Annotated in this window: 53 protein-coding genes and 1 pseudogene (2 of these 54 running past the window's edge); 15 read left to right on the top strand and 39 right to left on the bottom strand. The window is 71.6% G+C overall.

Translation table 11 applies throughout. From position 1 onward, the window contains the following. The 5 genes from ABD709_RS13530 to ABD709_RS13510 form a co-directional block, all read right to left on the bottom strand. Positions 1–388, bottom strand: the 5' portion of a protein-coding gene (locus tag ABD709_RS13530) for a hypothetical protein (protein WP_344776233.1). The gene continues 500 nt to the left of window position 1, outside the view; only the first 388 of its 888 coding nucleotides appear in the window; the start codon lies at positions 386–388; its stop codon lies off the left edge, out of view. A gap of 173 nt (positions 389–561) precedes the next feature. After that, positions 562–987, bottom strand: a complete 426-nt coding sequence (locus ABD709_RS13525) for a hypothetical protein (protein WP_344776231.1) — start codon at positions 985–987, stop codon at positions 562–564. Positions 988–1,029: 42 nt separating this feature from the next. Further along, on the bottom strand, positions 1,030–3,630 hold the full coding sequence (locus ABD709_RS13520; RefSeq protein WP_344776229.1) for a CHAT domain-containing protein: 2,601 nt from the start codon (positions 3,628–3,630) through the stop codon (positions 1,030–1,032). Positions 3,631–3,636: 6 nt separating this feature from the next. Continuing rightward, positions 3,637–4,242, bottom strand: coding sequence for a hypothetical protein (locus ABD709_RS13515; RefSeq protein WP_344776227.1), 606 nt, complete (start codon positions 4,240–4,242; stop codon positions 3,637–3,639). After that, complete coding sequence (locus ABD709_RS13510) at positions 4,239–4,757, bottom strand: RNA polymerase sigma factor (RefSeq protein WP_344776225.1); 519 nt, start codon at positions 4,755–4,757, stop codon at positions 4,239–4,241. The genes ABD709_RS13515 and ABD709_RS13510 overlap by 4 nt, the downstream gene beginning before the upstream one ends. 607 nt (positions 4,758–5,364) lie before the next feature. On the opposite strand from ABD709_RS13510, the gene ABD709_RS13505 reads away from it, so the two are divergent. Further along, the gene (locus ABD709_RS13505) at positions 5,365–5,493 is read left to right on the top strand and encodes a hypothetical protein (protein WP_344776223.1); all 129 of its coding nucleotides are present in this window, start codon (positions 5,365–5,367) and stop codon (positions 5,491–5,493) included. 5 nt (positions 5,494–5,498) lie between these two features. Here the strand turns inward: ABD709_RS13505 and ABD709_RS13500 are convergent, their stop codons facing one another. Further along, entirely contained in the window at positions 5,499–6,809 is a 1,311-nt protein-coding gene (locus ABD709_RS13500; RefSeq protein WP_344776221.1) for a helix-turn-helix domain-containing protein, read from the bottom strand. Positions 6,810–7,114: 305 nt separating this feature from the next. Next, positions 7,115–7,258 carry a hypothetical protein gene (locus ABD709_RS13495; RefSeq protein WP_344776219.1) on the bottom strand — a complete coding sequence of 48 codons (144 nt, stop codon included), beginning with the start codon at positions 7,256–7,258 and terminating at the stop codon, positions 7,115–7,117. A 176-nt stretch (positions 7,259–7,434) separates the two neighbouring features. Between ABD709_RS13495 and ABD709_RS13490 the strand changes: the two genes are divergently transcribed. Further along, complete coding sequence (locus ABD709_RS13490; protein WP_344776217.1) at positions 7,435–7,872, top strand: VOC family protein; 438 nt, start codon at positions 7,435–7,437, stop codon at positions 7,870–7,872. 117 nt (positions 7,873–7,989) lie between these two features. After that, positions 7,990–10,539 carry a CARDB domain-containing protein gene (locus tag ABD709_RS13485; RefSeq protein ID WP_344776215.1) on the top strand — a complete coding sequence of 850 codons (2,550 nt, stop codon included), beginning with the start codon at positions 7,990–7,992 and terminating at the stop codon, positions 10,537–10,539. On the opposite strand, the gene ABD709_RS13480 is transcribed toward ABD709_RS13485, so the two are convergent. The 4 genes from ABD709_RS13480 to ABD709_RS13465 all read right to left on the bottom strand — a co-directional run bounded on the left by ABD709_RS13480 (position 10,526) and on the right by ABD709_RS13465 (position 16,546). Next, positions 10,526–11,923: a glycoside hydrolase domain-containing protein gene (locus ABD709_RS13480; protein WP_344776213.1), complete on the bottom strand. Its 1,398-nt coding sequence runs from the start codon at positions 11,921–11,923 to the stop codon at positions 10,526–10,528. The genes ABD709_RS13485 and ABD709_RS13480 overlap by 14 nt on opposite strands. A gap of 75 nt (positions 11,924–11,998) precedes the next feature. Next, positions 11,999–12,841, bottom strand: a complete 843-nt coding sequence (locus ABD709_RS13475) for an SDR family oxidoreductase (RefSeq protein ID WP_344776212.1) — start codon at positions 12,839–12,841, stop codon at positions 11,999–12,001. Between the two features lie 58 nt (positions 12,842–12,899). Beyond that, the gene (locus ABD709_RS13470) at positions 12,900–15,248 is read right to left on the bottom strand and encodes an ATP-binding cassette domain-containing protein (RefSeq protein WP_344776210.1); all 2,349 of its coding nucleotides are present in this window, start codon (positions 15,246–15,248) and stop codon (positions 12,900–12,902) included. 50 nt (positions 15,249–15,298) lie between these two features. After that, a complete protein-coding gene (locus tag ABD709_RS13465) occupies positions 15,299–16,546 on the bottom strand; it encodes a GGDEF domain-containing protein (RefSeq protein WP_344776208.1) in 1,248 nt (415 codons plus the stop codon). 206 nt (positions 16,547–16,752) lie between these two features. Between ABD709_RS13465 and ABD709_RS13460 the strand changes: the two genes are divergently transcribed. Both ABD709_RS13460 and ABD709_RS13455 read left to right on the top strand, forming a co-directional pair. Then, positions 16,753–16,911, top strand: coding sequence for a hypothetical protein (locus ABD709_RS13460; RefSeq protein WP_344776206.1), 159 nt, complete (start codon positions 16,753–16,755; stop codon positions 16,909–16,911). Between the two features lie 34 nt (positions 16,912–16,945). Beyond that, a complete protein-coding gene (locus ABD709_RS13455) occupies positions 16,946–18,310 on the top strand; it encodes an FAD-binding oxidoreductase (protein ID WP_344776204.1) in 1,365 nt (454 codons plus the stop codon). Positions 18,311–18,318: 8 nt separating this feature from the next. Here ABD709_RS13455 and ABD709_RS13450 read toward each other — a convergent pair whose 3' ends face one another. The 3 genes and pseudogenes from ABD709_RS13450 to ABD709_RS13440 all read right to left on the bottom strand — a co-directional run bounded on the left by ABD709_RS13450 (position 18,319) and on the right by ABD709_RS13440 (position 20,658). Continuing rightward, positions 18,319–18,921: an alkane 1-monooxygenase gene (locus ABD709_RS13450; RefSeq protein ID WP_344776318.1), complete on the bottom strand. Its 603-nt coding sequence runs from the start codon at positions 18,919–18,921 to the stop codon at positions 18,319–18,321. Positions 18,922–19,045: 124 nt separating this feature from the next. Beyond that, positions 19,046–19,342, bottom strand: a pseudogene (locus ABD709_RS13445) (LLM class flavin-dependent oxidoreductase); the annotation flags it as partial. Between the two features lie 299 nt (positions 19,343–19,641). After that, the gene (locus tag ABD709_RS13440) at positions 19,642–20,658 is read right to left on the bottom strand and encodes a zinc-dependent alcohol dehydrogenase family protein (RefSeq protein ID WP_344776202.1); all 1,017 of its coding nucleotides are present in this window, start codon (positions 20,656–20,658) and stop codon (positions 19,642–19,644) included. 78 nt (positions 20,659–20,736) lie between these two features. On the opposite strand from ABD709_RS13440, the gene ABD709_RS13435 reads away from it, so the two are divergent. The 4 genes from ABD709_RS13435 (at position 20,737) to ABD709_RS13420 (ending at position 24,957) form a co-directional block, all read left to right on the top strand. Beyond that, positions 20,737–22,281, top strand: coding sequence for a UDP-N-acetylglucosamine 1-carboxyvinyltransferase (locus tag ABD709_RS13435; protein WP_344776200.1), 1,545 nt, complete (start codon positions 20,737–20,739; stop codon positions 22,279–22,281). A 3-nt stretch (positions 22,282–22,284) separates the two neighbouring features. Further along, positions 22,285–23,049 carry a glycerophosphodiester phosphodiesterase family protein gene (locus ABD709_RS13430; protein ID WP_344776198.1) on the top strand — a complete coding sequence of 255 codons (765 nt, stop codon included), beginning with the start codon at positions 22,285–22,287 and terminating at the stop codon, positions 23,047–23,049. Positions 23,050–23,068: 19 nt separating this feature from the next. Further along, positions 23,069–24,439, top strand: coding sequence for an MFS transporter (locus ABD709_RS13425; protein ID WP_344776196.1), 1,371 nt, complete (start codon positions 23,069–23,071; stop codon positions 24,437–24,439). A 128-nt stretch (positions 24,440–24,567) separates the two neighbouring features. After that, on the top strand, positions 24,568–24,957 hold the full coding sequence (locus ABD709_RS13420; protein WP_344776194.1) for an RNA polymerase-binding protein RbpA: 390 nt from the start codon (positions 24,568–24,570) through the stop codon (positions 24,955–24,957). A gap of 9 nt (positions 24,958–24,966) precedes the next feature. On the opposite strand, the gene ABD709_RS13415 is transcribed toward ABD709_RS13420, so the two are convergent. From ABD709_RS13415 to kdd, 7 genes are all read right to left on the bottom strand, one after another. Continuing rightward, positions 24,967–25,479 carry an FxsA family protein gene (locus ABD709_RS13415; protein WP_344776192.1) on the bottom strand — a complete coding sequence of 171 codons (513 nt, stop codon included), beginning with the start codon at positions 25,477–25,479 and terminating at the stop codon, positions 24,967–24,969. Then, positions 25,476–26,243: a polyprenol monophosphomannose synthase gene (locus ABD709_RS13410; protein WP_344776316.1), complete on the bottom strand. Its 768-nt coding sequence runs from the start codon at positions 26,241–26,243 to the stop codon at positions 25,476–25,478. Before ABD709_RS13410 ends, ABD709_RS13415 begins: the two co-directional genes overlap by 4 nt. Before the next feature lie 11 nt (positions 26,244–26,254). Next, on the bottom strand, positions 26,255–27,796 hold the full coding sequence (lnt, locus tag ABD709_RS13405; RefSeq protein WP_344776190.1) for an apolipoprotein N-acyltransferase: 1,542 nt from the start codon (positions 27,794–27,796) through the stop codon (positions 26,255–26,257). Positions 27,797–28,200: 404 nt separating this feature from the next. Next, positions 28,201–28,596 (bottom strand): 3-aminobutyryl-CoA ammonia lyase, encoded by a 396-nt coding sequence (gene kal, locus ABD709_RS13400; protein ID WP_344776188.1) that lies wholly within the window; start codon positions 28,594–28,596, stop codon positions 28,201–28,203. Further along, complete coding sequence (gene kamE, locus ABD709_RS13395) at positions 28,593–29,330, bottom strand: lysine 5,6-aminomutase subunit beta (protein ID WP_344776186.1); 738 nt, start codon at positions 29,328–29,330, stop codon at positions 28,593–28,595. Before kamE ends, kal begins: the two co-directional genes overlap by 4 nt. Beyond that, a complete protein-coding gene (gene kamD, locus ABD709_RS13390; RefSeq protein WP_344776184.1) occupies positions 29,327–30,919 on the bottom strand; it encodes a lysine 5,6-aminomutase subunit alpha in 1,593 nt (530 codons plus the stop codon). The genes kamE and kamD overlap by 4 nt, the downstream gene beginning before the upstream one ends. Continuing rightward, positions 30,912–31,946: an L-erythro-3,5-diaminohexanoate dehydrogenase gene (gene kdd, locus ABD709_RS13385; RefSeq protein WP_344776183.1), complete on the bottom strand. Its 1,035-nt coding sequence runs from the start codon at positions 31,944–31,946 to the stop codon at positions 30,912–30,914. Before kdd ends, kamD begins: the two co-directional genes overlap by 8 nt. A 127-nt stretch (positions 31,947–32,073) precedes the next feature. On the opposite strand from kdd, the gene ABD709_RS13380 reads away from it, so the two are divergent. Together ABD709_RS13380 and ABD709_RS13375 are read left to right on the top strand one after the other, a co-directional pair. Continuing rightward, positions 32,074–33,540 (top strand): KamA family radical SAM protein, encoded by a 1,467-nt coding sequence (locus ABD709_RS13380; RefSeq protein ID WP_344776182.1) that lies wholly within the window; start codon positions 32,074–32,076, stop codon positions 33,538–33,540. A 115-nt stretch (positions 33,541–33,655) separates the two neighbouring features. Further along, positions 33,656–34,204: a hypothetical protein gene (locus tag ABD709_RS13375; protein ID WP_344776181.1), complete on the top strand. Its 549-nt coding sequence runs from the start codon at positions 33,656–33,658 to the stop codon at positions 34,202–34,204. Positions 34,205–34,207: 3 nt separating this feature from the next. On the opposite strand, the gene ABD709_RS13370 is transcribed toward ABD709_RS13375, so the two are convergent. Beyond that, positions 34,208–34,669: an Lrp/AsnC family transcriptional regulator gene (locus ABD709_RS13370; RefSeq protein WP_344776179.1), complete on the bottom strand. Its 462-nt coding sequence runs from the start codon at positions 34,667–34,669 to the stop codon at positions 34,208–34,210. Positions 34,670–34,719: 50 nt separating this feature from the next. Here ABD709_RS13370 and ABD709_RS13365 point away from each other — a divergent pair, with 50 nt between their 5' ends. Further along, positions 34,720–35,649: a 5'-3' exonuclease gene (locus tag ABD709_RS13365; RefSeq protein ID WP_344776177.1), complete on the top strand. Its 930-nt coding sequence runs from the start codon at positions 34,720–34,722 to the stop codon at positions 35,647–35,649. On the opposite strand, the gene ABD709_RS13360 is transcribed toward ABD709_RS13365, so the two are convergent. The 10 genes from ABD709_RS13360 to pafA all read right to left on the bottom strand — a co-directional run bounded on the left by ABD709_RS13360 (position 35,646) and on the right by pafA (position 46,308). Further along, positions 35,646–36,506 carry an alpha/beta fold hydrolase gene (locus ABD709_RS13360; RefSeq protein ID WP_344776175.1) on the bottom strand — a complete coding sequence of 287 codons (861 nt, stop codon included), beginning with the start codon at positions 36,504–36,506 and terminating at the stop codon, positions 35,646–35,648. The genes ABD709_RS13365 and ABD709_RS13360 overlap by 4 nt on opposite strands. A 59-nt stretch (positions 36,507–36,565) precedes the next feature. After that, on the bottom strand, positions 36,566–39,343 hold the full coding sequence (locus ABD709_RS13355) for a DEAD/DEAH box helicase (protein WP_344776173.1): 2,778 nt from the start codon (positions 39,341–39,343) through the stop codon (positions 36,566–36,568). Positions 39,344–39,380: 37 nt separating this feature from the next. Beyond that, the gene (locus ABD709_RS13350) at positions 39,381–40,253 is read right to left on the bottom strand and encodes a diacylglycerol kinase (protein ID WP_344776171.1); all 873 of its coding nucleotides are present in this window, start codon (positions 40,251–40,253) and stop codon (positions 39,381–39,383) included. A 21-nt stretch (positions 40,254–40,274) separates the two neighbouring features. Further along, positions 40,275–40,709 (bottom strand): hypothetical protein, encoded by a 435-nt coding sequence (locus ABD709_RS13345; protein ID WP_344776169.1) that lies wholly within the window; start codon positions 40,707–40,709, stop codon positions 40,275–40,277. Next, positions 40,702–41,541, bottom strand: coding sequence for a twin-arginine translocase subunit TatC (tatC, locus tag ABD709_RS13340; protein WP_344776167.1), 840 nt, complete (start codon positions 41,539–41,541; stop codon positions 40,702–40,704). The genes ABD709_RS13345 and tatC overlap by 8 nt, the downstream gene beginning before the upstream one ends. Before the next feature lie 20 nt (positions 41,542–41,561). Continuing rightward, positions 41,562–41,849: a Sec-independent protein translocase subunit TatA gene (tatA, locus tag ABD709_RS13335; RefSeq protein WP_344776166.1), complete on the bottom strand. Its 288-nt coding sequence runs from the start codon at positions 41,847–41,849 to the stop codon at positions 41,562–41,564. A gap of 61 nt (positions 41,850–41,910) precedes the next feature. Further along, positions 41,911–42,927 carry a helix-turn-helix transcriptional regulator gene (locus ABD709_RS13330; RefSeq protein WP_344776164.1) on the bottom strand — a complete coding sequence of 339 codons (1,017 nt, stop codon included), beginning with the start codon at positions 42,925–42,927 and terminating at the stop codon, positions 41,911–41,913. After that, a complete protein-coding gene (locus ABD709_RS13325; RefSeq protein ID WP_344776162.1) occupies positions 42,924–43,886 on the bottom strand; it encodes a helix-turn-helix transcriptional regulator in 963 nt (320 codons plus the stop codon). Before ABD709_RS13325 ends, ABD709_RS13330 begins: the two co-directional genes overlap by 4 nt. A gap of 20 nt (positions 43,887–43,906) precedes the next feature. After that, a complete protein-coding gene (locus ABD709_RS13320) occupies positions 43,907–44,923 on the bottom strand; it encodes an FKBP-type peptidyl-prolyl cis-trans isomerase (protein ID WP_344776160.1) in 1,017 nt (338 codons plus the stop codon). 23 nt (positions 44,924–44,946) lie between these two features. Next, a complete protein-coding gene (gene pafA, locus ABD709_RS13315; protein ID WP_344776158.1) occupies positions 44,947–46,308 on the bottom strand; it encodes a Pup--protein ligase in 1,362 nt (453 codons plus the stop codon). Between the two features lie 49 nt (positions 46,309–46,357). On the opposite strand from pafA, the gene ABD709_RS13310 reads away from it, so the two are divergent. Beyond that, positions 46,358–47,815 (top strand): FAD-dependent oxidoreductase, encoded by a 1,458-nt coding sequence (locus ABD709_RS13310; protein ID WP_344776156.1) that lies wholly within the window; start codon positions 46,358–46,360, stop codon positions 47,813–47,815. Here ABD709_RS13310 and prcA read toward each other — a convergent pair. The 4 genes from prcA to dop are packed head-to-tail and all read right to left on the bottom strand — an operon-like array spanning position 47,812 to position 51,264. Beyond that, positions 47,812–48,675: a proteasome subunit alpha gene (gene prcA, locus ABD709_RS13305; RefSeq protein WP_344776154.1), complete on the bottom strand. Its 864-nt coding sequence runs from the start codon at positions 48,673–48,675 to the stop codon at positions 47,812–47,814. The genes ABD709_RS13310 and prcA overlap by 4 nt on opposite strands. Position 48,676: 1 nt before the next feature. Continuing rightward, positions 48,677–49,531: a proteasome subunit beta gene (gene prcB, locus ABD709_RS13300; protein WP_344776314.1), complete on the bottom strand. Its 855-nt coding sequence runs from the start codon at positions 49,529–49,531 to the stop codon at positions 48,677–48,679. A gap of 10 nt (positions 49,532–49,541) precedes the next feature. Then, positions 49,542–49,739 (bottom strand): ubiquitin-like protein Pup, encoded by a 198-nt coding sequence (locus ABD709_RS13295; RefSeq protein WP_344776152.1) that lies wholly within the window; start codon positions 49,737–49,739, stop codon positions 49,542–49,544. A gap of 16 nt (positions 49,740–49,755) precedes the next feature. Beyond that, positions 49,756–51,264 (bottom strand): depupylase/deamidase Dop, encoded by a 1,509-nt coding sequence (gene dop / locus ABD709_RS13290; RefSeq protein WP_344776150.1) that lies wholly within the window; start codon positions 51,262–51,264, stop codon positions 49,756–49,758. Positions 51,265–51,332: 68 nt separating this feature from the next. On the opposite strand from dop, the gene ABD709_RS13285 reads away from it, so the two are divergent. Both ABD709_RS13285 and ABD709_RS13280 read left to right on the top strand, forming a co-directional pair. Next, on the top strand, positions 51,333–52,139 hold the full coding sequence (locus ABD709_RS13285; protein WP_344776147.1) for a DUF1206 domain-containing protein: 807 nt from the start codon (positions 51,333–51,335) through the stop codon (positions 52,137–52,139). A gap of 22 nt (positions 52,140–52,161) precedes the next feature. Beyond that, the gene (locus ABD709_RS13280; RefSeq protein WP_344776145.1) at positions 52,162–52,989 is read left to right on the top strand and encodes a sulfotransferase; all 828 of its coding nucleotides are present in this window, start codon (positions 52,162–52,164) and stop codon (positions 52,987–52,989) included. Here the strand turns inward: ABD709_RS13280 and arc are convergent. The 3 genes in view from arc to ABD709_RS13265 are tightly spaced (at most 38 nt apart) and all read right to left on the bottom strand, a layout consistent with a single transcriptional unit that may run on beyond the window. After that, a complete protein-coding gene (gene arc / locus ABD709_RS13275; RefSeq protein ID WP_425575136.1) occupies positions 52,986–54,731 on the bottom strand; it encodes a proteasome ATPase in 1,746 nt (581 codons plus the stop codon). The two genes, ABD709_RS13280 and arc, sit on opposite strands and share 4 nt — an antisense overlap. Positions 54,732–54,769: 38 nt before the next feature. After that, the gene (locus ABD709_RS13270) at positions 54,770–55,729 is read right to left on the bottom strand and encodes a tRNA (adenine-N1)-methyltransferase (protein ID WP_344776142.1); all 960 of its coding nucleotides are present in this window, start codon (positions 55,727–55,729) and stop codon (positions 54,770–54,772) included. Positions 55,730–55,755: 26 nt separating this feature from the next. Continuing rightward, on the bottom strand, positions 55,756–56,681 hold the 3' portion of the coding sequence (locus tag ABD709_RS13265; RefSeq protein ID WP_344776140.1) for a site-2 protease family protein. It continues 223 nt past the right edge of the window; 926 of the gene's 1,149 nt are visible here — the last part of the coding sequence; the start codon falls outside the window, past its right edge; its stop codon occupies positions 55,756–55,758.

Raw genomic sequence — 56,681 nt, 5'->3', positions numbered from 1 at the left:
CGGCCGCGTCGGCGATGTAGGCGCGGGAGGTCTCCTCCGCCTCGGCCATCGAGGTGCGCAGGGCCTCGGCGCGGATGCTGTCGGCGTCGCGGTTCGCGGACTCCACCAGGTCGGCCGCGAGCGCGTCGACCTTGGCTCGCTGGGCCGCGGCCCAGCCGGCCAGCTCCTGCCGCGCGCGCTCCGCGGCGGCCGTGGCCTCGAGCATGATCCGCTCGGCCTCGTCGGCCGCGGTCCGTCGCGCCTCGGTGGCGACGGCCAGCATCTGCTGGGCCTCCTGATGGGCTTCCCGGGTCGCGCGCAGCGTGGCGGCATGCTCCTGCGCCGCGGCGGTGACACTGGCGACGTCGGGATCGGTCGGGGGCGAGCCAGGGGGCTGGAGCTCGCTCATCACCTGGTCGAATACACGGGCGGCGTCGGAGCGGGGGGTCTCGGCGCTGTCCGAGCCAGGCAGCTCGCCTTCAGACGGAGAACCGGAGCGACTGAACATGTCCGACTAGTGCGGAGCGGCGGTCGATTGATCCACGGCTGCCGAACTTTGTGCCGGCTTCTTGCCGCCGACGCTCACTCGTCGTCCCCGGAGTCGGAGAGCGGCCGGAACGACCAGCCCTGGCTCTCCTCGGAGCGCGCGAGCTCGGACGACCGGCGCTCGACGTGGAACGCCTCGCGCAGGGTCGCCAGCAGCCGCTCGCCCTCGTCCAACCGGGTGTTGAGGACAGTGAGGCCGACCTCGCGCATCTCGTCGGCGTGCCCCTGTGCCTCGGAGACGATCCGCCGGGCCTCGCGGTCAGCCTCGGAGAGCTTCGCGGTCGCGAGCCGGACAGCGGTCGCACGCAGACGCTGCGCCTCCTGGGCCACCAGCGCGAGCAGGCGGTACGCCTCGGCGCTGTCCGCGGTCCGGCCGCTCTGGAGGCGGTCGATGAGCCGGTCGATCTCCAGGTGCGGAAAGCTCGGGGGCCACGTCGAGTCCCCGCCGTCGTCCGGCGTCACGTTCACCCTGGGCTAGTGCACCGGGCGACCGGGTTTGATCCGTCAGATCTCCTCCGGCGGCGCGGCGATGTAGCGGAAGGCGGCCCAGTAGTAGGGATGCGGGTGCCGCTCGGACACGTAGCGGCGTGCCTGCCGCAGCGCCGAGGACACCGTGGCCCCCTCCGCGATGCCGCGGTAGAAGTGGGTCATCAGCTCCAGGGTCACCGCGTCGTCGACCGGCCAGAGTGCCGCCACGACACCGCGGGCGCCGGCCGCCAGGCACGCCGAGGCCAGTCCGACCGGTTCGGACAGGTAGTCGGGTGACAGGCCGGAGCCGCAGGCGCTGAGGACGACGACGGACCCCTCGAGGCCGAGCCGCTCGGTCACGATGTCGCTGGCGAGCAGCCAGCCGTCGCCCAGCCGCAGCGCCGAGGACAGCGGGCTGTCCTGGCGGAAGACCCCGTGGCAGGCGAAGTGCACGAGGTCGGCGGCGCCCTGCCGCCGCGCGAGTGCCTCGCGGCCGGCGTCGGCGCCGAGCACGATCTCCGCGGACGGCAGGGTCCGGAAGATCATCTCCGCCTCGGCGGTGATGAGGGGGGCGTTCTCGTCGGGGACGGCCAGCACCAGCATCGCCAGGTCGGTCGGCGGGTCGGCGGCCGGCCGCGGCGCGGACGGGAGCGGCAGGCCGCCGTCCAGCTGGGAGTACCACGGCCCGACCTCGTCGAGCAGGGCGTCGAAGGGGATGGCGTTCAGGTGGCGGTGGCCGATGATCTGGAGCTCCTCGTCCAGGTCGGCGAGGAGGTTCGCGATCGGCGCGACGAGCATCTCGCACAGCCCGTCCAGCGACGGCGACGAGGTGGTCCAGTCGTCGGCCGAGCCGGCTGCCATCAGCCGGCACTCCTGCTGCCAGGACCGCACCAGCCGCTGCGATTCCGGCGCGACCCCGCGGAGCACGCGCGCGTCGACCTGACCGTCGCGGAGGACGAAGGCGACGACGTCGTCACCCATGACGAAGTACTCGATCATCGAGCCCCACGGCACGCTCGGGAGGGTCTCCTCCGTCACGATGCCGGCCGAGCTGGTCGCCCGGATGGTCTCGGTGATCAGCTGGTCGAGGCGTCGATGCCGCGCCTCGTCGTCGGGTGAGGGCACCGAGCCCCGGGTGCGCTCGGCGAACGGGACGACGGTGTCGCACTTCACGGCGCGCGCGCGTCGCCACGCCTCGACGCGGCCCGCGTGGTCGTCGCGCTCGAGGAGCATCGCGATCAGGTCCATGGTGCCCTCGCTGAGGCAGCAGGTGCCGGCGCCGCGCTCTCCGAGGTCGCCCTGCCACGCCCGCCCCGCGGCGATCGCACCGCGCAGGGAGTCGATCGCCTCGTCCCTCTCGCCGAGCCGCCGCTGCAGCTGGGCCCTGGCGACCCGCACGCTGATCCTCAGCTCGGGAAGGCCGGTCCGGCTCGCGAGCTCGGCGGCGCCGTCCAGCAGCAGCGACGCCGCCTCCGGGTTCTCGACGCGCGCGGCCATGATCCGGGCCTGGACGCCCACGTAGGGGACCGTGTCGTCGAGCTCCTCGGCCAGGACGCGGGTGCAGAGGGCGCGAGCACCGTCGATGTCGTCGACGGACATCGCGAGCTCGGCCTGGGCGAGCCAGGTCCGCGCTCGCATCAGGTTGCTGCCGCACTCCTCGAACAGGCTCTCCGCGACCGCGAGCTCGCCCGCCGCCGCGTTCGCCCGGCCCCACTGGAGGGAGGCCCGGCCGCATGCGAGCGTCGCCCGCGCGTAGTGCTCGACCGCACCGATCTCGGTGAAGTCCTCCTGGGCGGCGCGCGCCTCCGCGTGGGCCTCGGCGGTGAAGCCGGCCCGCAGCAGCGCGTGCGACCGGGCGACCCGGTGGGCACCGGTGTCCCACAGGCTGTCGAGGTCGGGCTGCAAGCAGTCGAGGAGCTCGAGGGCTCGCCCGACCTGGCCGGCCGACGACAGCGCCTCGGCCATCAGCACCAGAAGGACCGGCATCGGCCGGTCCGCCCCCGCCGCGAGGAACATCGCCCGGGCGCGATCGAGCTCGAGCACCGCGTTGTGCGCGAGCCCGGCGTCGAGAGCGGCGAGACCACGCCCCAGGTGGACCTGGGCGATCCCGTCGTAGTCGCCGAGCGCCGCGTAGAGGTTCTCCGCGGTGTTGTAGTGCCGGTTCGCGGTCGGGATGTGACCCATGCGCGCACGGGCGTCCGCGAGCTGCCGCTGCGAGTCGGCGTTCAGGCGCGTGACACGGCCGTCCTCGTGCGGTTCCTGGGCGAGCTCACCCTGGGTCCGGAGGACCGCAGCCTCGGCCTCCTCGAACTCACCGAGCAAGAGCTGGACCTCGGTGGACCCGATCGTCGCGCGGATGGCCTCCAGCCGCTTGGCGACGGCCAGCCAGTTGCGGCGGGCCAGCCGGAAGGCGGAGGCAGCGTCACCGAGCTGTCCCCGCCGCACGGCCAGATCGCCGCGGATCTCGCTCAGCAGCGCCGTGCGTCGGAAGTCCCGACGTCCGCTGAGCGCGGTCTCCGCACGGTCGAGCAGGTCCGCGCTTCGCTCCGCGTCGCGCCGGCTGTAGGCCGCCGCCGACTCGATGAGCCGATCAACTTCTGTTCCCGCCGTCGAGGCGGGGTTCCCGAGGGTCGTCATCGGCCGTCACGGGCCTTGCAGGTCGAGGACCGCCCGCACGCGGGTGGTCCCGGAACTGAGCCACAGCTCGTCGACCTCCGTGGGCACGCCGCGCACCTCGAACCGGCCGTCGGCCGTCGTGCGCGCCGCACGCCGCAGGCTGCCGGCCTGGAGGAACGCCAGGTCGATCCCTGTCGGCTCGCCCCGCTCCACGACCACCAGACCCTGGACGTCGACCATCCCCTCACCGGAGTTGGTCGCGTCGAGGACGAAGCGGCCGAGCTCGCTCTCGAAGGCGAGGTGCACACCGTCGTCGTCGAGTGACCGGACGCCCGCGGCCGCCATTCCCATCCGGGTGTCGTAGAGCAGCGAGGCGTCGGACCAGTCGTTGGAGAGCTCGGGGTTGTGCAGCCCGACGAAGACGTCGCGCAGGCGCTCGCTGAGCTCGGTGGGCGGCTGCTGGAGGGGCATCGAGCGCGCGTCCTCGACGAAGTCGCGGATCCACTGCACGGTCTCGGTCGTGCCGGCGTCGGCGGTGGCGACGTACGCCGTCACGGCGTCGGCGCGCTCGGCGACGAGCCGGCCCTCCACCCAGTCGAGAAGGTCCGTGAAGGACGGACGTGCCGCCCTCACGACTCGTCCCCCAGGATCACGCGGAGCTTGTCGAGGCAGCGCCCGCGGAGCGGGCCGATGCCACCGATCGACCGGCCGAACCGGTTCGCGATCTCGGCGTAGCTCGGTGCGTCCGGTTCGAAGTAGAGCGCCAGCAACAGCTCGCGGCAGGTGCCGCCGAGCGTCGCGAGCGCGTCGTGGAGGGCCGTCATCGTCGCCCAGTCGGCGAACGGGTCGGTCGTCCCCTCGGCCGCGAACTCGAGAGGGGTCGTGCGCCGGCTCAGGTTGCGGGTCCGCCAGGCCTGGCGGCGGGCGACGGTCATCAGCCAGGACGGGAGCTTCTCCTCGTCGCGCAGCTTGTCGAGCGAGTCGACCAGCGCGACGAACGTGGCCTGGGTGACGTCCGCGGCGTCCTCGGCGCTGAGGCCGTTGCGGAGGGCGACCGTGTAGACGAGCCGCTCGTAGCGGCCGACCAGGGTGTTCCAGGCGTCCGCGTCGCGGCGCCGGCACCGGCGCAGCAGGTCGGCATCGGTCACCGGGCCGTTCTGCGGCGCCGGTGGACCGGATGGATGTGCGCTGTCGGCGAGACGAAGCGCGGGTGTGCGAGTCGGGCGCTCGCTCATAGGCGTCATCTTGATCCCCAAGTGTGCAGTTGTGGGGAACGAAGGGAGCACGACGTTCCCCGAGGTTTGGGACCAAGCACCTTGGATCAAATGATCCGGCCGAGAGAGCTTTCGGTCGGACCCGGGCACGAGGCCCTCGGGTCAGACCGGCACGCTAACTCCGCCATCGGCCGCCCGACAAGGATCTTTTTCCTATTTGTTGGGCGAGGGATCAAAACCCTTTCACCCGCCCACCGGTGATGCATGGACGTCGTCCGCCGGTCAGAGCGGTGTCACGACCCCGCCGATGGAGCGGGGTCGCGACCCGACGAGTGCGTCGATCTCGCTCTCGAGGACCGAGTAGTCCCGCGAGCACGGCGCCCGATGCCGTGGCTCTCCTCGCGTGACCACCCCGTCGGAAATTAACTAAACACCCCTTGCCGGGGATGCATCAAGAGGTTTACCAAGAGTTGACAACATTTTGGTAATACCCTGAAGACCCCTCGGATCCACCGCCACTCGGAGCACAGAGGAGAACCCCATGAAGAAGTTCCGCATCACGCTCAGCGCCACCGCGCTCGCACTAGCAGCTGTGCTCGCGCTGGGCGCCGCTGCGCCGGCCGACGCCGCGCAGCAGGTGCAGAACGTGCGGCCGGTCGGCTGCTGCTAACCGGCTCAGTCGATAGACGTCGCGGCGCGGGTGCGGATCGGATCGCGCCCGCGCACGCGGAGGCCGCTCGACGACGCCGCCTTCTTGAGCGCGGCGTGTGCCGCCTGAAGGTCGTCGAGCGCCTCGAACAACTCCGAGAGCTCGCACCAAGCCTGCGCAACCCAACGGTCCGTGCCGTCCAGGCCGGCGAGTAGCTCGGCTGTCCGGTGAAGTGCGCTGAGCGCCTCGTCGCGTCGTCCCAGCTCCGCGAGCGCCTCCCCGCGAGCCAAAGTCGCCTCAGCGAGTGCGAGAGGAGCGTCGTCCGGGGTTGCCGCGCAGGCTCGATCGGCGGCCTCGAGTGAGGCCTCGCGACTACCACCGAGCAGTAGAGCGCGGGCCAGGAGCACGTCGCCGTGCGACAGCTCGGCGGCGCTCGCTCCCGTGTCGCGGAGCTCGATCTTCGCGCGCTCCAGGTGCTGGAGCGCCTCGCTCACGTCGGCCGGCTGGAGGTCCATGTGCAGGCGACCGAGCTCGAGGCGCAGCCGGGCGAGGTTGCGAGCGTCCTGCCCCTCCCCCAGCAGTGCCAGCGCCCGGTTGGCCAGGGCCAGGGCCGACTGGGTGTCGCCCCGCTCGGAGTAGACGATGCTGGCGTTCCAGTACGCCGCGCTCCGCGCGGCGGGTGATGCGGCCTCCTCGGCGGTCTTGATCGCCTCAGTGCAGATGCGTGCCGCACGGCTGAGATCGCCGCGCTCGATGTAGGCCAGCGCGACGGTCATGGCGAGCTGGATGGCCTCGTCGGTCCGGTTCAGGCCGTTGGTCTCGAGGATCGGCTGGAGGCGCTCGCCGATCTCGGTCGCGAGGTTGAGGTCTCCGACCTCGCGGTAGCAACGGCTCAGGGCGATCCCGCACCGAACGGCGGACAGACCGCTCGAGTCGTCGAAGAGGCGCTCGAGCTCGAGGATGGCTTCGTCGAGCTGGCCCAGGGACTCCATCGCCCGCGCCACCAGGAACCGTCCTTGCTGCGCGAGATCGGACAGCGACGCGCCTGTGGCACGGTCGACGTACTGGCGGGCCTGGTGCTCGGCGTCGAGTGCCTCGCCGTTCTGCAGGGCGAGCTCGGCGTAGCTCAGGCCCAGGCGGATCTCCTCGAGCTCGGCGCTGGCCGCGCCCTGCAGGAATTCCTCGACGCTGAGCCCGAGGCGCTCGGCGATCGTCGTGAGCACCTTCATCGTCGGCCGTCGGGAGCCGGTCTCGATCCGGGACAGGTAGCCGATGGAGAAGTCGTCGCCGGCGAGGTCACCCTGGCTCCAGCCGCAGGCGGTGCGTGCTGCGCGCACACGAGAGCCCAGGACGACCGTGTCGATCGTTCTGAGCGTTTCCCCATGCCGCGCGTCCACTTGACTCACTCCGACGAATCGTAGGCGAATCCGCGGCGGAAGTCGGGTAATTGCAAGGCGATTTTCAGGCCGAGGCCCGGATCACGACGGATTCCGCGCCGAGACGGCTCGATGGCGGCGGAATCACTTGCACCGAGGGCCGATGACCTCATGGATCAGTGCCGTCGGGGCCCTACGGCCACGTGCCGATGCCCGGAAAACCCTTGCGCGACTGGTCTAGTCCAGTGATACCCAATATGGGTCGCTCACCCGGCTTCGAGCCACGACCCGGTGCTGGACACGACGACGAGGCGATGCACCTCGCACATGCCGCCGGGAGTGACGGCAACCTGTTCGCACGACGGGAAGCGGCAGTCGGCATGCGACGAGACGTCGATCGCTGCGGTCATGCCGTCCACCTCCTCTTGGTTTCCACGGGGATGATGCTCGCTCGTCGGAGCCCCGAAACTCGACGGGCGTTTGTCCACATCCGTCTGGTCATCATGAGCCCCCCGAGGCCGTCGGCGGGGTTGATTGCCGCAGACGCGCCGAACCGATGTCGGCTGGTCGTCCTAGCGTGCGGTCCATGGCCGCTGTGAGAGAAGTCCAGGTGACCTTCGACTGCGCCGACCCGTGGGCTCAGTCGCTGTTCTGGAACGAGGTGCTCGGCTACGAGCACCCGCCTCCCCCGCCGGGCTTCGGGTCGTGGGAGGAGTTCTCGGCGTCGCTGCCCGAGCAGCAGCGCAACGCCGCATCGGCGTCGCAGGACCCTGCGGGCCGCGGGCCGCGGCTGTTCTTCCAGCGGGTGCCGGAGGGGAAGGTCGCCAAGAACCGCGTCCACCTCGACGTCCGCGCCGCCCCTGGTCTCCAGGGCGATGCCCGGATGGCGGCGCTCGAGGCGGAGTGCGAGCGCCTGGTCGCGCTCGGGGCGACTCGCCTCCAGCGGTTCGAGCCGGAGCCGCCGATGTCGATGGGGTTTCTCGTGATGCGCGACCCGGAGGGCAACGAGTTCTGCCTCGACTGAGCCACGGCTGAGCCGGCGCCGCCGGCGTCGTCCTCAGGGACGAACTTTCCGCAATGACACCACGCGGGAAGGCGGCAGCGGGTCCAATGGCGCGCACATCGTCGACGAGGAGGACCGATGGCTCGATCGTTGCGCCTGCTGGCGTGCGCTGCCCTGGCGGCGGCGCTGACCGTCCCCGCGGGAGCGGGGGCGTCCGCCGAGGGGCACGCCAAGAAGGCCGACCTCGTCGTCGCCTCGGTGCGGACGCCGGCCTCGGTGGAGGCCGGGACCGCTGCGGCTGTCCGGGTCAAGGTCCACAACGGCGGCAAGGCGAAGGCGTCTGCCTCGGTCGTGCGGCTCGCTCTGTCGACCGACCGGACGGCAGGCGGGGACACCGCGCTCAAGCCGACCCTTGCGGTCCCGTCCCTCTCCCCCGGCGGGTCGTGGTCGGGGAAGGTGTCGGTGAACGTGCCGGCGTCGGCCGGGGTCGGCAGCTACTACGTGATCGCGTGCGCCGACGCGAAGCGCCGGGTCGCGGAGACGAACGAGATCAACAACTGCAAGGTCTCGAGCTCGCTCGCGGTGTCGGCACCGATGACCAGCCACGACCTGATCGACGCAGATGTTGCGAGCGGCACGCTGACCGAGGAGCAGGGCCTGGTCTACAAGGTGTTCTCCGACTTCGGCGACCCCCGGCTGCCGGGGAAGTACGCCGGAGCGACGAACGGCGTCGAGGAGGGCGCGCTTCCGGAGGCCGCGGAGAGCTGGGACACGCTCTCCCCCGCCACCCAGGACACGCTGCGCCCCTTCCTGATCCCCGCCTTCTACCCCGGTAGCCACTGGACGCCTGCGACACCCGGGCGGGCCCAGGAGGCCGGGCGGGACTCGCTGCTCGACTCGCCGTGGTGCAGCGGCTACGGCAGCATCCAGCCGGCGTTCGAGTCGTGGGGCCACGAGGACACCACGGACGGGTCCTTCCGGGTCTGGTGGCTGAAGAAGTACCCGGGCGACGAGACCCTCGCCAAGCACATCGCCGACGTCCTGGAGAAGCGCATCCTTCCCGAGCTGTCGGACTACATGGGGCACACGATCAAGCCCGACGGCGGGAGCCTCTGCGGTGGTGGCAGTGACGCCATCGACATCGCCCTCGTCGACACGAGCACCGCGGAGACCTTCCCCGACGGCGGCTGCGACGGCGACGGCACCTCGACGCACATGTTCTGGCCGCGCACGAAGCCCGCCCCGTGGGCGGGCATCGACCCCTACCTCGCCCACGAGGTGCTGCACATGATCCAGTTCGGGATGCCGAGCGCCAGCGGCTGCCAGGCGTCGTCGTGGCTGCGGGAGATGACGGCTGAGTGGATCCAGGACTACGCGACCGACCCGCTCTACCCCGTCGGGCTCGCCCCGGACGACACCGAGCACCTGTCCTCGACGCTCTACTTCCAGCGTCCCGACGTATCACTGGACGCGACCAAGCCGGCCGGGCACGACTACGGCTCCTACCTCTTCCCGCTCTTCGAGGCCAGGCACGGCGACGTGGACTTCGTCCGGCACGTCTGGGAGAACGCCGGTTCCCTGCAACCGACGGAGGCGGTGAACGCGGCGCTGCCCGGCGACGGCTTCAACGCGGTGTGGCCGGAGTTCGCACTCGCCCTCTGGAACCAGGACCCGGTCCACGACTTCAAGGACTGGGACCAGCTCTCGGAGGGCGCCAGGACGGTCGGCACGCAGGGGATCGCCGTCGGCACCCACCACCCGAAGGTGCACGTCGAGCACCTGGCGACGAAGTACCTCGCGCTCGACTTCGACAAGGGAGTCACCGAGATCGAGGTCACCAACGACCAGGCCGGCGAGAAGGACGCGAGCCTCCAGGCGGTCATCGAGTACGACGACGGCAGCACCAAGGTCGTCAACCTCTCCGACGAGCCGACGACCACGATCTGCATCGACGACGGCACCAAGCGCGTGACCTCGGTGGTGCTGATCTTCGGCAACGCGAACCAGACGGCGCCCATCGACTTCGCGCCGACCGTCGAGGGCAAGGCCAGTTGCGGCTGCCCCGACGTGGCCCCGAAGGCCGCCTCTCGGGCGGGTGCCACCTGCACCGGCAACATCACGTTCAGCTGGACCGAGGACACCACGGACGAGAAGCCCGAGGGCGTCGTGGGCCGCACCCACGAGACCGGCGGAGGGACCCTGGGGCTCGCGTTCGAGTCGCCGACGTCCAGCGACCCGGGGACGTTCTGGGTCGACCCGGCGTCGACCTACGAGCTGCACCGGACCTGGCACTCCGAGTCCTATCGCGACTGTGGGACCGAGACCGGCGACGTCTCCGATGCGGGCAGCGGGCACTTCGACGACCAGCAGACCTTCGCCGTGCACGATCCCGACGCCACCGGGAGCGACGAGGTCGGGGTGTCCCTCATCTTCGTGCTCCCGGTGACGGCGACCAAGCACTTCGCCTCCGAGTGCACCGGCCAGAGCTCCGACGAGGTGACGCCCGACCACTGGGGCGTACCGGGCTGCCCACCGAAGACCGGCGGCAACTTCTGGTGGAAGTTCGATCCGGTGTCCCCCGGGTCGGACGACTACCGGATCAGCTGCAGCGGCACCGTCGAGTGGGAGGACGGGTTGGGCAAGCACGTGCTCACCTCGACGGTGTCCGGCACGATCACCCTCCCTTGACCGACCGACCGAGGACCTTGCCGCGCGCCAGGGCGTGCCAGACGCGGGCGGTGGCGACCGAGTCGGGCCGGAGTCCGAGCCGGGCGCGGTAGTGCCGGACTGCGCGGGCGGTGACCTTGCCGTAGTCGCCGTCGACCCGGAGCCGCGGCCGGTCGAGGGCGACGTTGAGCGCGCGCTGCAGGCGGCGTACGTCATCGCCGGTCGCACCCTTGCCGAGCACGGGAGTCCGTCCCCGGGCGAGGAGCGACGTCCACGTCGCTCGGTCGACGGTCCCGGTCGCGTGCAGGCCGTTCGCATGCTGGAACCGGACGACAGCCTGCCGGGTCCGCCCGTCGAGCCGGCCGCTGGCCTTCAGCGGGTGCACCTGGCCGCGGAGGACGAGGCACTGGGCCACGCGCACGAGCGGCCCGCGGGCGCCCGGCGCGAGCGTCCGCGGCCGCACCCGCGCGGCCCGCTGGTCGCACCCGGCCGCGGACGCGGGTGTCGTGCTGGTGCCGAGGTCGACGTAGTCCCAGTCGATGTCCATCGGGACGCCGCCGAACTCCACCCGGGTGTCGAGGGCGAACTGGTGTACCCGGTTGGTGCGCAGGGACGCGGCGTCCGTGACGTACTGCCGGGGCAGGTTCCCGGCCCGGTCGATCCACGCGTACCAGGCGGCGTCCGGCCGCACGTAGCTCGGATGCGTGCGGCTCAGCAGGGAGATCGCGGAGCCGACGTAGGAGTAGACGCCGGAGCGGTAGCTTCGGCGGTGGATCTCCTTCGTCCACTCCTCGAGGAACGCCAGCGACGACCACCGGCACTTCGGCAGGTTTGTCGCGAACGGCTCGAAGTCGTAGAAGATCTCCTCGCCCGGCGGCAGGCCGAGGGCGTCCGCGGCGTCGGCTGCGCGCCTGGCCTGGTGGACGCCGTCGAGGCGAGCCGCCCCGTAGCCGTCACGGGGACCCGGACGGTCGTCGATGCGGTGGTCGTAGCCGGTGCAGGAGGCCTGGGGGCCGACCCAGATCGGCAGCAGCTTCCAGCCCGACCGGATCTGTCGGTCCACCCAGCCGGCGGTCAGGTACCGCTGCTCGCACGCTCGATGGATCCCGCCGAGGTAGATCCCCACGCCGGTGAACGGCGAGCTGACCCGCCAGCGGTCCATCACGGACTGGCTGGGCGCGCGGCACGCGTCGAACGCGTAGCCGCTCCACCGGTCCGCCGGCGGCGGCGCAGGTGGCGCCGGCCGACCGGCCACCCCGTGGCGGCCCTTCGCGTGGTTCGACGCCCTCGGCCCGGCGTCCGGCCCGGCGTCGGGTCCGCGACCGACGACCGCGACCACCCCCAGGAACAGCGCCAAGGTCGCGAAGGCGACGACGAGGGGCGCGGGACGGCCGGGGAGGCGCATGGGCATCCATCAGGAGAGGACAGGGCCGGAGAATCGTAGGCACGGGCCGTCCCTGCCCGGGCCGGAACTCACGAATCAGGGGGCCGGCGCGACCCACTCCTCGCTCCGCTTCCACAGCTCGGCGGCGAGCTCCGGGGTCGCCACCGGCGACGGCTCCTTCTCGCGCTCGTTGTCGTAGTAGCGGCCCGTCCGGTCCGCCAGCTCGGGCGCCGTCGCGCAGTGGAGCGAGGCCCGGGCGCCGTCCGTCACCGATCGCATGAACAGCTTCATCACGTGCCGTACGCCGAACGGGACCTCGCGCCAGACGTCCGAGGCGACCGCTCCCGGGTGCAGCGAGTACGTCGTCACGCCGGTCCCGGCGAGCCGCCGGGCCAGCTCCTGGGAGTGCAGCACGTTGGCGAGCTTGGAGACGCAGTACTCGTCGAACGCGGTGCGGGTGACCGAGGTGCGCCGTACCGCCTCCCAGTCGATGCCCTTGGCGCGGTAGTGCCCGTCGCTGGACACGCTCACGATCCGGCCGGGACCGCTCTCGACGATGCGGTCGCGCAACAGCTCGGTCAGCAGGAACGGGCCGACGTGGTTCGTGCCGAACGCGAGCTCGAAGCCGCTCGCGGTCATCCCGCGCGAGCCCGCCAGGCCGGCGTTGTTGATCAGGACGTGCAGCGGCTCGCCCGTCGCCAGGAACGTCTCGGCCGCCCGGCGCACGGATCCCAGGTCCCCGAGGTCGAGCGGCACGAAGTCGAGGTCGGTGTTGCCGGTGTCGTCGGCGATCTCCTTCATCGCCGCCCGGGTCTTCTCCTCGGAGCGCCCGGCGATGACCACCCGCGCGCCGCGCGCCGCGAGCCCGCGCGCGGTCTCCTTGCCGATCCCGGTGTTGGCGCCGGTGACGAAGAACGTCCGGCCGCTGAGCTCTGCCATGCCGCAGAGTCTGACGGCACTCGGCGAGTGGTGTCGTCCTCCCAGGGTCGGAGTGGCCTCAGCCGCCCACGTACGCCGCCAGGTGCTCGCCGGTGAGCGTCGAGCGACCGGCCACCAGCTCCGCGGGCGTGCCCTCGAAGACCACCTGCCCGCCGTCGTGCCCGGCGCCTGGACCGAGGTCGATGATCCAGTCGGCGTGGGCCATCACCGCCTGGTGGTGCTCGATGACGATCACCGACTTGCCGGCGTCGACGAGCCGGTCGAGCAACCCGAGCAGGTTCGCCACGTCCGCGAGGTGCAGGCCGATCGTCGGCTCGTCCAGGACGTAGACGCCGCCCTGCTCCCTCATGTGCAGCGCCAGCTTGACCCGCTGCCGCTCCCCTCCGGACAGCGTGTTGAGCGGCTGCCCCAGCTTCAGGTAGCCGAGCCCGACGTCCTCGAGCCGGGCGAGGATCGACACCGCGGCGGGCGTCCTCGCCTGGCCATCGCCGAAGAAGGCGTGCGCCTCGGCCACCGGCAGGTCGAGCACGTCGGCGATGTTCAAGCCGTCGACGCGCAGGTCGAGGACCGCCGCCTGGAACCGCTTGCCGCCGCAGTCCTCGCAAGGCGTGGACACCGTGTCCATGAAGCCGAGCTCGGTCACGATCACGCCCGTGCCCTTGCAGGTCGGGCAGGCACCCTCGGAGTTGGCGGAGAAGAGCGCCGGCTTCACGCCGTTCGCCTTCGCGAACGTCTTCCGGATCGGCTCCAGCAGACCGGTGTACGTCGCCGGGTTGCTGCGACGGGAGCCCTTGATCGACGTCTGGTCGATCGTGACCACGCCCTCGCGCCCCGTGATCGAGCCGTCGATCAGGGAGCTCTTGCCGGACCCCGCGACGCCGGTGACGACGGTCAGCACGCCGAGCGGGATGTCGACGTCGACGTCCTTCAGGTTGTGGGCCGTCGCGCCGCGCACCTCGAGGACGCCGTTCCGCTCCCGGACCGCGTCCTTGAGCGCCGCGCGGTAGGACAGGTGCTGGCCGGTGAGCGTCCCGCTGCTGCGCAGCCCGGCCACGGTGCCCTCGAAGACGACCTCGCCCCCGGCGGAGCCCGCGCCGGGTCCCATGTCGACGACGTGGTCGGCGATCTCGATGGTCTCCGGCTTGTGCTCGACCACCAGCACGGTGTTGCCCTTGTCGCGCAGCTCCAGGAGCAGGTTGTTCATCCGCTCGATGTCGTGCGGGTGCAGCCCGATCGTGGGCTCGTCGAAGACATAGGTGACGTCGGTCAGGGCCGACCCGAGGTGCCGGACCATCTTGGTGCGCTGGGCCTCTCCCCCGGACAGGGTGCCGGAGGGACGGTCGAGCGAGAGGTACCCGAGGCCGATCTCGACGAACGAGTCGAGGAGGTGCAGCAGGGTCGCCACGAGCGGCTCGACCCCGGCGTCGTCGATCTCGCGCAGCCACGCGGCGAGGTCGGTGACCTGGAAGGTGCAGGCCTCCCCGATGTCGACCCCCTTGATCTTGGAGGACCGCGCCGACTCGTTGAGCCGGGTGCCGTCGCAGACCGGGCAGGTCTTGAAGACGGCTGCCCGCTCGACGAAGGCCTTGATGTGCGGCTGCAGGGCGTCGGGGTCCTTGCTGAACATGGACTTGCGGATCTTCGGGATCAGCCCGTCGTAGGTCACGTTGATGCCCTTGGCCCTGACCTTCGTCGTCTGCTTGTAGAGCAGGTCGTGGCGCTGCTTCTCGGTGTAGTCCTTGATCGGCTGGTCCGGGTCCACGAAGCCGGACTCGATGAAGGTCGCGACCATCCAGCCGTCCGGCGTGTAGCCGGGGACCAGGATCGCGCCCTCCCGCAGCGACTTGGACTCGTCGATGATCACGGACAGGTCGAGGTCGGAGATCGTTCCGCGACCCTCGCACTCGGAGCACATGCCGCCCAGGTAGACGGCGTCCTTGACGATCTTCTTCTCACCCTTGGGCCCCGTCAGCACGCCGCTCGCCCGGGTCGTCGGGATGTTGAACGAGAACGCGGTGGGACCGCCGATGTAGGGCTCGCCGAGCCGGCTGAACAGGCTGCGCAGCATCGCGTTCGCGTCGGTGACCGTGCCCAGGGTGGAGCGCGGGTTGGCGCCCATCCGCTCCTGGTCGACGATGATCGCCGTCGTCAGCCCCTCGAGCACGTCGACGTCCGGCCGGGGCAGGTTCGGCATGAAGCCCTGCACGAACGTCGAGTAGGTCTCGTCGATCAGCCGGCGCGACTCGGCGGCGACGGTGCCGAAGACCAGGGAGCTCTTGCCCGACCCGGAGACGCCGGTGAACACGGTGAGCCGCCTCTTCGGGATCTCGAGGTCGACGTCCTTGAGGTTGTTGACCCGCGCCCCCTGCACCCGGATCAGGTCGTGGCTGTCGGCGGAATGTGGCACGGCTTCTCCTCGATGGCGGGACGGCTCGTGCACATCGTGGCATCCGGCCCTCAGCCGCTGAGCACCTCCACGACGGTGCGGTCGCGGCCCTCGGCCTTGGCGCGGAACAGCGCCCGGTCGGCGGCGGCGAGCACCTTGGCGAACTCCGCCGGCTCGGTCGCGCAGTCGCTGGCCCCCACTCCGAGGCTCACCGTCACCGCCGCGTCCCGGACCCGGGTCGCGTCGACCGCCGCCCGGACCCGCTCGGCGACGGCGTACCCGGTCTCGGCGGACGTGTCGGGGAGGAACGCGCAGAACTCCTCGCCGCCGAAGCGCGCGAGGAGGTCCCCGCTCCGCAGCTCCCCGCCGATCGCCTCGGCCACGGCCGCCAGCGCGTCGTCGCCGGCGAGGTGGCCCCAGGTGTCGTTGAAGGCCTTGAAGTGGTCGAGATCGGCGAACAGCACGCACCACGGCTGGCCCCTGCCCCGGCACCGCTCGACGCCGTTGAGCGCCAGCCGTCGCCACGACTCGAACCGGAGCGTCCCGGTCTTGTCGTCGTGCTCGGCGCGCACCCGCAGCGGCTCGTGCAGTGCGGCCCGCTGCGTGAGGGCGTACACCGGGACGAGGAGCAGCACGAACCAGGCACCGGTCATCCAGATCGCCGCGGAGAGGCCGCCGACGAGCAGCACGGCGCCCTCGGTGAGGTAGAACGACCTGCTGGCGAGGGTCTCCCTCAGCCACGCCTCGTCGTCCCGGACGTTGAGGTAGGCGCTGCCGTGGAAGAGCAGGGTCTCGACCGCGAGGAAGACGGCGGCCGACGTCGCGACCGCGACCAGGCCCCGGCTGCCGTCGCCGTGCATGAGGTCGTGCGGGTCTCCGACGAGAGCGCGCGCGGTGACGGCGGCCGCGACCGCGGCGAGCACGAGGTAGGCCGCCGACCCCGCCCACTTCCACAGGGGGACGCGGAGACCGCGCCACCGCGCGTGGCCGTAGGTGACCGCGGTGACCGGCAGCAGCCACCAGGTCGGCAGGACGAGCGCAGCGGCGAAGGCCCACGCGGACAGCGCCTTGTGGGGCCGCTGGCTGTCGGCGATCCCTCCTTCGAGCACCCGGCCGATCTCGACGTTGGCCACGGAGAGACCGATCAGCAGAAGCGCGGTCCAGGCGTGCTCGAGCGAACCGGGGCGGTGGCCGTACTCCACCAGCAGCACCGGCAGGAGGCAGGCTCCCAGCATCGCTCCGGTGACCCACAGACGGCACGGCCACGGGGTGCGCAGGAAGGCGAACCCGCTCGGTGCGAGCGAGTCGTGGTGGACCATGGCGCGGACGGTACGGCGACCGGGGACGAGGCACGCCGGTAACGGGTCCGAGAGGCTCGGGTTCTGGCCGTCGAGCCCCTTCTCGCATGGCCCGAACGAGTCATTTCTCCCTGTCTTTACGGACCATTCTCGGCGGTTCCGCACCGATTTGCGCCGAGCCGCTTTTACCTTGGAATCCACGCAGCGACAACAAGTGAGAAGCCGTCATGTGGGACAACGAACCGTCCAAGCACGAGATCCTTTCGCACGACCTGCCGTGCCCCTACTGCGGGCACGCCGGACACCGCTACCTCCCGTGCGACCGCGAGTGCGGTTGCCAGGTCGAGGGCGTGGTGACGGATCGGTCGCGGGCCGCGGCGGGCTGAAGCCGCCCGCGGCAGCCTGGAATAGCCTGACCGGGTGACCGGTATCGCCGGCGACCTGCTCGCCGCACTGCCCGAGGGCACGGTCGTGCTCGAGCCCGACCGGATGGCGGGCTACCGCTGGGACCGGGCGAACGACCCCGACGCGGGACTGCCGCTGGCCGTCGTGCGTGCGACGTGCACCGAGGACGTCCAGGAGACGCTCCGGATCGCCCACCGCCACCGCGTGCCCGTCGTGCCGCGGGGAGCCGGCACGGGGCTGTCCGGCGGATCCTCAGCGGTCGACGGCTGCATCGTGGTCTGCACCGAGCGGATGCGCGCGATCGAGGTCGACCCCGCGACCCGCACCTGCACCGTCGAGCCCGGCCTGCTCAACGCCGAGGTGAAGGCGGCCGTCGCCGGGCACGGCCTCTGGTACCCGCCCGACCCGTCGTCGTTCGAGATCTGCTCGATCGGCGGCAACATCGCGACCAACGCCGGCGGTCTGTGCTGCGTGAAGTACGGCGTGACCACCGACTACGTGCTCGGGCTGACCGTCGTGCTTGCGGACGGCACCGCCGTCGAGCTCGGCGGCCCGCGGCTCAAGGACGTCGCCGGACTGTCGTTGACCAAGCTGTTCGTCGGCAGTGAGGGCACCCTCGGGGTGGTCACGCGGATCGTGCTGCGCCTGCTGCCCGCGCCGCGACCGCCCTCGACCCTGGTGGCCACCTTCGGCGCCCTCGGCGACGCGACCGACGCGGTCCTCGCCATCACCCGGCGGCTGCGCCCCTCGATGCTGGAGTTCATGGACCGGCCCTCGATCAACGCCGTGGAGGACGCGACCCGGATGGGCCTCGACCGGGCGGCCGCCGCGATGCTCGTGATCCAGAGCGACGAGCCGCCACCGGCGGCGGGCGAGGAGATCGCCACGATCGCGGGTCTGTGCAAGGAGCACGGGTGCACCGAGGTGTTCGCCACCGACGACCCCGAGGAGGGTCAGGCCTTCGTGGCAGCGCGGCGGATGGTCATCCCGGCGGTCGAGCGGCGCGGCTCCCTCCTGCTGGAGGACGTCGGCGTTCCGCTCCCCCGGCTCGGCGCACTCGTCGAGGGCATCGCCGGCATCGCCCGGGAGCGGGACCTGGAGATCGCCGTGGTCGCGCACGCCGGCGACGGCAACACCCACCCGCTGATCGTGTTCGACCCCTCCGACGCGGACCAGCAGGGTCGCGCGTCCGCGGCCTACGGCGAGATCATGGACCTGGCGATCGGGCTCGGCGGGACGATCACCGGCGAGCACGGCGTGGGCCGGCTCAAGCGGCCGTGGCTGGGCGACTACCTCGGCCCGGATGCGCTCGCCCTGAACCAGCGGATCAAGGACGCCCTCGATCCGCACGGGATCCTCAACCCCGGCGCGGTGCTCTGACGGGAATCTCAGCGCCAGCCGAGCTCGGGGGCGACGTACCGCAGCACGCTCTCGAGCACGTGCGCGTTGTAGTCGACGCCGAGCTGGTTGGGCACGGTGAGCAGCAGCGTGTCGGCCGCGGCGACCGCCTCGTCCTCCCCCAGCTCCTTGACCAGCTGCTCCGGCTCACCGGCGTAGGTCTTGCCGAACCGTGCCACCCCGCCGTCGATGTGGCCGACCTGGTCGGTGCTGCGCGTCTCGAGCCCGAAGTAGCGGAAGTCGAGCTCGCTCACCAGCGGGAACACGCTGCGGCTGACTGAGACCCGCGGCGTCCGGGCGTGCCCGGCCTCTGCCCACGTGTCGCGGAACCGCTGGATCTGCTCGGCCTGCAGCTGGTGGAACGGCACGCCGGTGTCCTCGGTGAGCAGCGTCGAGCTCATCAGGTTCATACCCTGTCGAGCGGTCCACTCGGCCGTCGCGCGGGTGCCGGCACCCCACCAGATCCGCTCGCGCAGGCCGGGTGAGTAGGGCTCGACACGCAGCAGCCCCGGCGGGTTCGGGAACATCGGCCTGGGGCTCGGCTCGGCGAAGCCCTCGCCGCCGATCACCTCGAGGAACCGCGCCGTGGGCACGCGCCATCTCGGCGTCGCCCTCCCCGTCGGCCGGTTCGTGCCCGAAGTGCCGCCAGCCGTCGACGACCTGCTCCGGCGAGCCGCGGCTGATGCCGAGCTGCAGCCTCCCGCCGGCGATCAGGTCAGCCGCGCCCGCGTCCTCGGCCATGTAGAGAGGGTTCTCGTACCGCATGTCGATCACTCCGGTGCCGATCTCGATGCGGCTGGTGCGCGCGCCGACGGCGGCGAGCAGCGGGAACGGCGACGCGAGCTGCCGCGCGAAGTGGTGCACCCGGAAGTAGGCGCCGTCCGCACCGACCTCCTCCGCGGCGACGGCGAGCTCGATCGACTGCAGCAGCGCGTCCGACGCCGTACGGACCTGAGAGGCGGGCGACGGTGTCCAGTGGCCGAACGACAAGAACCCGATCTTCTTCACGTGCATCCAACGCTGGGGGGCCGTCGGCATTCCCGGCGATGACCCGGAAGCACTACTCGGGTCCGTACGGGTGACGGGTCCGAAGAGACGGGTGCCGGTCGAAGGTGGAGAGGGAGGAAATGAGAGCGATGTGGGAGACGCACACCGGCACGGCAGGCCATCTGTCGCACGACCTGCCCTGCCCCAGCTGCGGACACGCGGTTCACACGTTCCTGGCCTGCAGCGACAGCTGCACCTGCCCGCCCGTCGTGATGCCGGGCTCGCACGCGGCCTGATCTGCCGGTCATAGCGCGCTGAGGGCTCGGTCAGGGTCGCAGCATGACCTTGATCGCGCGGCGCTCGTCCATCGCCCGGTAGCCCTCCGGGGACTCCGCCATCGGCAGGGTCAGGTCGAACACCTTGCCGGGGTCGATCCGGCCGTCGCGGACGAGGTCTAGCAGCTCCGGCAGGTAGCGGCGGACGGGCGCGACGCCGCCGCGGAGCCCGACGTTCTTGGAGAACATCCGTCCGACCGGGAGCTCCACGCCGTGCGGCACCCCCACGAAACCCACCGTCGAGCCGGGCCGCGCGACCGCGAACGCCGTCTGGATCGCGGCGTCGGTCCCCACGCACTCGAGGACGGCGTCCGCGCCCACGCCGTCGGTGATCTCCATGACCGCCTCCTCCGCGGCGTCGCCCCGCTCGGCGACGACGTGCGTCGCACCGAAGTCCTTCGCGATCAGCTGGCGCGGCTCGTGGCGCGACATCGCGACGATCGTCTCGGCGCCCATGACCGAGGCCGCCAGGACCCCGCAGAGCCCGACGGCGCCGTCGCCGACCACCACGACGCTCCCGCCCTTGGCGACGCCGGCACTGACCGCCGCGTGCCAGCCGGTCGGCATCACGTCGCTGAGGGCGAGCACGGAGGCGAGCTCGTCGTCGCCCGGCGTGTCCCCCGTCGCCACCAGCGAGCCGTCGGCCTGCCCGACCAGCGCGAGCTCGCCCTGGCCGCTCGCGGTCATCGAGATGTTCACGCACGCCGACTGGACCCCGGCGCGGCAGTGGGCGCACGTGTTGTCGCAGTGGCAGAAGGGCACGACGACGAAGTCACCGGCCCGGAAGTCGCGGACCTCCGCCCCCACCTCCTCGACCACGCCGATGCACTCGTGGCCGATGGTCGAGCCCCGCCGGACCGGGTTCTCGCCGCGGTAGGGCCACAGGTCCGAGCCGCAGATGCACCCGGCGGTCACGCGGACGATCGCGTCGGTCGGCTTGCGGATCACCGGGTCGGCGACCTCCTCGAAGCGGATGTCACCGGGCCCGTGGATGGTCGTCGCGCGCATGCGGCCATCCTTGCAGGCGGGAGAAGACACCCAGCGGCAAGGATTGGCCTTATCTCATATGTGAGTTACCGTCGTCGCATGACGTTCTCTGGCTCCGAGGCCGACTACAAGGGGCGGATCGGGAACCTGATCCGGGACGCGCGGAAGCACCGCGGGCTGACCCAGACCCAGCTCGCGGAGCGGCTGGGCACCAGCCAGAGCGCGATCAACCGGATCGAGAAGGGCCACCAGAACCTCTCGCTGGAGATGCTGGCCCGGATCGGTTCAGCCGTGGACTCCGAGATCGTCGCCGTCGGTGCGGGGCCGACCCACCTGCGGGTGAAGGGCCCCACGACGCTCTCCGGCAGCATCGACGTGAAGACCTCGAAGAACGCGGGCGTCGCCCTGTTGTGCGCCTCGCTGCTCAACCGCGGCCGGACCACGCTGCGCAAGGTCGCCCGCATCGAGGAGGTCAACCGCCTGCTCGAGGTGCTGGGCAGCCTCGGCGTGCAGGCCCGCTGGATCAACGACGCGGGCGACCTCGAGATCGTCCCGCCGCGCGACCTCGACCTCTCCAACATCGACGCGGCGGCGGCGCGCCGCACGCGCTCGGTGATCATGTTCCTCGGCCCGTTGCTGCATCGGGCGGAGGACACCTTCGAGCTCCCCTACGCCGGCGGCTGCAACCTCGGCACGCGCACCGTCGAGCCGCACCTGTCCGCGCTGCGCCCGTTCGGCCTCGAGGTCAAGGCGACCGACGGCTGGTACCACGCGAGTGCCAACCGGGCGATCGTGCCGGGCCGTCCGATCGTGCTCACCGAGCGCGGTGACACGGTCACGGAGAACGCCCTGATGGCCGCCGCGCTGCACCCCGGCACCACCGTCATCCGGAATGCGTCGTCCAACTACATGGTCCAGGACCTCTGCTTCTACCTGCAGGCGCTCGGCGTCGGAGTCGAGGGCATCGGCACCACGACGCTGACGGTCACCGGCCGCGACGAGATCGACGTCGACGTCGACTACGCGCCGAGCGAGGACCCGATCGAGGCGATGTCGCTGCTCGCGGCGGCGATCGTCACGAAGTCCAAGATCACCATCCGGCGCGCCCCGATCGAGTTCCTCGAGATCGAGCTGGCGATGCTCGAGGAGATGGGCTTCCGCTACGAGCGCTCGGAGGAGTACGTCGCCGCCAACGGCCGGACCCGCCTGGTCGACCTGGTCACGCATCCCTCCGACCTGGTCGCGCCGCGCGACAAGATCCACCCGATGCCGTTCCCGGGGCTGAACATCGACAACCTGCCGTTCTTCGCGGTGATCGCCGCGACGGCGCAGGGGCAGACCTACATCCACGACTGGGTCTACGACAACCGCGCCATCTACCTCACCGAGCTCAACAAGCTCGGCGGCCGCGTGAGCCTGCTCGACCCGCACCGGGTGATGGTCGAAGGTCCCACGTCCTGGACGGGTGCCGAGCTGATGTGCCCGCCGGCCCTCCGCCCGGCCGTCGTCGTGCTCCTGGCGATGCTGGCGAGCAAGGGCACCTCGGTGCTGCGCGGCACCTACGTGATCCACCGCGGCTACGAGGACCTGGCCGAGCGGCTGAGCTCGCTGGGCGCCGACATCGAGACGTTCCGGGACATCTAGCAGGTGTTCCTGGAGCACGGCCGGGTGCTGGCGTTCGCGCACCGCGGCGGCGCCTACCACCCCGAGATCGAGGGGCTCGAGAACACGCTCGCGGCTTTCCGGCACGCGGCGGCGCTCGGTTACGACTACCTCGAGACCGACGTCCACGTGACGCGGGACGGGGTGCTGCTGGCCTTCCACGACGAGGTCCTGGACCGGGTCACCGACCGGGGTGGCGCGATCGGGGACCTCGACCTGGCCGAGATCCGTGAGGCGCGCATCGGCGGCCGGGAGCAGGTGCCGACGCTCGCGGAGCTGGTGGACGCCTTCCCCGAGGCGCGCTTCAACATCGATCTCAAGTCCGAGCGTGCCGTCGACGCGTTGGCCGACTTCATCGCCGCCCGGGGCCTGTGGGACCGGGTGCTGGTCGGTGCCTTCTCCCCCGGCCGGATCCGGCGGTTCCGGCAGCTCACCGGTGCTCGGGTGCCGACCGCGGCACATCCGCTCGAGATCCTCGCCTACCGGTTGCTGCCGAGCGCGCGGCTGGCCGAGCGGCTCGCCGGTGCGGACTTCGAGGCGTTCCAGGTCCCGCACCGCCGCGGGCGGCTGCGGGTGGTCACCCGGGGCTTCGTACGGCGCGCGCACGCGGCGGGGCTGCACGTGCACGTGTGGACGATCGACGACCCCGCCGAGATGGAGGAGCTCCTCGACCGCGGTGTGGACGGCCTCTTCACCGACCGGACCGACCTGCTGAAAGGCGTCCTCGTCGCACGCGGCCTCTGGCAGTAGGGTCCGGGCGGGAGGATCGATGACTACTGGGATCGCTGATCTCGAGCCGCTGAACCGCGCCAGGGAGCAGCGCGCCTGGTACTGGTACGACTGGGCCAACTCCGCGTTCTACACGACGGTCCTCACGGTGCTGTTCGGCCCGCTGATGATCACGGTGGCCGGCCGCGCGGCGGGCTGCGGCGACAGTCCCGACGACACCTGCAGCAAGACGGTCGACGTGCTCGGCCTCCACCTGGCCGCGGGCTCGCTGCCGTCCTACCTCACCAGCTTCGCCACGATCGCGAGCGCCTTCGTGCTCCCGATCGTCGGCGCGATGGTCGACCGGTCGGGGCGCAAGCGGTTGCACATGGCGTGGTTCGCGTGGGCGGGAGCCTTCTTCGGCGCGCTGCTGTTCTTCCTGACCGGCGACCACTGGCAGCTGGGCGCGGTCGCCGTGGTCGTCTCGAGCATCCTCGCGGGGTGCTCGCTGGTGAGCTACTACGCGATCCTCGTGGACATCTCGCTCGAGCGGGAGCGGGATCGGGTCTCCTCCCGCGGCTGGGCGTTCGGCTACCTCGGCGGCGGCGTGCTCCTCGTGGTCAACCTCGCGATGGTCCTCGGCCACGGGGCGCTCGGCCTCGACAAGGAGCTGGCCGTGCGGCTCTCCCTCCTGAGCGCGGCGCTGTGGTGGGCGGGCTTCACCGTGATCCCCGTGCTGCGGCTGCGCGACCACCCGGCCCAGGGCGTGGTCGCCGAGTCGGGCGGGCTGCTCGCCCGCAGCTTCGGCCAGCTGTTCACGACGCTGAGGGGGCTGCCGCGCTACCCCGTCACGATGACGTTCCTGATCGCCTACCTCTTCTACAACGACGGCATCCAGACCGTCATCTACAGCGCGTCCATCTACGGCTCGAAGCAGCTGCACCTCGACGAGACGGTGCTGATCGCAGCGATCCTGCTCATCCAGTTCGTCGCGTTCGGCGGCGCGCTGCTGTTCGGGAGGGTGGCGGAGCGCTACGGCGCGCACCGCTGCATCACGGTCGGCACGGTCGGCTGGATGGTCCTGGTGGTCCTGGCCATGTTCCTGCCCGACCGGAACGTGCCCGCGTTCCTGCTCGCCGGCGTCGCGATCGCCATCGTCATGGGCGGGACGCAGGCGCTCTCCCGCTCCTTCTTCAGCGTGCTGATCCCGCGCGGCCGCGCCGGGGAGTACTTCGCCCTCTACAACGCCTGCGAGCGAGGCACGTCCTGGCTCGGCACGCTGGTGTTCGGCCTGGTCTTCCAGCTGACCGGGTCCTACCGGCCGGCGATCGTCTCGCTGGTGGTGTTCTTCGCGCTCGGCCTCGTCCTGCTGCTGCGGGTGGACCCCGAGCGGGGAATCCGCGAGGCCGCGGCCGAGCCTGCCGCGGTGTGAAAGATTTCCTTGCGTCGTGTCAACTTTTCACACGCGGGTAGCGTTGTAGAGATGAGGCGGCGCGTCCTCAGTGATCGGGGAGATCCCCCGGCGGCGCCCGCTCGCGAAGCATGGGGTGGGGAGACGACATGGCCGAACGTACATTGCGCGGCGCCCGACTGGGCGGACAGTCCTTCGAGGACGAGCGCGGCATCGAGTTCGCTGCGCGCCAGCAGGTGGGCTACCGGTGCCCGCAGGGGCACGAATTCGAGATCACGATGTCGGTCGAGGCCGAGGTCCCGGCCGTCTGGGAGTGCCCGCGCTGCGGGCTCGAGGCGACCAGCACCTCGGGCATCGAGCGCGAGGAGAAGGCCGAGAAGCCGCAGCGCACCCACTGGGACATGCTGCTCGAGCGGCGCTCGGAGAAGGAGCTCGAGGAGATCCTCAGCGAGCGGCTGGAGCTGCTGCGGGGCGGCGAGATCGGCCCCGCGCACCTGCACCGCGCCAATGCCCGCAAGCGGAAGTCCGCTCGCGCCTGACGCGCTCGCTCAGCGCTGGTCGTCGATGACCTCGCCCCGGACCACGGAGTCGTCCCCCGCCGTCGGTCCGGGGCGTCGCTGCGTCCGGGCCCCTTGCGCAGGGAACGGCCGGCCGAACCGGTCGGTGGCGTAAACCGTCGCCCGCGAGGCGGCATAGGAAGCCAGCACCCTGCGGAACACCGGTCGGGTGAACGGGAGGATCAGCACGATCCCGAAGAGGTCGGTGACGAACCCCGGGCTCAGCATCAGGGCGCCGCCGAGCACGATCAGCGCGCCGTCGGCCAGCTCGCGGTGCGGCATCCGGCCCTCGTCGAGGGCGGCGCGCAGCGCCTGCCACGCCCGGCTGCCCTCCCGCCGGATCAGCCAGCCGCCGAGGATGCTGTCGGCGACCAGCAGCAGGATCGTCCACCAGACGCCGATGACGTGGCCGACCTGGATCAGGACGTAGATCTCGAGCAGCGGGACGACGATGAAGGCGATCGCGAGGATCGCCAGCCACCGCCTACCGCGTCGTCTGCTCACGCATCGATCATGGCACGCGACCGGCTGCGTGCCCGGGCCCAGCGCTCGCGCAGTCCCCACTGGGTCACCCGCTTCAGGGACTCCAGGGCGACGGCACCGCTCATCTTCGAGTCGCCCCGCACCCGCTCGACGAACTCGATCGGGACCTCCCGGACCCGGAGCCCCGCACCCAGGGTCCGGCTCACGAGGTCGGTCTGGAAGACGTAACCGGTCGAGGCGACGGTGCCGAGGTCGATCGCGTCGAGCGTGCTGCGTCGGAACAGGCGGAACCCCGCGGTCGCGTCGCGCACGTCGATGCCGAGCAGCGCACGAACGTAGAGGTTGCCACCACGGGAGAGCGCCTCCCGCTGCCAGGGCCAGTTGACGACGGAGCCGCCGGGCACCCAGCGGGACCCGATGACCAGGTCGGCGCCGTCGGCGACGGCTGCCAGCAGCCGTCCGAGCTGCTCGGGCTGGTGAGAGCCGTCCGCGTCCATCTCGCCGATGACGTCGTAGCCCTCGGCCAGGGCCCAGGCGAACCCGGCCAGGTAGGCGGCGCCGAGACCCTCCTTGCCCGCGCGGTGCAGCACGTGCACCTGCGGGTCGGCCGAGGCGAGGGTGTCGGCGATCTCGCCGGTGCCGTCGGGCGAGCTGTCGTCGACCACCAGCACGTCCACGCCCGGCTGCGCCTGCCGGACACGGCCGACGATCCAGGCGAGGTTCTCCGCCTCGTTGTAGGTCGGGATCACCATGACGATCCGCCCGAGGCGGTGGTTGTCGGTCATCGGGTCGGTCGTCACGGTGTCCTTGCCTCACTCAGCTCCGGTGCGTCCTCCGCGGCTCCGGTGGACCCGGAATGATCCCGCGAACGACGGTACGCGAGGGCCCCCAGCGCGAGGCCGAGAGCCGACGCGCCGGTGAACAGCCGCCCCGGCCAGGCACCCATGCGCGTCGCGGGGGTGAGCTGGGAGACCAGGCCGACCCGCTCGTCGAGTACGGCCTCGGTCCGCAGCGGCGCGCTCGCGACCACGGTGCCGTCCGGCGCGATCACGCCCGACCGTCCGTTCGGCGAGGCCACGACGAGCCAGCGACCGGCCTCCATCGCGCGCAGCCGCGTGATGGCGAACTGCTGGGCGACCTGGTTGGTGTAGATGAACGTCGCGTTGCTGGTCTGGACGGTGAGCAGCTCGGCGCCCTGGGCCACCTGGCTGCGCACCACGTCGTCGTAGGCGATGTCGAAGCAGATCGCGTCGGCCACCTTGATGCCGGCGACGGTCAGTGGGCTGGTCCGCGTCCCGCTGTCCATGTCGCGGGCGATGGCGGACAGCTGCCCGAAGTCCGGGTCCCAGAGGTTGCGGAACGGGATGTACTCGCCGTAGGGCACCGGGTGGCGCTTGGTGTACCGGTCCCCGGCGCCGGAGTGCGGGTCCCACACGATTCCCTGGTTCAGGACGTGCGACGGCCCGTCGTCGACGATGGCTCCGACGACGACCGGCACGCCAATCGCGGCCACGGCGCTCCGGATGCCGCTGTTGATGCTGGCGTCGGCGAACGGGTCGATCGCGGTGGAGTTCTCCGGCCACAGCACGAAGTCGGGCGCGGGCTCGGTCCCGTTGGCGACGTCCTGCGCGAGCTGCTCGGTCGCTGCGACGTGGTTGTCCGTCACCGCCCGGTAGTCCCACAGGATCTGGTTGGCCGGGCCCGGGAGATCGCCCTGCACGGCCGCCACGACGGCCGAGCCGGTCTCGTGCACGTGGTAGGGGTGCACGGCAGGGATCATGAGCAGCGCGAGGACCGCCACCAGCCCGGCGACGGGCACGAGCGGTCGACGCCACCGCTCGACGGCTGCCGCGAGCAGGAAGCCGGTCAGGGCGAGCACGAACGAGACACCGGTGAGGCTGAGGTACGGCGCGGCCTGTGCGGCAGGGGTGTCGACGGCCGCGAAGGACAGTCGACCCCAGGGCATCCCGCTCAGCGGCCAGGTGCTGTGGATCTGCTCCATCGCCGTCCAGGCAGCGGCCAGCCACACCGGCCAGGCGGGCAGCCGGCGCAGCAGCGGGACCGCGAGCCCGAGGACGCCGTAGAAGAGCGCGACCGTCGCGGACAGGGCGAGCCAGGCGTCGGGACCGACCGAGCGGCGCATCCACTCGATGTGGACGAAGTAGAACGCCACGCCGAAGACGAGGCCGACCAACCCCGACCGCCGCACGGTCAGGTCCCGGGTCGCCAGCGCGAAGGCGGCGACACCGAACGGGACGACGTACGGGATCGCGATCGGCTCGAAGGCGGTGGTGAGCAGCAGGCCGCCCGCGACAGCGAGGAGGAGGCGGCCTGGCACGACCCGAGCGTAGTCGGCGGGACGAGGCAAACGAGAGGGCCACTGACACCTTCGGTCCATCCCTACGCCCGACCGGCTGCCGGGGCAAGGATGTTGTCTAGGGGGAAAGCGGCCCTCTCGTGTCGCTCTCGAGGGGCGAACCGACCTCCGCGAACCACGGCGGGTAGATGTTGGCGCTACATCCCCCAGCCCCGGCCACTCGGACGTCGGTCCGCGGACCCACGACCTGCACGAGCAACGCGTCGTACTCTGGCGACCGGCGTCGCGGGTGTCAACCACCCGCTGACCTGCACAAACGGGCGAAACCGCAGGTCAGGCGGGGGTGCCGCCGAGCAGAATTCGGGTAAGAAATCGGCCGACCCTCCGGCGTGTCGCTTGCGACATGCCGGAAGGCCCCGCGAATTTCAGGGGACGACGACCGTCCCGACGGCTGTCGTGGCCAGCAGCGGGGGGTCGAGAACCGCCGACGCACCCGGCTGGTCGGGGGTGCTCGCGCCGCGCGCGACCACGTGGAGGCGGAACTCGATACGGCGCGAGCGGCGACCGGCGGCGACCAGCTCGGCGGTCGCCTCGACCACGTCGCCGGCACGCACGGGCGCCTTGAACTGGACGTCGTCGTAGGAGGCGAACAGGCCCTCGTCGCCGTCGGTCCGGATGCACAGCTCCGTCGCGACGTCACCGAAGAGGCCGAGGCCGTAGGCACCGTCGACGAGGTCGCCGGCGTAGTGGGCGTGAGACGAGGGCACGTAGCGGCGGTGCGTCACCGTCAGCCCCACGTCGGGGCCGGTGTGGTCGTTCATCGGGGTCCCTCCATCCGGTGGACGAGGTAGGACGCCACCTCGCCGGGCGTGGTGCCGCGACCGAAGATCCGGTCGACACCGAGGTCGGGCGCCATCGCCTCGTCGAAGCGCGGGCCGCCGACGACGAGGACCGGGCGCCGCTCGCGCGGGAAGGCCTCGGAGAACGCCGCGGCCATCTCGCGGGTGTTCAGCAGGTGCGCGTCGCGCTGGGTCACGACCTGGGACACCAGCACGGCATCGGCCCGCTCGGCGACCGCACGGTCCACGAGCTGCGGCACGGAGACCTGGGCGCCGAGGTTCACGACCTTGATCTCGCGGTAGTACTCCAAGCCCTTCTCCCCCGCGAAGCCCTTGATGTTGAGGATCGCGTCGATGCCGACGGTGTGCGCGTCGGTGCCGATGCAGGCACCGATCACGACCAGCCGGCGGCGCAGGGCTCGCTTGATCGCGGCGTTGACCTCCTTGGGCGTGAGCAGGGGGTAGTCGCGCTCGACGACCACGACCTTGTCGAGGTCGACCAGGTGGTTGACCCGTCCGTAGACGACGAAGAACGTGAAGTCAGGGCCCATCGGCTTCGCGTGCACCACGAGGGCCGGGTCCATGCCCATCTTGTTGGCGAGCTGCTGCGCCGCGCCCTCGGCGCGCTTGGAGTGCGGGACCGGCAGGGTGAAGCTCAGCTGGACCATGCCGTCGCCGGTGGTGTCGCCGTAGGGGCGCACGATGGTGCTGGTCATCGGCCCTCCTCGAGGAGGTCGGTGGCGGGGTTGAAGTAGTCCGGCGCCTTGCGCGCGACCCCGTCCAGGCCGCGCCCGCCCTGGGGTGGACGCTTCATGAGGCCGAAGGTGCCGTCGGCGATGGCGGCGAGCAGCGGCGGGTCGCCGGCCGCGTCGGTGTCGTGGACGATCCGGTCCAGCAGGTCGATCGTCTCGCCGAGCACCTGGCGGGCGCGGGTCGCGACCAGGCCGTCGGGCGCGGGGCGGAAGTCCTCATGCAGGCCGCCGGCGGCGTCCAGGACGTAGCGCACGTTCTGCAGCGCGAGGTCGCGGTCGGAGAGCCACGGCGTCACCACGGCCTCGGTCATCATGCCGACCAGCAGGATGCCCTGGCCGGTCATCGCCCCCACCAGGTTGAAGAACCCGTCGAGGAGGTAGCCACGGAACACGTCGCCGGTCATGTGGCGCGTGGGCGGCATCCACTTCAGCGGTGCCTTCGGGAACAGCTCGCGGGCCAGCAGGGCGTGGGCGAGCTCGAGCCGGAAGGACTCCGGGACGGCCGGGTCGATCTCGAACGCGTGCCCCAGCCCGAGCTGCCAGTCCTCGAGGCCCGCCTCCTTGGCGAAGTACTCGTTGAGCAGCTGGCTGGTCGTCACCGTGTGCGCGGCCTCGACCGCGTCGGCCGTGGTCAGGTAGTTGTCCTCGCCCGTGTTGATGATGATCCCGGCCCGCGCGTGCACCTGCCGGCTGAACCGCTGGTCGACGAAGGTGCGGATCGGGTTGATGTCGCGGAAGAGGATCCCGTACATCGAGTCGTTGAGCATCATGTCCAGCCGCTCGAGCCCGGCCAGGGCGGCGATCTCCGGCATGCAGAGACCGCTCGCGTAGTTGGTCAGCCGCACGTAGCGGCCGAGCTCCTTGCTCGAGTCGTCGAGCGCCGACCGCATCAGCCGGAAGTTCTCCTGCGTGGCGTAGGTGCCCGCGAAACCTTCGCGTGTCGCGCCCTCGGGCACGAAGTCGAGCAGGCTCTGGCCGGTGCTGCGGATCACCGCGATCACGTCGGCGCCCTCGCGCGCGGCCTGCTGGGCCTGCGGGATGTCCTCGTAGATGTCACCCGTCGCCACGATCAGGTAGATCCACGGCGTGCGCGGCGCGTCGCCGTGCCGCTTGATCAGGCGATCGCGCTCACGGCGGCGCTGGTCGATCCGGCGGATCCCCTGCCCCACGGCTCGCTGCGCGGCGCTCCGGGCCCGGGTGGCGTCGCGGCCCTCGGGCAGGCGGAACCTGACCGAGCCGGCCGCCGCCTTCTCGGCCAGCGTGCGCAGGTCGTCGGCCTGCCCCTGCACGATCGCGTCCCACACCGGCGTAGCGAGGCCGTGCTCGAGGCCGACGTCCGCCCGGACGGCGTCGGCGAGCCGGTTGACCCACGGCGTGCCCTCGCTGTCGGCGCCCGCGAGTCCGGCGAGGCGCAGCGTGGCGCGCTCGACGGAGACGGTCGTGTGCTGCTGGGCCAGCCGGACGATCGGACGACCCGCCTTGCGCGCGAGAGCGCGTGCCTTCCGGACGGTGACGGGATCGAGGTCGAGCTTGGACGCGGGCACCTCAACCACCGACCCGCTGCTCGAACAGGGCGCGCAGAGCGGGCGTCCGGCGCAGCAGGTCCAGCGCCAGCTCTGCGTGGCCGGGGACGTAGCCGTTGCCGACCAGCATCGTGACGTCGGCGGCGAGCCCCTCGGCACCGAGCGCGGCGGCGGAGAACGACGTCGCCATCGAGAAGAACACGACGGTCCCGCCGTCGCGGGTGGCGAGGACCGCGCCGCCCTCGCAGCCGGGGACGTCGACGCAGACCACGGTCACGTCTGCCGGTCCGCCCGCCTCTCCCACCGCTGCGCGGAGGGCCACGGGGTCGCGCGCGTCGGCGACGGCGACGGCGTCCGCGATGCCGGCACGGGTGAGGACCTCGGCCTCGGCCCTCGTCGGCACCACGCCGATCGTGCGGCCGGCGCCGGCCGCACGCGCGGCGACGAGGCTGAGCGACCCCGACTTCCCGGCGCCGCCGACCACGGCGACGGTCGGGCGGTCGTACCCGCGGACCACACGCTCGGTGAGCGCGGGCGCGCCGCAGACGTCCATCACCGCGAGGCTCAGCGCGTCCGGGAGGTCCTCGGGCAGCGGCGCGGCGATCGAGCGGCCGAAGAGGACGGCATGGCCGTCGCACGGCACCTGCTCGGAGCGGCCGTCCCAGCGTGCGAGCCCGTCGGTGATCAGGAGCGGCGTGAGGGTCAGCGACACCAGGGTGGCGATCCGCTGCCCGGGCACCAGGCCGAGGGGTGACGCGGGGCCGACCTCCTCGACGGTGCCGATGAGCATGCCGCCCGAGCCGGTCACGGGGTTCTGCATCTTCCCGCGCGCCGCGACGATCCCGAGCACGGCGTCGCGCACCGCTGCCCCGTCGCCGCCGTGCTCCTGCTCCAGCTGCCGGAACGACGCGGCGTCGAGGTTGAGCCGCTCGACCCGCACCCGGACCTCGTCCGGCCACAGCTCCCGGCGGGTGTCGAGCCGCTCCGCAGCCTGCGGGAGCACCGGGCGGTCGTCGACCACCCGGTGCAGCCCGGTGGGATCGCTCTGCTGGGTCACGAGAGACACCCTCGCCTCCTCCTGCCCACGCCGCAAATCGTCCGGCGTGGGATTATTTGAACCGGATGATCTTCGCGTATTGTGGCAGCCACGTGGTCCCCATCACAAACGACACACAGGAGTCCCGATGACCATCGAGACGTCGATCGCCGGTCAGCTCACCGACGCCGGCGGGCAGCCGTACCCCTATCGTCGCACCGAGCTCGTCGAGCCCGACTGGACCCGGTTCCCCGGCTGGCGCGACGTGACGCCGGCGGACTGGGCCTCCGTCCAGTGGCAGCGTGCGCACTGCGTGAAGAACGTCGGGCAGCTCCGCGACGTGCTCGGCGACCTGGTCGACGAGCGGTTCTACGCCGACCTCGAGCGGGACCAGGCCGAGCGCGCGACGATGTCGATGCTGCTCCCCCCGCAGATGCTGAACACGATGGCGCCGCACGCCGATGTTCGCGGTGCGGGCTCGCTCACCGACGCCTTCTACGCCGACCCGGTGCGCCACTACATGCTGCCGGTGTTCTCCGACCGGCGCACCGACTGGCCGTCGCACCCGCACGCCACTCGCGACTCCCTGCACGAGCACGACATGTGGGTGGCCGAGGGGCTCACCCACCGCTACCCGACCAAGGTGCTGGCCGAGCTGCTGCCGACCTGCCCGCAGTACTGCGGCCACTGCACCCGGATGGACCTGGTGGGCAACTCGACGCCCACCGTCGAGAAGCTGAAGTTCGCCGGCAAGCCCACCGACCGGCACGAGTCGATGCTCGACTACCTGCGGCGGACACCGGAGGTCCGTGACGTGGTCGTGTCGGGCGGCGACGTGGCGAACATGCCGTGGCCGCGGCTCGAGAGCTGGCTGATGTCGGTCCTCGAGATCGAGAACATCCGGGACATCCGGCTGGCGACCAAGGCGCTGATGGGTCTGCCCCAGCACTGGCTTCAGGACGACGTGGTCGAGGGGGTGGCCCGGGTCGCCGCGGTCGCCCGGTCCCGTGGGGTCTCGCTGGCGATCCACACCCACGTCAACCACGCCAACTCGGTCACTCCGATGGTCGCCCGGGCCGCGGAGGCCATGCTCGAGGCGGGTGTCCGCGACGTGCGCAACCAGGGCGTGATCCTCAACGGGGTCAACGCCGACCCGCACGTGCTGCTCGACCTCTGCTTCGCGCTGCTCGATGGTGCGCGGATCATGCCCTACTACTTCTACATGTGCGACATGATCCCGTTCTCGGAGCACTGGCGGATCTCGGTCACCCAGGCCCAGCACCTGCAGCACCAGATCATGGGCTACCTCCCGGGCTTCGCGACCCCGCGGATCGTGTGCGACGTCCCGTTCGTCGGGAAGCGCTGGGTCCACCAGGTCGCCTCCTACGACGTCGAGAACGGCATCTCGCACTGGACGAAGAACTACCTGACCTCCATCGAGAGGCACGACCCGTCGGCGCTGCACCGGACCTACGAGTACTACGACCCGATCCACACCCTGCCCGCTTCCGGCCAGGCGTGGTGGGCGCAGCACGCGGACCTCGACGAGTCCGCGCTGCGGGCGGCGGAGGTCGCCGAGGCGTCGCGGCGCACCGCGGCGCTGCAGGCCTACTAGTCGTCTAGCCCGTTGGGGCCAGCCCGAACGGGCCATGTCCGGATGGCCCCGACTTCGCGACGATCGCAGTTGACCGGGACGCCGACCCGCGTCCCCTGCGAAAGGTTTCGAAGTCATGCGCAAGAAGCTCGTGGTCGCGCTGGCGGTGGTCGTCGCCGCTCTGTTGCTCGCGACCAACCCCATGGTCGCGAAGGCCGGTGGACTGATCACCGGCGCGGACATCAAGGACAACTCGGTCAAGGGCGCCGACGTCAAGGAGAGCAGCCTCGGGGCGGTGCCGAAGGCGAACGCCCTCACGCCCCTGCCCTCGGGCCAGAGCGAGTCGGGTGCGTTCAGCGCCGCCGGGGCGAACTCTGCCGGCTCCGGCGGGTGGATCGCCTTCGACATCAACTACCCGCGTCCGCTGGCGACGGCGATCCCGGACGGCAACATCGTCGACACGGCGTTTGCCGCCGACGCGGCACACTGCCCCGGCGCCGGCCAGGCGGCGCCCGGTTACCTGTGCCTCTACCCCAGCGCCCGCAGCGGCGTCGGCGAGGCCTACGGGTACTCCGACGACAGCCCCTACAGCGAGCTTCCGGTGTCCGTGGGCGTCGGGCTGTACGTCCCGGTCACTGGCGGAACGCCCTACTACAACGGCGTCTGGACGGTGACGGCGCCCTGATCGCTAGCCCGTGACCGGACGGTTCTCGTAGTAGGTCGACAGCACGATCGTCGTACGCGTGGACACGTTCGCCGCGGCACGGATGCGGGCGAGGAGGTCCTCGAGGTCGGCAGGACTCGGGGAGCGGACCTTGATGACGTAGGACTCCTCGCCCGCAACCGACCAGCACGACTCGATCTCGGGAAGCGCCTCGAGCTGCCGGGGCGCGTCGTCGGGCTGGGAGGGGTCGATCGGGCGGATCGAGATGAAGGCCGTCAGCGGCAGTCCGATCTCCGCGTGGTTGACGGTCGCGCCGTAGCCGAGGATCAGCCCGCGCTGCTCCAGCCGCTTGACGCGCTGGTGCACGGCCGAGGTGGAGAGGCCGGTCGCCTTGCCGAGGTCGGTGTAGGACATCCGCCCGTCCGTCGCGAGCAGCTCGAGGATCTGGCGGTCCGTGCTCTCGACCCCGCCGACGCTCTGGCTCACATCCGTCACCCTAGGGCATCGGCGCGCAGGCAGAGCCTACGATTCGGCGGGTGAACAGCGACGCGGGACGCCTGATGCTCCTCGACACCGCCAGCATGTACTTCCGGGCGTTCTTCGGCGCGCCCGAGGCACCGGCACCGGACGGCACGAACGTGAACGCCGTGCGCGGGATGCTGAGCTACATCAGCCAGCTCGTCGACCAGTACCGGCCCACCCACCTGGTGTGCTGCTGGGACGAGGACTGGCGGCCCGGCTGGCGGGTCGAGCTGCTGCCGACGTACAAGGCACACCGCGTGGTCGAGGCGGTGCCCGCGGGGCCCGATGTCGAGGAGGTCCCCGACCCGCTCGAGGCACAGCTGCCGATCATCCTCGACGTGCTCGCGGCCTACGGGATCGCCGTCGTGGGCGCACCCGAGCACGAGGCCGACGACGTGATCGGGACCCTCGCGACCGACGCCGGGATGCCGGTGGACGTCGTGACCGGCGACCGCGACCTGTTCCAGCTCGTCGACGACGACGCCGGCGTGCGGGTGCTCTACATCGGAAAGGGCGTCGGCCGGCACGAGCGGGTCGACGAGTCCTGGGTGCTGGAGAAGTACGGCGTGGCCGCCCGCCAGTACGCCGACTTCGCCACCCTGCGCGGCGACCCGTCGGACGGCCTGCCCGGCGTGAAGGGCGTCGGCGAGAAGACCGCGGCGACGCTGCTCCAGCGCTTCGGCGACCTGCCGTCGCTGGTCGCCGCCGCCGGGGACCCGGCCAGCGACCTCGCCCCCGGGCCGCGCGGCAAGATCAAGGAGGCGGCCGACTACCTGCTGGTCGCGCCGAAGGTCGTCGCGGTCGTGCGCGACCTCGACCTGCCCCGCGGCGACGCCCTCGCGCTGCCGTCCGCTCCCGCCGATCCCGACGCGCTGGACGCGCTCGTCGAGCGGTGGGGCCTCGGGTCCCCCGCCGAGCGGCTCACCAAGGTCCTCGCCGGCTAGTCCAGGACCTCGCGGAGCTTCGCCGCGAAGGCGGCCGGATCGTTGGCCGGCGACCACTCGTTGGCGACGAAGCCGCCGTGGTCGCCGGGGAACTCGAGCGCCTCGACGCCGAGCAGGGCGGCCAACGCCTCGCCACCGCGCCGCGGCATCGCGGCACCGCTGGTCGCGCCCACAGCCGGCACGATCCGCACCCCCGCCGCGCGCAGCGCCTCGCCGTCCGGGACGTAGGGCGGCATCGTCATGTTCCGTCCGAGCAGCGCGTCGTCGCGGCGGCCGTCGTCCTCGGCCGGGAACCCGAACTGGGCTGGGTCGGGCGCGGGTTGGTCGAGGAAGTCCGCCGGGAGCGGCCCCTGGTGCATCACCAGCTGGATGAACCTCGCCATCGCCGGGCCCTGCCCGGCGCGCTGGTAGGTGGCGACGATCTCGGCCGTCACCCGGTCCAGCACGTCGCGGTCCTCGAGCAGCACCGTCAGCGGCGGCTCGTGCGCGACCACGGTGCCGACCCCGTCCGGGTGCGCCAGCAGCCAGGGGAGCACGGCGACCGCTCCCCCGCTGGACGCGAACACGTCGACCGGGGCGAGGCCGGTCGCCTCGACGACGCGGTGCAGGTCGTCGCCGTGCACCTCGTAGGACAGTGGACTCCCGTCCTCCATCGAGCTGCGGTCGCCGACCCGCGGGTCGTAGGTGATCACCGTGCGGTCGCCGAGGTGCTCGAGGAGCTGCTCGAAGCCGGAGGCGCCCATCGGAGAGCCAAGGACGAACAACGGCCGGTGGTCCCCGGGCTCGGCCGGCTCGCGGACGTCGTAGGTCAGCAGGGCGCCCGGCGCCTCGACGGTGCGGGTGGTCGGCTCGGTCATGGTTCCTCCTCGTGGCGGCTGCGCGGGTGCTGACCGGTCGCGGCGGCCGGAATCATCGCTCAGCCGGGGAGCACGATGCCGCGCCGGATCAGCCCGATCAGCTCGCGCGCGGTCCCGCGAACCGGCGTGCCCGCGGCGGCGTCGGCGATCTGCCCGGCGAAGTCGACCAGCTGCTTCATCTGGCGGACGAAGTCGCCGGCCGTCAGGTCGGCGCGGCCCAGCAGGCCGTCGAGGTCGTCGCCCTCGGCCCAGCGGTACGCCGTCCAGGCGAAGCCGGCGTCCGGGCGGCGGAGGAAGTCCAGGTGGTGGTCGCGCTCGAGGCGCTCGAGGTCGGCCCACAGCCGGTGCATGCCGTCGATGGTCTGCCCGACGCGCCCGCCCGGGACCGAGGGAGGTGCCTCGTCCGGCCGACGCGCCTCGAAGACGAGGACCGACAGCACCGCGCCGAGCTGGGCGGGCGACAGGTCGTCCCACATGCCCACGCGCAGCGCCTCGGCGGCGACGAGGTCGAGCTCGGAGTAGATCCGCATCAGCCCGCGGCCGCGCTCGGTGACGGCGTCGCCGTCGAGGTAGCCCAGGGCGTCCAGCACCTCGCACACCCGGTCGAACTGGCGTGCGACGGTGTTGGTGCGGCGCTCGATCCGACGCGCCAGCACCTGGCTGTCGCGGTCGAGCTTGAACCAGCGCTCGGCCCAGCGGGCGTGGTCCTCCCGGTCGGCGCAGCCGTGGCACGGGTGGGACCGCACCTGCGCGCGCAGGTCGGCGATCTCGGCGGCGGCGCGGTCGTCGACGAGGCCCTTCTCGGCCCGCGGGCGGGTCACCGACAGCGGCAGCGCGTGCACGGCGTTCTTCACCGAGTCGGCCACCTGGCGGCGCTGGGCGGCGTTGCGGGTGTCGAGCTTCTTGGGGATCTTGACCCGGGCCACGGGCTCGACCGGCGTCGGGAAGTCCGGGAGGGCGAGCCGCCGCGCCTGTCGCTCGGTGGTGACGACCAGCGGCCGGTGGCCGTGCTCGGACAGGCCGGGGTCGACGACCACGGCCGGGCCGGCGTACTTGCCGGCGGGGACGACGATCACGTCCCCCGGTCGCAGCCGCTCGAGCGACTCCGCCGCGTCCGCGCGGCGGTCGGCGCGCCGGGTCCGGCTGGCCTCCTTCTCCAGGTCGGAGATCCGGCGGCGCAGGGCGGCGTACTCCATGAAGTCGCCGAGGTGGCACGCCGCGGCGTCGGCGTAGCCGGCGAGGGCGTCCTCGGCCTTCTTCAGCTGGCGGGCCAGGCCGACGACGGCCCGGTCGGCCTGGAACTGGGCGAACGACTGCTCCAGCAGCTCCCGGGCCCGGTGCCGGCCGAACTGGTGCACCAGGTTGACCGCCATGTTGTACGACGGCCGGAAGCTCGAGCGGAGCGGGTAGGTACGGGTCGAGGCGAGACCGGCCAGCTCCCGCGGGTTCATCCCGGGCTGCCACAGCACGACCGCATGGCCCTCGACGTCGAGACCGCGGCGACCGGCACGACCGGTGAGCTGGGTGTACTCCCCCGGTGTGATGTCGGCGTGCGTCTCGCCGTTCCACTTGGTCAGCTTCTCCAGGACCACGGTGCGCGCGGGCATGTTGATGCCGAGCGCGAGGGTCTCCGTCGCGAAGACGACCCTGACCAGGCCGCGCAGGTAGAGCGCCTCGACGACCTCCTTGAACGCCGGCAGCATCCCGGCGTGGTGGGAGGCGACGCCGCGCGAGAGCGCGTCGAGGAAGTCGTGGTAGCCGAGCACCTCGAGGTCCGCGCTCGGAAGCGAGCCGAGCGCCTCCTCGACGTACGCGATGACCTCGTCGCGCTCCTCGGCGGTCGTCAGCCGGAGGTTCGCGTCCAGGCACTGCTGCACCGCCGCGTCGCACCCGGCCCGGCTGAAGATGAACACGATCGTCGGCAGCAGCCGCTCCCGCTCCAGGCGGTCGATCACGTCGACCCGGCTCGGGATCCACACCCGCCGCCCGTTGCCGACGGCACGCGGGTTCTTCGAGGACCCCGGCTTCCCCTTCCGCGGAGACCGCCGGTCGCGCATCAGCCGGCTGCTCGCCCAGTCGTCGCGGGCGATGCGCATCAGCTCGTCGTTGACCGGCGCGCCCTCGCGAACGAAACCGGCGGCGGCGTCGACGTCGGAGGACGCGAACAGGTCGAGGAGGCGTCGCCCCACCATGACGTGCTGGTAGAGCGGCACCGGCCGCCGCTCGGCGACGATGGTGCTCGTCTCGCCGCGCACCGTCTCCAGCCACTCGCCGAACTCCTCGGCGTTGGAGACCGTCGCCGACAGCGACACCACGGTCACCGACTCCGGGAGGTGGATGATGACCTCCTCCCAGACCGCGCCGCGCGACCGGTCGGCCAGGTAGTGCACCTCGTCCATGACCACGAAGCCCAGGTCGATCAGCGTCCGCGATCCGGCGTAGAGCATGTTGCGCAGCACCTCGGTGGTCATCACGACCACCTGCGCCTCGCCGTTGATCGTGGTGTCGCCGGTCAGCAGCCCGACGCGGTCCGCGCCGTAGCGGGCGACCAGGTCGTGGTACTTCTGGTTGGACAGCGCCTTGATCGGGGTCGTGTAGAAGGTCTTGCGACCGATCTCCAGGCCGAGATGGACCGCGAACTCCCCCACCAGGGTCTTGCCGGACCCGGTGGGCGCCGCGACGAGGACGCCACGGCCCTCCTCGATCTCCTTGCACGCCTCGACCTGGAACTCGTCGAGGTCGAAGTCGTAGCCGGCGACGAAGTCCCGGAACACGGGGTGCCGGGCGTCACGACGGTACGACGCGTAGCGCTCCGCCGGCGACAGGTCGGCGTCCATGCCCGCCAACCTACAAGGCGGGGTGGCGAGCCACTGGCTATGCCAGCACCGTGATCGCGCCGGGGACGCACTCCACGGTGAGCGGCAACGGACCGAGCCGCTCGCCGTCGGCGTAGGCGACGATCCCCGGCGACGCCACGGTGACCCTGCGGACCCGGTGCCGCTGGAAGGCGGGGTGGTCGACGTGGGTGCCCTTGAACAGCTTCGGGTAGGTCCGGACCAGCTCGGCCTTGCTGAGCGGGCCGATCACGACCACGTCCAGCAGCCCGTCGTCGAGCACGGCCCCCTCGGCGATCCGCAGCCCACCGCCGAACGACGGACCGTTGCCGACCGCGACGAGCATGGCCTCCAGCGCCAGGTGGCGTCCGTCGAGGTCGAGCTGGTAGCGCAGCGGCTCGAAGACCCGCAGCTCGGCGATCGTCGCGAGGTTGTAGCGCATCTGGCCCCGCGGCCAGCTCATCCGGTTGGCCCGCTCGTTGACCACCGCATCGATTCCGGCCGCGAGCACCGTGCCGAACCAGCGGTCGCCGGTGCGCGCCAGATCCATCGGGCGCGGACGCCAGCGCAGGATCTGATCGGCTGCCGCCACCGCGTCCCCCAGCGGTACGCCGACCGACCGCGCGGCGTCGTTCCCGGTGCCGGCCGGCAGGAACCCGAGCGGGACGTCGCTCCCCGCGAGCGCCTGCAGGGCCAGGGACACCAACCCGTCGCCTCCGCACACGACCAGCGCGTCGACCCGGTCGGCCACGGCCTTGCGCGCGAGGTCCAGCGCGTCGCCGGCGTCCCGGCCCGCCACGGCGTGCACGCGGTGCCCGGCGGCGCGGAGCCGGGCGATGCCGGCATCCCGGACGGCGAGCGCACGACCCTTGCCGGCCACCGGGTTGGTGAGGACGACCAGGTCACGCGGCACGCCGGTCAGCCTAGAGGTCCGTCAGCCGCCGCGGTCCCAGCCGCCGCCCTCGCGGGCGACCCGCAACCGCACCGAGAAGTGGTCCGGCGGAGCGCCCACCGCCTTCGCGAGCCGGCCCACCGCGTCGAGGACGCGGGGCGCGGAGAAGTCGGTGCCGGGTGCGCCGAGGGTCAGCCGGCCGTCGTGGGCGAGCAGGTGGACCTGGCCGTGCCGCCAGGACTCGTGGATCCGGACGCGGGTCGGGCCGTCGACGACCGTGCGCGGATAGGCCACGTCCCCGGCCAGCAGGTCGCAGGGCAGCTCGGCGGGACTGCTGTCGCTGCGCAGCACTCCCGGCAGGACACCCGCCGACAGCCGCCCGGCGGCGGACCAGGTGACCGTCTCGACGCCGAGCCACTCGGGCAGGTCGAAGGCCTCGATCGTGGTCCAGGCCGGTCCGGAGTAGCCGTCAGTCAAGGGGCGAGGCCTCGTCGGGCGAGAGACCTTCGTTGAGGTCTCGCTTGCCGCGGCGGCGGTCGTTGAGCCGGGCGATCACCTCGGAGATGCCGAAGAGCAGCACCATCGGGACCGCCATGAACGTCATCGTGAACGGGTCCGTCGACGGGGTCATCACCGCCGCGAAGACGAAGACGCCGACGATGATGAACGGGCGGTACTGGCCCAGTGCCTTCCCGCTGACGATCCCCGCGAGGTTGAGCAGCACCACGAACACCGGGATCTCGAACGCGATGCCGAACCCGAGCAGGGTCCGGCTGAAGAAGGTCAGGTAGTCGTTGAACTCGACCAGGTTCGTGACGTGCGCGGGCGTGAACCCGATCAGCACCTCGAGTCCCTTGGGCAGGGTCACGTAGCCGAGCACAATCCCGACCAGGAAGAGCGGGCCGGCGACGGCGAAGAAGACCCGGCTCCACTTCTTCTCGTTCGCGTGGAGTCCGGGGAGGATGAACGCCCAGATCTGGTAGAGCCACAGCGGCGCGGTGCCGATCACCGCGGCGAGGCCGCAGAGCTTGAAGAACAGGATGAAGCCGCCGGCGGCGCCGTTGGTCGTCGCCTGGGTCTGCCCGTTCGGCAGCGACTCCTGGGCGTGCCGGTAGGGCCCGATCACCAGGTGCAGGAGCTGGTCGTAGAAGAACATCGCGACGATGAACCCGACGAGCAGGAACAGCCCGGACTTCAGGATGCGGGCGCGCAGCTCACGTAGGTGGTCCGAGAGGGCCATTCGGCCGTCGGCACCCACGGGGTGCACCGGGCGGCCGACGAAGAGCTGGACGACGCCGGTGAGGGACAAGTCGGTCAGGGAGGGTCGGGTCAGCCGCTGGTGGTGTCGCGCCGCGGCTCGACGATCTCGCCCTCGGCGACCTCGTCACCCGACGGGAGCTCGGCCGTGGTCGGCGTCACCGGGGTGGCCGGCTGGGCCGGCTGCTCCTCGTCGTCGTCGTCACGGAGGCCCTTGGTCTCCGCCTTGAAGATGCGGAGGGCCTGGCCGCTGCCGCGAGCGAACTCCGGCAGCTTCTTGGCGCCGAAGAGCACCAAGATCACCAGCACGATCAGGACGAGCTCCCAGCCGCCCGGCATCGCAACGAGTGCTGTGGTCATGGCTTCCTCTCACCTTCGTGGACGTCGTCCTCCATCGTACGCCGTGCCCGTCCGCCGGGGCCTATCGGTAACGGCCGAGCGTCTCCCGGGCGGTGGCGGTGAACGTCTCGGTCAGCGCCGTCGGACGCAGCACCTGGGCGTGCGGAGCGAGGCGGAGCAGCAGCCGGGTCAGCCAGCGCGGGTCGGCGACGACGAGGTCGACCTCGACGGTGCCGTCCGGCTGCCGGCGCGCCTCCTGGACCGGGTAGTAGTCGGGCACCCAGTCCGCCTCAGGCTGCAGCAGGAGTGTCGCCGTGGTCCCCCCGGTCGGTGACTCCCCTGCCAGCAGGCCCGAGGTCACCTCGCGAGGCGGCTCGACGGTGGTCTCCATCGGGCTGTCGAGCACGGTCGCCGAGTCGATGCGGTCCAGCCGGAAGAACCTCATCGCGCCCGCCGCGTGGCAGAAGGCGTCGAGGTAGGAGAACCGGCCGTGCTGGACGACGCCGCGGGGGTCGACGACCCGCTCGGAGAGCTCGTCGCGCGACGGGACGTGGTAGCCGATGCGCAGCTGGCGGCCGCCGTCCAGCGCGCGCTGGATGGTGGCGGCCAAGGAGGCCAGCTGGGTCTCGGTGGGCTCGGCGGCGATCGCGACGGTGCGCGCGTGCGCCGCGGTCGCCGCTGCCTGGTCGAGCTTGGCCAGCACCGAGTCGACGACGGCCTGGGTCGCCGGCGGCGACGTCTCGCGCAGGGTGTGCAGCGCCACCGTCACGGCGGCGGCCTCGGTGGGGCTCAGCCGCATCGGCCGCGCCAGGTAGTCGGCGTTGTCGATCCGGATCACTCCGCCGGTGACCGGACCGCCCTCCTCGGACTCGATCGCGTCGAGGTCGACGTCGATCAGGTCGTCCGGAAGGCCCCCGGGGAGACCGCACATGAACAGCACCTTCAGGTCGCGCAGGACCTCGGCCGGGGTCGTGCCGAGCAGCTCCGCGGCATCGTCGAGGCGGACCTGGTCGCGGTGGTGGAGATAGGGCACGAGGGTGAGCAGCCGCGCGACCTGGTCGCGCGCGCCCGGGGTCGGTGTGGTGCGCGTCTGGGTCATCCGACCGCCTCGACCAGGCGCGCGACGACCTCGTCGCGCAGCGTCGCCGGCTCGACCAGCACGACGTCGGGACCGTGGTAGAGCACCTCGTCGACGAACCCACGAGCGGGGCGGGCCAGCTCGATCCGGTCCCACTCGGCGGTGCCGTCCGGGCCGTCGACGCCCGGCGTGAGGCGCGCCGCCCGGCGCCGGAACGTGTGTCCGGTGCCCTTGCGCGCCAGCAGGACGGCGCGAGGCGCGGCCGGCTCCGGTGCGAGCCGCTCGATGACCGCACGGAGGTCGGTGTCCGGCGGCACCGTGTACGCGTGCGGCTCGCCCACCGCCTCGACCTCGCCGAGCACCCGGTCGAGCCTGAACACCCGCTCGTCGCCGCGGTCGGTGTCGTAGCCGACGACGTACCACCGGCCCGTGGACCGGACGACACCCCACGGCTGCACGTGCCGCAGCCGCGACTCGGACTCCATCGGCCGCTGGTAGCGGAACTCGATCGCGCGCCGGTCGCAGACCGCCTCCCAGCAGCGCGCGAACGCCGGCTCGTCGCTGCTGGGTCGGGTCTGGGAGATCTCCAGCGCCTGCAGGTCGACGTCCACGCCGGCGGCGGTCAGCTTCCGGACCGCCTCGGTCGTCGCCTGCGCGGCGGTGGCGTGCTGCCAGCTCCGGGACGCGAGGCCGACGACGGCCGCCTCCTCGGGGGTCAGCTCGATGTCGGGGAGCGCGAACTCGTCGGCGGGGATGCGGTAGCCGACCTCGTCGTCGAACAGCGGGTCGATCGCGGCGACCTCCACCGGCACGCCCAGGCTGCGGAGCTCGTCCTTGTCGCGCTCGAACATCTTCTCGAAGGCGTCCGGGCGCGAGTCGGCGTACAGCAGCTCCCGGATCCGGTCCTTGGCGATCGGGTGCCGCTGCACCAGCAGCATGATGAGCAGGTTGAGGAGCCGCTCGCTCTTCGGCGCGGGCATTGCCCTAGTGTCTCATCGGATCAGGCGGTGCCGAGGACGTCGATGACGAAGTAGAGGATGTCGTCCCCGTTGATCGTCGGCGGCTGGCCCTTGCTGCCGTAGCCCTCGGCGGGCGGCACCTCGACGATGATCCGGCTGCCGACCGGTACGCCGACCAGGGCGTCGGACCAGCCCTTGATGACCGTGGTGCCGCCGCCCTTGGTCGCGGGAGCGATGTTCACCGCGAGGGTCTGGCCCTTGCTGTAGCTCTCGTCGAACGCCTCCTCGCCACCCCAGGTCTGTCCCAGGTAGTTGACGACGGTGATGTCGCCCTTCGCAACCTTGGGGCCGTTGCCCCGCAGCAGCGTGGTGACCTTGACGTCCTTGGCCTTGAGGTCCGGCTTGGGCAGCCCGCTGCTGTCGAGGCCGAACGGCACGCCCTTGTCGTCCTTCTCGAGCGTGGGCGCCCACGCGGCCGGGTGCACCGGCTTCGGCGTCGGGCCCGAGCGCACGGTCGACTCGAGGTCGGCGACGAACGCGATCCCGTCCTTGTTGCCGACGCCGATGTCGACGAGGTTGGTGGCGTAGTCCGGCCACTCCTGGTCGACGCTCGCGACGCCTTCGATCCGGGTGCCGATCTTGGTCTTCCCTGCCTCGATCTGGTCGGCGACGAGCTGGGCGACGAGGTCGATGGCCTTCTGCGGCTGCGCGCTCTGGCCGACCGTGATCTCGACCCCGGCCTCGTCGGCGCCGAACGTGTCGTAGTTGACGTTCTGGGTGTAGTCGTTCGAGATGGCGATGTTCACCAGCACGCCGTCGCCCTTCTGGAGGGTCGTGCCGTCGCCCTCGGTGACCACCTTCGTCTCGGCCTTTTGCGGCTCGAGCATGCCCTTCCAGTCGAACGTCGGGGTGCTGCCCACGTCGCCACTGATCGACACCGCGTCGAACCCCTTCTCGGTGTCCTCCGACGGTGAGCCGCCGCAGGCGGTCAGGGTGAGGGCGAGCGCGGGGGCAGCGAGCAGCGCGAGGGCGCGCTGGGGGCGACGGCGGAGAAGCACGCCGAAACCTTACAAGGGATGAATCACATGCCGTCGATCAGGCGCTGGACGCGCTCGTCGTAGGCCCGGAACGGGTCCTTGCAGAGCACGGTGCGCTGCGCCTGGTCGTTGAGCTTGAGGTGCACCCAGTCGACGGTGAAGTCGCGACGCCGCTCCTGGGCCTTGCGGATGAACTCGCCACGGAGCCGCGCCCGGGTGTTCTGCGGCGGCACCGACTTGGCCTCGAAGATCTTCAGGTCCGTGGTCACCCGGGCCACGGCACCACGCTTCTCCAGCAGGTAGTAGAGGCCCCGGCCGCGGTGGATGTCGTGGTAGGCGAGGTCGAGCTGCGCGATCCGCGGGTGGCTCAGCGGCAGGCCGTGCTTGGCGCGGTAGCGCTCGATCAGCTTCCACTTGATGACCCAGTCGATCTCGCGGTCGACCAGCCCGAGGTCGTCGGACTCCACGGCCTTGAGGCCGCGCTCCCACAGGTCGAGCGCGCGCTCGATGGTCGGCGTGCTGACCCCGCGCCGGTCCACGAAGTCGCGGGCCTTGGCGAGGTACTCCCCCTGGATCTCCAGGGCGCTCGCCTCGCGGCCGTTCGCGAGGCGCACCTTCCGGCGGCCGGTCGTGTCGTGCGAGATCTCGCGGATCGCCCGGATCGGGTTCTCCATCGTGAGGTCGCGCATCACCACGCCCTCCTCGATCATCCGCAGCACCAGGTCGCACGACGCCACCTTCAGGAGGGTGGTCGTCTCGCTCATGTTGGAGTCGCCGACGATCACGTGCAGACGGCGGTACTTCTCCGCGTCCGCGTGCGGCTCGTCGCGGGTGTTGATGATCGGCCGGCTGCGCGTGGTGGCGCTGGAGACGCCCTCCCAGATGTGCTCCGCGCGCTGGCTGACGGAGTACGTCGTGCCCCGCGGAGTCTGCGTGATCTTGCCGGCGCCGACCACGATCTGGCGGGTCACCAGGAACGGGATCAGCACGTCGGCGAGCCGGCTGAACTCGCCCGTGCGTCCGACGAGGTAGTTCTCGTGGCAGCCGTAGGAGTTGCCGGCGGAGTCGGTGTTGTTCTTGAACAGGTAGATCTCGCCGGCGATGCCCTCGTCGTGCAGCCGCTGCTCGGCGTCGAGGAGGAGCCCCTCGAGCACCCGCTCCCCTGCCTTGTCGTGGGTGACCAGGTCGACGACCTCGTCGCACTCCGGCGTGGCGTACTCGGGGTGGCTGCCGACGTCGAGGTAGAGCCGCGCGCCGTTGCGGAGGAAGACGTTGCTGGACCGTCCCCACGACACCACCTTGCGGAACAGGTAGCGGGCCACCTCGTCCGGGCTGAGCCGGCGCTGGCCGCGGAACGTGCAGGTGACGCCGTACTCGTTCTCGATCCCGAAGATCCGGCGGTCCATGTCTGAACACTACGGGGTGTCGGGGCGCTGCGGGGGGTACTGCGCGGGCATGCATCAGACGACTTCCGTGTGGTTGGACCGCCCGCGCGCCTCCTACCCCGCCCTGTCCGGAACGCCGACCTACGACGTGGTCGTGGTCGGCGGCGGGCTGACCGGGCTGCTGACCGGCCTGCTGCTCGCCCGGAGCGGGCAGTCGACGGCCGTGCTCGAGGGCCGGTACGTCGGCGCGGGCGCCAGCGGCAACACGACGGGCAAGGTGAGCCTCCTGCAGGGCACCAAGCTGAGCCGGATGCTGTCGAGCAACCCTCCGTCGGTCGTGCGCGACTACGTCACGGCGAACCAGGAGGGCCAGGCGTGGCTGGCGCGGTTCGCCAAGGACCACGGCGTGCCGGTCCAGGAGCGCCCGGCGTACACCTATGCGACCACCCGGATCGGTGAGCTGCGCGCCCGTGCCGAGCTCACCGCGGCCCAGGTCGCCGGGCTGGACGCGACCTGGGAGACCGAGACCGAGCTGCCGTTCGAGGTCCGCGGTGCGGTGCGGCTCGCGGACCAGCTGCAGCTGGACGCCATGCACCTGCTCGACGCGATCGCCGCCGCTTTCATCGCCGAGGGCGGGGTGCTCCACGAGCGCTCCCGGGTGGTCGACCTGCGCCGCTCCGGTGACGGCACGCGGGTGGTCACGCGGGAGGCGTCGGCCACGGCCGGGGCGGTCGTGCTCGCGACCAACCAGCCCATCCTGCTCCGCCACGGGTTCTTCGCCCGGCTCAAGGCCGAGCGGTCCTACGCCGCGGCGCTACGGTCGTCCTGGACCCCGCACGGGATGCACCTCTCCTCCGACCCCGTCGCGCACTCGATCCGGTCGCTGCCCGTCCCCGGTGGCGACGAGCTGCTGCTGGTCGGTGGCCACGGTCACCCGACCGGGCGCAGCCGCGCGACCGACCGGAAGCTGGCGGACCTCGTCGGCTGGGCGCGGTCCACGTTCCCCGCGACCGAGCTGACCCACACCTGGTCGGCCCAGGACCAGCGCTCGATGTCGACCCTCCCCTACGTGGGTCCTGCCTTCCCCGGCGACGAGCGGCTGTTCGTCGCGACCGGCTTCGACAAGTGGGGCTTCACCAACGCGCCCGCGGCCGCGCTGCTGCTCGCCAAGACGATCCTCGGCCCCGCCGCCGACGCCGAGCTGCCTGGGTGGCGGCGCGCGTTCTCGACGTGGACGCCGCGCGAGGTCGCCTCCTCCTGGCGGGGCCTGTTCTACAACGCCGAGGTCGGCGCGCAGCTGGCTGGCGGCTACGTCCGCAACGGCCCGCGCCGGCCGGTCGCGCACTCCGAGGTCGACGGCGTCGAGCACGACGTGTCGAAGGTGTGCCCGCACCTCGGCGGCATCCTGCGCTGGAACGAGGCCGCCCGGTCCTGGGACTGCCCGCTGCACGGGTCCCGGTTCGCCCCCGACGGCGAGGTCCTCGACGGACCGGCCGTGTGCGGGCTCAAGGACGTGCGGCCGAGCTAGAGCGGCGGCGCGACCGGCGGCTCGCCGCTGCCGGGGTCCTCCAGCGGCGGCACGGAGCCGCTGACCTGGTCGGTGGGGTCGTCGGGAGCGTCGGTGACCGGATCGCTGGCAGCGGTGCCGGGGTCGCCGTCCTCGGGGATCGGCGCGGCGTGCCGACCGGGCCCACGGTCGCCGAGCAGGGTGTCGAGCCGGGCCGGGAGGATCCGGGCGAACTTCCGCGGCTGGGTGCGGGTGCGGTCGAGCACCGCGACCTCGAGGTCGCTCGTGGGGATCACCCTGTCCTCGCTGGCGGAGTGGCCGAGCGCGGCGACCGCGACGGTCAGCGCCTCCTCGAGCGAGCAGCCGGCGGAGTAGTGCTCCTGCAGGTAGGCGGTGACGGTCTCGGCGTCGCCACCCATGACGGCGTAGCCGTGCTCGTCGGCCACCCGGCCCTCGTAGGTCAACCGGTAGACCTGGTCGTCGGCGGCGGCGTCACCGATCTCGGCGACGAAGATCTCCACCTCGTAGGGCTTCTCGCCACCGCTGGAGAAGATCGTGCCCAGCGTCTGGGCGTAGGCGTTGGCCAGCCCTCGGCCGGTGACGTCGCGGCGGTCGTAGGCGTAGCCGCGCATGTCGGCGAGCCGGACCCCGGCGATCCGCAGGTTCTCGAACTCGTTGTAGCGGCCGACGGCGGCGAACGCGATCCGGTCGTAGATCTCCGAGACCTTGTGCAGGGCCTGGGAGGGGTTCTCGGTGACGAAGAGGACGCCGTCGGCGTACTGGACGGCCACCAGGGACCGGCCCCGGCTGATGCCCTTGCGGGCGAAGTCGGCCCGGTCCTTCATCAGCTGCTCGGGCGAGACGTAGAACGGCATGCTCATGTCAGGCGTCCTCCCCCGTCGTCAGCGGCGCGACGGGTCCGTCGGGCCTGCGCATCCGGCCACCGATCACCCGGTCGGCGATCTCCGCGACCGCCTGCTCGGGCACCACCCGACCGCCGTCGGCGGTCACGACGTGCACCACCGGGAAGATCCGCCGGGTGACGTCGGGGCCGCCCGTGGCGGAGTCGTCGTCGGCGGCGTCGTAGAGCGCCTGGATGGCGAGGGTCACGCACTCCTGCTCGCTGAGGTCGTCGCGGAACAGCTTCTTCATCGCGCCGCGCGCGAACATCGAGCCCGACCCGACGGTGAAGAAGTGCCGCTCCTCGTGCCGGCCGCCCGTGACGTCGTAGCCGAAGATCCGTCCGATGCCCCGGTCGAGGTCGAAGCCGGCGAACATCGGCACGACGGCGAGGCCCTGCATCGCCATGCCCAGGTTCGCGCGGATCAGCGCCGAGAGCCGGTTGGCCTTGCCGTCGAGGCTGAGGACCGAGCCCTCGATCTTCTCGTAGTGCTCGAGCTCGACCTGGAACAGCCGCACCATCTCGACCGCGAGACCCGCTGTTCCGGCGATGCCGACCACGGAGTACTCGTCGGCGGGGAACACCTTCTCGATGTCCCGCTGCGCGATGACGTTGCCCATCGTCGCGCGGCGGTCACCCGCCATCACGAGCCCACCGGGGAACGTCGCCGCCACGATCGTGGTGCCGTGCGGCGCCAGGTCGGCGCCGGCCTGGTTGGCGCCGGCGGGAAGGGACTTCCGCGCCGGGAGCAGGTCGGGCTTGTGCTCGGCCAGGAAGTCGCTGAAGGAAGAGGTGCCGGGGCGCAGGAAGGCAGCCGGGAGCCGCGGGTCGTCCATCATCGGAGGACTACTCCCCGCCCTTCTGGATGAAGGACTTCACGAAGTCCTCGGCGTTGGACTCGAGCACGTCGTCGATCTCGTCGAGGATCGCGTCGACGTCGTCGTCCATCGCCTCCTTGCGCTCCGCGACGGTCTCGTCGGGCGCGACCGCGGGGGCCTCGTCCTCGTCCGAGGACTTCTTCGGCTGCTTCTGCTCCTGGGCCATGCCAGAACCCTACCGATCACCTAGTGAGTGCAGCGACCAGTTCCGCAGCGGTGTCGCACCGGTCGATCAGGTCGCCGACGTGTGCCTTGCTGCCGCGGAGCGGGTCGATGGTCGGGACCCGCTGCAGCGACTCCCGCCCCGGGAGGTCGAAGATGACGGAGTCCCACGACGCGGCGGCCACATGGGCGGCGTACTTCTCGAGGCAGCGGCCGCGGAAGAAGGCCCGGGTCTCGACCGGCGGCTCGTGCACGGCCGCCTCGATCGTGGCGTCGTCGAGCAGCCGCTGGATCCGGCCGGCCTTGACCAGCCGGTGGTAGAGCCCCTTCTCCGGGCGGATGTCGGAGTACTGGTAGTCGATCAGCTGGAGCTTGGCGTCGTCCCACTCCAAGCCGTCGCGCGATCGGTACTGCTCGAGCAGCTTGAGCTTCGCGACCCAGTCCAGCTGGTCGGCCAGCGACATCGGGTCGTGCTCGAGCCGGTCGAGGACCGACTCCCAGCGCGCGAGCACGTCGACCGTCTGCGCGTCGGCATCGGCGCCGTAGCGGTCCTCGACGTACTTCTTGGCCAGGTCGAGGTACTCCAGCTGCAGCTGGACCCCGGTCAGCTTCCGGCCGTCGGCCAAGGTGATCGTGCGGGTCAGGGTGGGGTCGTGGGACACCGCGCGGAGCGCCGCCACCGGCGTGTCGACGGTCAGGTCCCGGCCGATGAACCGCTCCTCGATCATCGCCAGGACCAGGGCGGTCGTGCCGACCTTCAGGTACGTCGAGATCTCCGAGAGGTTGGCGTCGCCGATGATCACGTGCAGCCGGCGGTACTTCTCCGGGTCGGCGTGCGGCTCGTCGCGGGTGTTGATGATCGGCCGCTTGAGGGTCGTCTCGAGGCCCACCTCGACCTCGAAGAAGTCGGCGCGCTGGCTGATCTGGAAGCCGTGCTCGCGCCCGTCCTGGCCCTTGCCGACGCGGCCGGCCCCGCAGACCACCTGCCGGCTGACGAAGAACGGCGTGAGGTGCCGGACGATGTCGGCGAAGGGCGTCGAGCGCCGCATCAGATAGTTCTCGTGGGCGCCGTAGGAGGCGCCCTTGTTGTCGGTGTTGTTCTTGTAGAGGACGATCGTCGGATTGCTGGGGAGCTGCTGCGCGCGGCGCGCCGCGTCGAGCATGACCAGCTCGCCGGCCTTGTCCCACCGCACGATGTCGAGGGGGGTGACGACCTCGGGCGTGGAGTACTCCGGGTGGGCGTGGTCGACGTAGAGCCGGGCGCCGTTCGTGAGGATCACGTTCGCGAGGCCGAGGTCCTCGTCGGTGAGCTGGCTGGGGTCGGCGACCTGGCGGGACATGTCGAACCCGCGGGCGTCGCGCAGCGGTGACTCCTCCTCGAAGTCCCACCGGGCACGCCGGGCGCGCACGGCAGCGGTCGCGTAGGCGTTCACCACCTGCGACGAGGCAACCATCGGGTTGGCCGTCGGCTGTCCCGGGACCGAGATGCCGTATTCGACCTCGGTGCCCATCACCCGGCGCACACTCATGCCTTCAGAGTACGGCGTGGCTGCGATCGATCCGGGAGGGTAGTGGTGGGGTGGCACGAGGAGGACGGTTGACGACGAGCGATGCGAGAGACGCCACCGAGAGCCCGGCTCTGCGCTGGCCGGCACGGCTCGGGATGGTCGGGTACGGCGTCGTGTACCTGCTGATCGCCTGGCTCGCGGTCCAGCTGGCGTTCGGCGACTCCGCCGGGCAGGCGTCAGGGAGCGGAGCCCTGCACGAGCTGGCGCAGCAGCCCTTCGGAGGCGTGCTCCTCGTCCTGGTGGCGGTCGGTCTCGCCGGGTTCTGCGTCTGGGAGGCGTGCCGGGCCGTGGCCGGGCACCGCTCCGACGACGGGGCGCGGCGCTGGGTCGCCCGCGCCGGGTCGGCGGGCCGCGCCCTCGTCTACGCGACGCTGGCGGTGCTCGCGGTGCTGACGGCCTTCGGGGACTCCAGCAGCGGCGGCGGCAGCCAGGGCACCACCGCGAGCCTGCTCAAGCTCCCGCTCGGCCCGGCGATCGTGGTCGCGGTGGGTCTCGGCATCGCCGCCGTAGGCCTGGTCGGCGGCTATCGGGGGATCAGCGACCGGTGGCGCAAGGACGTCGAGGTGGAGGGACAGCAGGGCAAGGTCGGCGGCGTGGTGGAGGTGCTCGCGCGCGCCGGCTACCTCAGCCGCGGGCTGGCGTTCCTCGCGGTCGCCGGGTTCTTCGTGTGGGCCGGCGTCGCCGACGACGCGCGGAAGTCCGGCGGGCTGGACCAGGCGATCGTCAAGCTCCGGGACGAGCCGTACGGCCCGTGGCTGATCCTCGTGGTCGCGATCGGGCTCGCCTGCTTCGGCGGGTTCCAGGCCTCTCGTGCGTGGTTCCTCCGGCGCGACTAGCACGCTGCCGTAGTCTCCGGCTGTGCGCGACTCAGGAGGCGGACCCGGCGGGGGCGAGGGGCGTGTGGAGCGGCTGCGGGCCCGGGTGGAGAAGCAGCAGGAGCGGATCGAGGAGCTTCGGGCCCGCGTGCGCAGCGAGCGGCCCCGCAACGACCTCTCCTACGTCTTCATCTGCACCTACGGCAGGTCCGGCTCGACGCTGCTGCAGGGCGTGCTGAACTCGATTCCCGGCTACCTGATCCGCGGCGAGAACCGGCAGGTCCTCCGGCACCTCTTCGAGCTCCACCAGACCGTGATGCGCCAGAAGCGGACCTTCAAGGGCTGGATCAACAGGGGCGAGCCCCTGCCCGTCAGCCACCCGTTCTACGGCATCGACGGCTACCCCGACACCGCGCACAGGGAGTTCCGCCGGCTGGCGCTGAACCTGCTGCTCCGCCCCGACGAGGACACCAGGGTCACCGGGTTCAAGGAGATCCGCTGGGCCGACGACGACGTCCTGGCCTACCTGCAGTTCCTTCGCAACGTCTTCCCCGACGCCCGGTTCGTCATCAACACCCGCAACCTCGACGACGTGGCGCAGAGCGCGTGGTGGGGCGAGGACCCCGACTCCCGCTCGGTGCTGGAGCGGGCCGAGGCCCGGCTGGCCGACATCGAGCAGGAGCTCGGCGGTTCGTCGTACCGGGTGCGCTACGACGAGTACGTCGCCGACCCCGCCGTGCTGGAGGGGCTCTTCGACTGGCTGGGCGAGGACTTCGACCTCGAGCGCGTGCGTGCCGTGCTCGACGTCGAGCACTCCTACCAGCCGCAGGACGACGACGCCGACGACGCCGACGACGAGGCGAGCTCCTAGAGGTACTGGCCGGTGTTGGAGACGGTGTCGATCGACCGGCCCGGCTCGGTGCCCTGCTTGCCGGTGACCAGCGTGCGGATGAAGACGATCCGCTCGCCCTTCTTGCCGGAGATCCGCGCCCAGTCGTCGGGGTTGGTCGTGTTGGGCAGGTCCTCGTTCTCCTTGAACTCGTCCACGCAGGCCTGGAGCAGGTGCGAGACCCGCAGGCCTTTCTGGTCGTGCTCGAGGAACTCCTTGATCGCCATCTTCTTGGCGCGGTCGACGATGTTCTGGATCATCGCGCCGGAGTTGAAGTCCTTGAAGTACAGGACCTCCTTGTCGCCGTTCGCGTAGGTGACCTCGAGGAACCGGTTGTCCTCGGTCTCGCTGTACATCCGCTCGACCGCGGCTCGGATCATCCCGGCCGTGCACGCCGCCCGGTCGTCGCCGAACTCGCGGAGGTCGTCGGCGTGCAGCGGGAGGTTCGGCGTGAGGTACTTGCTGAAGATGTCGCGCGCGGACTCGGCGTCGGGCCGCTCGATCTTGATCTTCACGTCGAGCCGCCCGGGCCGCAGGATCGCGGGGTCGATCATGTCCTCGCGGTTGGAGGCACCGATGACCAGCACGTTCTCGAGCAGCTCCACGCCGTCGATCTCGCTGAGCAGCTGCGGGACGATCGTGTTCTCCACGTCGGAGGAGACACCGGAGCCGCGGGTGCGGAACAGGGAGTCCATCTCGTCGAAGAACACGATGACCGGTGTGCCGGTCGAGGCCTTCTCCCGCGCGCGCTGGAACACGAGCCGGATGTGCCGCTCGGTCTCGCCGACGTACTTGTTGAGGAGCTCGGGGCCCTTGATGTTGAGGAAGTAGGACTTGCCCTCGGCGCCGGTCTTCGCCGCGACCTTCTTGGCCAGCGAGTTGGCGACGGCCTTGGCGATCAGCGTCTTCCCGCAGCCCGGAGGACCGTAGAGCAGGATGCCCTTCGGCGGCTTCAGCTCGTGCTCCGCGAAGAGCTCGGGGTGGAGGTACGGCAGCTCCACCGCGTCCTGGATCATCTCGATCTGGTTGCCCAGGCCGCCGATGGTCTCGTAGGTGATGTCCGGGACCTCCTCGAGGACCAGCTCCTCGACCTCGGACTTCGGGACCCGCTCGTAGACGTAGCCGGCGCGGCTGTCGAGCAGCAGGGAGTCGCCGGCGCGGAGCGTCTCGCCGCGCAGCGGCTCGGCCAGCCGGACGACGCGCTCCTCGTCGGCGTTGGCGATGACCAGGACCCGGTCGCCGTCGGCGAGCAGCTCCTTCATCATCACGACCTCGCCGACCGTCTCGTAGTCGAACGCCGCCACGACGTTGAGCGCCTCGTTGAGCATGACCTCCTGGCCGCGGCGCAGGGTGTCGAGGTCGACGTTGGGGCTGACGCTCACGCGGAGCTTGCGGCCGCCGGTGTGCACGTCGACGGTGTCGTCCTCGTTGCGCTGGAGGAACGTCCCGAACCCGGCGGGCGGCTGGGCGAGCCGGTCGACCTCCTCCTTGAGCTTCAGGATCTGGTCGCGTGCCTCGCGGAGCGTCCCGGCGAGCCGCTCGTTCTGCGCGGTGACGGCGGCGAGCGACCGCTGCGCGTCGGCGAGCCGGAGCTCGAGCGCGCGTGCGTGGCCGCCTGGGGAGTCGGTGAGCCGGAGCCGGAGGTCGTTGACCTCCGCCTCGAGGTAGTGGACCTGCTGCTGGAGCTCCTCGCGGCTCATCGACCCGCCTGTGCCCTCACCCATGCTCGACATCGGGACCCACCTCCTTGGTCGATTCGACCCTACTCGGTCCCGGGCGGTGGCGCGGGCTCGCTCGCCGGGCGTGGGCCGTCGTAATCGACTCCGTAGGCGCCGGGGGCCGGCCGCCGCTTCTTCAGGGGGGCCCGCTCCCCCGGTGCCATCCGCCGGGCCGTCACGAGGAAGGCGGTGTGACCCATCATCTTGTGGTCGGGGCGGACGGCGAGCCCCTCCACGTGCCAGTCCCGCACGAGCGACTCCCACGCCCGGGGCTCGGTGAAGCCGCCGTGGGCACGCAGCGTCTCGACGAACCGGGACAGCTGGGTCGTCGTGGCGACGTACCCGCAGACGATGCCGCCGGCCCGGAGTGCGTCGGCAGCCGCGTCGACGCACTCCCAGGGCGCCAGCATGTCGAGGATGATCCGGTCGCACCGCTCCCCCGACGCCGGCAGCTCCTCGGCGAGGTCGCCGACGGTGAGCTGCCACGCAGGGTGGGTCTGCCCGTCCGGAGCGCCGAAGAACTGGCGCACGTTGGCGCGCGCGACGTCCGCGAACTCCTCGCGCCGCTCGTAGGAGGACACGCGGCCGTAGGGGCCGACCGCACGCAGCAGCGAGCAGGTGAGCGCACCGGAGCCGACACCGGCCTCGACCACGTGGGCGCCGGGGAAGATGTCGGCCATCGCGACGACCTGGGCGGAGTCCTTGGGGTAGACGACCGCAGCGCCGCGCGGCATCGAGACGACGAACTCCGAGAGCAGCGGCCGGAAGACCAGGTACTCGCCGCCCGCCGACGACGTGACGGTGAAGCCCTCCTCGCGCCCGATCATCTCGTCGTGGTCGAGGTGGCCCTTGTTGGAGAAGAACCGCTTCCCGGCGACCAGCTCGAAGTTGTGCTTGCGGCCCTTGCCGTCCACGAGTCGCACCCACTCGCCCGCACGGAGCGGACCCCGGTGCACCCCGGACCACGCCTCGGGCGCGACGTCGTTCCTCTGCGCGTCCTCCATCACCGCGGCACCCTATCGCCGGTCGCTCAGCCGGCGGAGCGGACGGCCTTCTCCACGTCCGACGTGGCGAGCACGCCGAAGACGCCGCCGTGCTCGTCGACGAGCAGGTACTCGCTCGCCGGCGTCCGCCGGATCGCCTCGACCAGCTCGCTGCCGGTGATGGCGACGGGAAGCCGCAGCCCCGGGGCCAGGGTGCGGGCGACCGTCGACACGGCGACCCACGGTTGCCGGTCGCGCGGTGTCGCGTGCACCGCGGCCTCGTTGACCACGCCGATCGGCCGGCCGTCGGAGGTGACGGTGACGATGCTGCCGGCACCCGCCTCCTGCGCCCGGCGCACCGCCTCGGCGAGCGGGAGGTCGTCCGGTACGGCGAGCGTGCGGCGCGCGAGGTCGCGGGCGTGGATCGCAGCCACCCGGCCGCGGATCCGCGCGTTGGCGATCGCGTCGCTGGCACCGCTCCACAGGAACGCCGCGATGATCGCGGAGAGGATCACGTCGATGATGGTCGGCTGCGTGCCGAGCATCGCTGCCTGGAGGAACGGCCAGGCGAGCACGGCGACGGCGGCGACCCGGCCGCCCCACCCGGCGGCAGCGGTGCCGGTCGTGCTGCGGCCGGTGATGCGCCAGACCGCGGCCTTGAGGACCCGGCCGCCGTCGAGCGGCAGGCCGGGGACCAGGTTCAGCAGCCCGATGAGGATGTTCGCGCCGGCGAGGCCCTCGACGGTCAGCCGCAGCACCCCGTCGGGCGTCACGAACCACAGCGCCAGCGCGGCGGCGCCGACGGCGAGCGACGTGAGCGGCCCGACGACCGCGATCAGGAACTCCTCGCGGGGCGTCCGCGCCTCGCCCTCGATCGCGGTCACCCCGCCGAGGAAGTGCAGCGTGATCGAGTGGACCTCGAAGCCCTGCCGGCGGGCGACGATCGCGTGCGATGCCTCGTGGAGCAGCACGG

This window comes from Nocardioides panacisoli (assembly GCF_039537325.1).
Classification (GTDB): Bacteria; Actinomycetota; Actinomycetes; order Propionibacteriales; family Nocardioidaceae; genus Nocardioides; species Nocardioides panacisoli.
This window is presented reverse-complemented; position numbering and strand designations above follow the sequence as displayed.

Coding starts and splice junctions, on each gene's coding strand:
- ABD709_RS13485 (WP_344776215.1), top strand. CDS start 7,990: ATGGCTCGATCGTTGCGCCTGCTGGCGTGCGCTGCCCTGGCGGCGGCG.
- ABD709_RS13410 (WP_344776316.1), bottom strand. CDS start 26,243: ATGACCGACAACCACCGCCTCGGGCGGATCGTCATGGTGATCCCGACC.
- ABD709_RS13325 (WP_344776162.1), bottom strand. CDS start 43,886: ATGCCCGCGCCGAAGAGCGAGCGGCTCCTCAACCTGCTCATCATGCTG.
- ABD709_RS13505 (WP_344776223.1), top strand. CDS start 5,365: ATGAAGAAGTTCCGCATCACGCTCAGCGCCACCGCGCTCGCACTAGCA.
- prcA (WP_344776154.1), bottom strand. CDS start 48,675: ATGAGCATGCCGTTCTACGTCTCGCCCGAGCAGCTGATGAAGGACCGG.
- ABD709_RS13375 (WP_344776181.1), top strand. CDS start 33,656: ATGCGCAAGAAGCTCGTGGTCGCGCTGGCGGTGGTCGTCGCCGCTCTG.
- ABD709_RS13360 (WP_344776175.1), bottom strand. CDS start 36,506: ATGACCGAGCCGACCACCCGCACCGTCGAGGCGCCGGGCGCCCTGCTG.
- ABD709_RS13460 (WP_344776206.1), top strand. CDS start 16,753: ATGTGGGACAACGAACCGTCCAAGCACGAGATCCTTTCGCACGACCTG.
- arc (WP_425575136.1), bottom strand. CDS start 54,731: ATGGGTGAGGGCACAGGCGGGTCGATGAGCCGCGAGGAGCTCCAGCAG.
- ABD709_RS13480 (WP_344776213.1), bottom strand. CDS start 11,923: ATGCGCCTCCCCGGCCGTCCCGCGCCCCTCGTCGTCGCCTTCGCGACC.
- ABD709_RS13475 (WP_344776212.1), bottom strand. CDS start 12,841: ATGGCAGAGCTCAGCGGCCGGACGTTCTTCGTCACCGGCGCCAACACC.
- ABD709_RS13355 (WP_344776173.1), bottom strand. CDS start 39,343: ATGGACGCCGACCTGTCGCCGGCGGAGCGCTACGCGTCGTACCGTCGT.
- ABD709_RS13440 (WP_344776202.1), bottom strand. CDS start 20,658: ATGCGCGCGACGACCATCCACGGGCCCGGTGACATCCGCTTCGAGGAG.
- ABD709_RS13520 (WP_344776229.1), bottom strand. CDS start 3,630: ATGACGACCCTCGGGAACCCCGCCTCGACGGCGGGAACAGAAGTTGAT.
- tatA (WP_344776166.1), bottom strand. CDS start 41,849: ATGACCACAGCACTCGTTGCGATGCCGGGCGGCTGGGAGCTCGTCCTG.
- ABD709_RS13380 (WP_344776182.1), top strand. CDS start 32,074: ATGACCATCGAGACGTCGATCGCCGGTCAGCTCACCGACGCCGGCGGG.
- ABD709_RS13435 (WP_344776200.1), top strand. CDS start 20,737: ATGACGTTCTCTGGCTCCGAGGCCGACTACAAGGGGCGGATCGGGAAC.
- prcB (WP_344776314.1), bottom strand. CDS start 49,531: ATGGACGACCCGCGGCTCCCGGCTGCCTTCCTGCGCCCCGGCACCTCT.
- ABD709_RS13295 (WP_344776152.1), bottom strand. CDS start 49,739: ATGGCCCAGGAGCAGAAGCAGCCGAAGAAGTCCTCGGACGAGGACGAG.
- pafA (WP_344776158.1), bottom strand. CDS start 46,308: ATGGACCGCCGGATCTTCGGGATCGAGAACGAGTACGGCGTCACCTGC.
- ABD709_RS13330 (WP_344776164.1), bottom strand. CDS start 42,927: ATGACCCAGACGCGCACCACACCGACCCCGGGCGCGCGCGACCAGGTC.
- ABD709_RS13465 (WP_344776208.1), bottom strand. CDS start 16,546: ATGGTCCACCACGACTCGCTCGCACCGAGCGGGTTCGCCTTCCTGCGC.
- ABD709_RS13310 (WP_344776156.1), top strand. CDS start 46,358: ATGCATCAGACGACTTCCGTGTGGTTGGACCGCCCGCGCGCCTCCTAC.
- ABD709_RS13490 (WP_344776217.1), top strand. CDS start 7,435: ATGGCCGCTGTGAGAGAAGTCCAGGTGACCTTCGACTGCGCCGACCCG.
- dop (WP_344776150.1), bottom strand. CDS start 51,264: ATGAGTGTGCGCCGGGTGATGGGCACCGAGGTCGAATACGGCATCTCG.
- kamE (WP_344776186.1), bottom strand. CDS start 29,330: ATGACCAGCACCATCGTGCGCCCCTACGGCGACACCACCGGCGACGGC.
- ABD709_RS13270 (WP_344776142.1), bottom strand. CDS start 55,729: ATGGAGGACGCGCAGAGGAACGACGTCGCGCCCGAGGCGTGGTCCGGG.
- ABD709_RS13495 (WP_344776219.1), bottom strand. CDS start 7,258: ATGACCGCAGCGATCGACGTCTCGTCGCATGCCGACTGCCGCTTCCCG.
- ABD709_RS13425 (WP_344776196.1), top strand. CDS start 23,069: ATGACTACTGGGATCGCTGATCTCGAGCCGCTGAACCGCGCCAGGGAG.
- ABD709_RS13420 (WP_344776194.1), top strand. CDS start 24,568: ATGGCCGAACGTACATTGCGCGGCGCCCGACTGGGCGGACAGTCCTTC.
- kal (WP_344776188.1), bottom strand. CDS start 28,596: ATGAACGACCACACCGGCCCCGACGTGGGGCTGACGGTGACGCACCGC.